Source organism: Myxococcus sp. CA023, assembly GCF_010998615.1.
GTDB lineage: Bacteria > Myxococcota > Myxococcia > Myxococcales > Myxococcaceae > Myxococcus.
On sequence record NZ_JAAEAH010000057.1, the window covers coordinates 1 to 57,671 of the forward strand.

Consider the following 57,671-nt stretch of genomic DNA (forward strand, 5'->3'; position numbering starts at 1 on the left):
CCCCCGCTCTGCCCCAGCATGCCCAGCATCGCCTCCAGGTCCTCCATGCCCTGCATGCTGCCACCCAGCATCTCGGAGGCCCCCGCCGCGCCGCGGTACAGCTGCGTCGCGATGGTGACCAGCCCCGGGAACTCCATGCCGCCCGCGCCCCCCGACAGCGGCGCCTGCACCACGCGGAAGTGCGTGTATGGCAGCGGCCCCAGACGGCGCTCGAACTCCGCCAGCATCGACGTGGCGTACTTCAACACGCGCTCGCCCGCGGACTGGTCCGCCGCGGCGTAGTGGCTCTCCACCGTGACGCCATTCACCGTGGCGGTGGAGCTGGCGTAGCCCCGCGACACGAAGAGGGGAAAGTCGCGCACCGCCGCGGCGGCGAAGGCGTAGCGCACCCGCCCATCCCGCTCCGGCACCTCGCCCATGGGCACGCCGGTGGCGTGCACCGCCCAGCCCGTGGGCACGGTGACGGTGGCCAGCACGTGCGCCGGCTCATAGAGGCCTAAATCGCCAATCCCCTGCGGGCCGTCCCAGGGCTTGCCGTCCTCGCCCACCGGCGGAACCTGGGGCACCACGCCCACCAGACTGATGAAGTCCGCCGTGGCGGAGAAAGCCCCGTGGTCGCCGCCCGAAGGACGCCCGCCCCCACCGCCCATCAAACCGCCGAGGAGGCCTCCCGCACCGCCGCCCGAGGGCGCGGCGGCGCGCGGCACCAGGCCCTCCACCGCGACGTCCAGCACCGCGGCGGCGCCCGGCGGCACGGGCTCGGACTCCAAGGACAGGCGGTACAGCGTGGGCTCCGGCCGCTCCAGTTTGACGGGCCGGCCGCCCAGCTTCGCGTCCGACAGCGTCACCCGGCGGCCCTGCGCGTTGGGCGTCAGCCGCAGGTACAGCTCGGTGAGCGGATGCTTCCGGGCCAGCACCTCCACCTGCACCCGGCCCTTCACCCCACGGGTCTCCGGGTCCACCTCCAGTTGCACGCGGTAGAGCGGCAGCTCCTCCAGGGGACCCAGCGCCTTCGCGGCCCGCGCACGCTCGACGGGCTTCAGGTGCTGGAGGCACAGCTGCACCTCGGGAGAAACCGGGGGTTCCGCGGGCGCACTGCCCCACGCCGGCGCCCCAGAGAGCACACACCACAGCAGGCACCCATGGAGGAAGGTCCGCATGCGGCCATGCTAATTGACCCGGGTCACCCCTGCTCATCTACCCTGGACCTCCCATGCATTCTCGAACGCTCGTCATGGCCGCCACCCTGGGGCTGATGGCCTGTGCGCGGCAGGTGCCCGCCTCGGCCACGCCCACGTCCACCTCGACCGAGCCCCGTGCCGTTCGGCTCCTGCTGGACACGCCCGCCCGCGAGACACACACGCTGACCAAGCTGCGCGAAGACATCGAGGTGGACGCCACCGAAGGCGAGCGCACGCCGCGCGTCGTCGCCACCGGCCAGACGCCCACGCTGAGCCTCGATGGACACCGGGCCCGCCTCTACGGCGACGCGAAGGGCACGCTCGGCATCGCCGTGGACAACTTCCTGCTGCTGGAGGTGTTGGACGCCAGTGGACAGGTGACCCGGCGCGCCACCGTGGGCTTCACCGAGGCGGTCCACATGGGCCGGGAGCAGGTGGACAGCGTGGGCCGCCGCGCCTTCAACTTCGAGGCGGGCGAAGTGGACATCACCCACCTGCTTCCCGATTCCGCTCCCTTCCAGGTCCGCGCGACCGCGCTGGACACCTGGGGCGTGGGACGGGTGAGCGACGTGTACCTGCTGCTCGCCCCGGGCAGCCGCGCCGACAACGACGACCTGCGCGACCAGTAGAACCCGTGGCACCGTCCCGCCCACGTCGAGGGCGGGACGATTCACGACCGCATCAGAAGCGGATCGCGCCGGCGGGAGGGGGAGCCTGAAGCCTCGCACCTCCACCGCGCACCGAGCGGATGCCACCCAGCACGGCGTCACACCCGGCGGGACCGCACACCGCCTCGGGGCTCAGCGGGCTGGCGCCACCACCCTGCGTCGCCATCACCGCGCCCACCGTGCCGGCGGCGACCACCGCGCCAATGCCGGCCCACACGTACCAGCGGCCGTACCACGGCTTGGAGCCCTCCACCTCGGGCGTCTCCGGGTCCCCTGCGAACGACAGGCCCGGGGCCGTCTCGTCGTCGGGGTCCAGCTTCGAGGACGGCTCCAGCACCGGGCTCTTCGGCACGTCGGCGGTGGCCACGGACGTGTCCAGCAGGGGCCGCAGGTTGCCCGTCACCTCGTACGTCCGGCCCGCGAACACGGTGATGTTGTGCACGTCCGGCTTGAAGCCCGGGGCCCGGAACTCAATCTCACGCGAACCCGGACGCAGCAACACGTTGGCCTGCGGCACGGCGCCCACCTGCTGCCCGTCCACCATCACCACCGCGTCCGCCACATCCGCCGTCAGCGTGGCGAAGCCCATGGTGGCGTCCATGGACACCAGCACCTCCGCCTGCGTGCCCGACTTCACGTCGATGCGCCGCGTGAAGTCGGCGTAACCCTGCCGGCGTACCACCAGATGGTGCTCGCCCGGACGGACCTCCACCGGCACGGGGGCCGAGGAGAGGACGCCGAACTCCTTCCCATCCACGAACAGCTTCGCGCCGCGCACGTTGCCCGTCATCCGGACGAGCACCTCCGTCTTCACGGGCGTCAGCGGCGCCAGCAGCAGGTCGTCCTCGGCCGCGGGCTTCTTGCTTCCCTTCGCGGGCGCCTTCGCGCGCGCGGGCTTCTTGACGGGCGCCTTCGCGGGCTTCTTCTTCACCACCTTGGGCTTGCCCGTCTTGGGCGTCGACGGCGCGGTGAGCGGCGCCAGGAAGTCATCCTGCGCGAGCGCGGCCGAAGGGGCGGCCAGGACAGTCACCAGGGCGAAGACGACGATGCGGTGGAGGCTCATGACGAACCGAAGGTTAGAGAGTCATCCCAAGGGAATCAAACAGAGTCCCAGGGCATTGCGGATTGGGAGAATATCCGCGCCCCATGCACCGCGTCCTGCCCACACTGGCCCTCCACCTCAGCGTCCTCTCCCTCACCGCGTGCTCCGCGAAGGCGCCGCCCCGGACGGAGCCCGTGCCCCCCCCTCCACCCGCGGTGAAGATTCCCGCCGGCTGCGAGCAGAACCTGGGCGGCGAGTACCACCACGCGGGGAATCCGGCCTTCCGGTACTACGGCGACGATGACGGCAGCACACTCTCACTCGCCGTCGTCCGCGCACATGACTCGGCAGCGGTGGACGCCCCGGACGCGGGCTCGCCGTCCATCGTCCTGCGGCGCACCCCCGCGGGCTTCGTGGGCGAAACGCGTGCCACCGGCTTCTCCGGCGCGGGGACGCCCTGCCCCGTCACCTTTCCGACAGAGGTGGTGCGGTGCACGGACGCGGGCCTGACGCTGCGCTCGGCGGCCAGCACCTCCATCGACGAGGACTGCCGCACGGCTCCGTCGGGCGCCCCCAGCGTGCGGCTGGAGCAGGTGCTACTGCGGGGCCCGCCGGATGCGGGCACTTCGCCGGACGCGGGCACCTAGAAACGCGAAAGGGGTGAGGCGGCGCGGTGCCAGCCTCACCCCCGGCCTTCCCGAAGGAAGGATGCCGCTCAGGCCGCGCGGCGGGGCTGCTCGTCGGCGGCGTCCACCGCGGGGGTGGACTCCACCAGCTTCATCCGGCCGGACAGTCCCTGCAGGAGGCTGGAGCTGCCCACGTACAGGAAGCCCGCCAGGAACAGGACGATGAAGGGCACCGACGTGTAGATGCGCGCGTCGATGGCGAACCACAGCGCGCCGGTGAAGTACGCGGCGAACAGCAGCTCCACCAGCGGCAGCAGCGACTTGCTGCCCCGGTACGCCTTCTTGACGGTGACGGCCTTCTTGCCCTCGGCACCCGTCTTCGGCGTGCGCGCGAAGCCCGACTGCTGGTTGAGCAGCGCCTCGGCCACCGCCTTGGCGTTGCTGATGGCCATGCCGATGCCCAGGCTCATGAGGAACGGCAGGTACTTCACCCGCTCCCACCCCTTCGCGCCGCGCTCACGCTGCGCCGCCACGTAGAAGAAGCAGACGCTGGCGGTGGCCGTGAGGAAGAAGGGCAGGTCCAGGAACAGCGTGCCGTAGAGGCCGTGCTGGAAGCGCACCACCATGCTGATGGGCATCAGCACCGACAGCAGCACCATCAACAGGTACGCCATGTTGTTGGTGAGGTGGAAGAACGCCTCGCGCTTCACCACCAGCGGCAGGTCGCTCTTGAGAATGGTGGGCAGCAGCTTCTTCGCCGTCTGGATGGAGCCCTTGGCCCAGCGGTGCTGCTGGCTCTTGAAGGCGTTCATGTCCACCGGCACTTCGGCCGGGGAGATGACCTCGGGCAGGAACACGAACTGCCAGCCCTTCAGCTGGGCGCGGTAGCTCAGGTCCAGGTCCTCGGTGAGCGTGTCGTGCTGCCAGCCGCCCGCGTCGGAAATCGTGTCACGGCGCCAGATGCCGGCGGTGCCGTTGAAGTTGAAGAAGCAGCCCGCGCGGTTGCGCGCGGTGTGCTCGATGATGAAGTGCCCATCCAGGAAGATGCTCTGGGCCTGCGTCAGCAGCGAGAACTCACGGTTCAGGTGGCCCCAGCGCACCTGCACCATGCCCACCTTGTCGTCCGAGAAGAACGGCACGGTGCGCATCAGGAAGTCGGGGCTGGGCACGAAGTCCGCATCGAACACGGCCACGAACTGGCCCTTCGCCAGCTTCAGGCCGTTCTCCAGCGCCCCCGCCTTGAAGCCCTGGCGGTTGACGCGGTGGATATAGACGATGTCATGCCCCTTCTGGCGCTGACGCTCCACGCACGCCCGGGCGATGCCACACGTCTCATCCGTCGAGTCGTCGAGGACCTGGATTTCGAGCAGGTCGCGCGGATAGTCGATGCGGCACACCGACTCCACCAGGCGCTCCACCACGTACATCTCATTGAAGATGGGGAGCTGGATGGTGACCTTGGGCAGCGACTCCAGCGCGCCCTTCGGCGTCGGCAGCTTGAACTTGTGCCGGTAGTACAGGAACGCCATCCGGTACCTGTGCGAGCCGTAGACTCCCAGCACGCACAAGAGACTGAAATAGACGCCCAGGAAGATGATCTCGACGGTGGTCATCGGTGACGCTCAACCCCTGCCACAGCCCAGAGGGCCTGCGGTCCTTCCGTGCGGGGCGGCCCGGCTGATTCCGTCTCGCGCGGACCGGCGCGAGATGGGTCGTCCAAGCCCCCACATCGTATGTACCCGAAAAGACAAGGTTTTGACCTTCGGGGAGTGATCGGCGCCGGACAATAGGAATGCGTTCAAGGCCGTGTCAAACTATTCCCCGGATTTGAACGTTCCGTTCACGGGGCGCTGACACCCTGCGTCACTCCTATGACACCCAGCTTGTGTCCCTGGCGCCGGGGTTGAAACAACGCCAGGGGTCGACCGACCTGAGGGGTCAGCTCACCGCGCGACAAGGCGCGCCCAAACCCGGCGGGGTCTCCACAGCGGGGGCCTCCAGGACACCGGCTTCGTCATGGGTGGCCAGCGCCAGGATGCGCTCCGTCAGCGCGGCGAAGTCCAGCCCGGCCCTTGCGGCGATTTTCGGCAGCAGGCTGGTGGGGGTGAAGCCCGGCAGCGTGTTCACCTCCAGCACCACGTCGTTCTCCGTGTCCGAGCACATCAGGTCCACCCGTGCCTGCCCGCGGCAGCCCAGCGCGCGGTAGGCCGCCAGTGCCAGGGCCTCCACGTTGGCCACGCGCGTGGGAGACAGCCGGGGTGGGCAGAAGTACGCGGCCCCACCCTTGTACTTGGCGTCGAAGTCGAAGCCCTCGCGCGGCGTGGCCACCTCGCAGCTGCCCAGCACCTGGCCTCCGAGGATACCCACCGTGACTTCCCGGCCCGCCACGTAGCGCTCCACCAGGGCCTCGCCGCCGAACCGGCTGGCCTGCGCCACCGCGAACGCCAGCGCCTCCGGCTCACGCACCACGGCCAGCCCCACCGACGAGCCGCCGCACGCGGGCTTCACCACGCACGGGAAGCCCAGGTCGCCGTGCAGAGCCAGGGCGCGCCCCGCGTCCTCGCGCGCCACCGTGTAGCCATGGGGCGTGGCCAGGTTGTGCAGGCGGAAGAGTCGCTTGGCGAAGGGCTTGTTCATGGCCAGCGCCGACGCCAGCACGCCCGAGCCCGTGTACGGCAGCTCCAGCAACTCCAGCAGGCCCTGCACCCGGCCGTCCTCGCCCATGCGCCCGTGGAGCGCGACGAAGGCCACGTCCAGTTCGGCCGCGCGCAGTGCCCGGTCCAGGCCCGGCCCCGCGAAGATGCGGGTCACCTGATGGCCCCGGGACTCGAGCGCCGCCACCACGGCCTCTCCCGTCTTGAGCGAAATCTCCCGCTCCTCGCCCCACCCGCCCATCAGCACTCCCACGCGCTTGCCCATGTCGATGTTGCCTCCTGGGCGGAGCACAGAGCATGGATGATGCCAGCCACGCGGCGGTGGGCGGAGCGGGACGGTCTCCCTCGGAAACCGCATCGGGTGAGGGACTTCAGCCACGCCGTGCGCGAAGAGCAGGCGTGTCCTCCGGGCCGCGGCGTGGCCGGGACGCCACGGAGCGGGCGGCCCGCATCAGGCGCCGCTCCGTCTCCACGCCGCGAGCCGCGGACCTCGGGTGAGGCAGGTCAGCTGGCCGGGAACTCCGGCTCCAGGATGGGGCCCGGTCCGGTGGTGCCCGCGTCGTCCGGGAGCCCGGCGTCCGGCTCTTCCGAGCCCGCGTCCGAGTCAGTGGTTCCCGAATCCGTGTTCAGGCCACCGTCGGTGTTCAGGCCACCATCGGTGCCCGCATCAGAGCCGCCATCGGACGGCGCGCCGTCGACGGGGACGCACGCGTTGTCGACGCAGGTGTAGCCATCCAGGCACTGGTTGAGCTCATCGCAGGGCTGCCCTTCCTCGTCGAAGTCGACGAGGAGGCTGCACGCGGACAGCCCGGTGCTCAGGGCCATGAAAGCAACGAGGTTTCGCAAGGGACGGCGCATGGCTAGTAGTTCCGGAGATCGTCATCGTCGAGTGCGGGCCGCTTCTTCTTCTTCTCTTCCTCTCGCCGCCGCTCCTCCTGCCGCCGCCGCTCTTCCTGCTCGCGCTGCGCCGCTGCCTCCTCCTGCTTGCGCCGCTCCTCCAGTTCCTTGCGCTGGCGCTCCACTTCTTCACGGCGCTTGCGGAGCTCTTCCTCGCGCTGGCGCGCCTCGTCCTCCTGCGCGCGCTTGTTGGACGTGCTGGGTTCCTTCTGCTTCGAGGCCGGCACCGTCTGCGCGGGAGGCGGAGGCATGGGCAACGGCTCCTTCTCCGCGGCGGGGGCCTCCTTCGGCGCGGGAGGCGTGTCCTGCGGCGCGGGAGGCGTGTCCTGCGGCGCGGCCGCGGCCGCGGAGACGGGCGACGGCGCGGGGCGGCTCGCGCGGGAGGGCGACTTCGAACCACCGCCGCCGTTGGCGAAGGCCAGGTAGCCGCCCGCGCCCGCCGACGCGAGGCCCAGGAGGATGCCGACGTCGGCCACCAGCGCGTACGACTTGCCCGTGCTCTTGAGGTCCTGGGCGCGGCTGCTGTTCTGCGCCGCGCGCTTGAAGTCATCCGACTTCGCGGAGGCCTCCATGCCGAAGTAGACGCCGCCGGCCAGCAGCGCCACGCCGGTGGCCATCAGCACGTAGCCCACGGTGCGGCGCGTGTTGCTGACGCCACCCGCGAAGTGCGTCACCGGCTTTCCGCCCTGGCGCGGCGCATCCGCCGACACCAACTGCGCCAGCAGCGCCTGCGAACCATCCACCAGCCCATCCCCGCGCGGCACCGTCCCCATCGCGTAGGCCTGGTTGTGGCCATCCGACACGTCCAGGCGCAGGCCCGTCACCTCCAGCGGCGCGGTCCCGGCGCCACCGCGCACCAAGAGCGCCAGCACCTGGGACACGCCCGCGAGCGTTCCCAGCTCACGCAGGGCCGCGTCGCGCTCCGGGCTCTCCGGCTTGCGCGCCGCCTGCTCGGTGAACGTCTGCAGGCCCTTCTGCGCCGCCACGGGGGCCAGCGTCAGGCTGACCTCGCCGTCGCGCTCCCGGCGCTGCGTCAGCGCGTAGCCCGGCGCCACCACCGTCACGTAGTGGTCCGCGGCCGAAAGGTCGGCGACGTCCACCGGCGAGATGCCCCGGAACTGGCCGTCCACGAACACCTGGGCCGGTACCGGCTCGGTGCTCACGCGCAGGCTGGCCTTGGAGCCGGTGAGCACCGCCTTGCGCTCCTTCTCCACGAAGGTCATCTCCTCCGGTGGGAAGAAGTTGGGCGAGAAGCGCGCCTCCGGGTTCAGCGCCAGCGCGGTGCGAATCTCCAACTGCGCGGCGGTGTTCTCACCGTTGGCCACCTGCGACGCGGCCTTCATCACCCGCGCGCGGCTCAGCTCGGTGAAGCGCTGGGAGAGGTCGGCGCCCTCGTAGCCGCGCACCGCCTTGTCGAAGTGCTCGAGCGCCTTCTCGGTGTCGAGCTCGTCGTAGGCGCGTTGGCCCGCCTTCATCGCCTCGGCGGCCTCGGCCTCACGGGCCTGGCGCTCGCGCTGCCCGTCCGCGTCCAGCGCGTCCGATAGGCGCACCAGCTTCAGCCGCCCCGAGCGCGTCACCGCCAGCTCCGCCTCGCGCGCCAGCCGGGCCGCGTCGCCACGGGCCGCCGCGTCCAACGCAATGGCCACAACGGTGACCGATGCCGCATCGGCCGGCGCATCCGCCGTCGCCGCGCTCAAGGCCCGGGGTACCAGCCGCGAGGACACCGGCGTCTGCGCCGCCGCGGGTCCCACGGCCAGCAGTCCCACCAGCCATCCACTCAACGCGGCATGAACCGCTCGCACATTCGAAGGTCGCATCTCTCGTTCACCTTTTGCCCGTTGCGCATCAAACGGACTGCACGGCGAAATGCAAGTGAGAAGGAGTCCTCAACGACCCGCTGCCCGGGATGGAGTGCGCGCGGGAGCGGATGCCATTCCGTGGAGATAGTCCAGGGCGACCCTCAAGGGATGGTCCTCCAGCTTCGCGGTGACGTCCCAGGGCTTGAGATTCTCTGGCAGCCCTCGAGGCTCCGGCGCGGCGGGCTCGGTCGCCGCCGTCGGCTCGGCGCGAAAGTGGCGCTGCAGGTCCTTCTCCCGCACCACGTCGCGCGGCACCTTGCCTCCAGGCTCGTCGGGGACGAGGAAGTCCGGGGTGATGCCGCGCTCCTGGATGCTGCGGCCCTTGGGCGTGTAGTAGCGCGCGATGGTCAGCTTCAGCCCGGAGCCGTCCTCCAACTCGATGACCGTCTGGACGCTGCCCTTGCCGAAGGTAGGCGCGCCCAGGATGGTTGCGCGGCCATGGTCCTGGAGCGCGCCCGCCACGATTTCGGACGCGGAGGCGCTGCCCGCGTTGACCAGCACCACGACGGGGTAGTCCTTCTCCGTGTCGCGGTCCTTGCTGCGCTCCACGGTGGCGTTTCGGCCATCCCGCCCTCGCGTGGAAACGATGGGCAGGTTGCCCGGCAGGAACCGGTCGCTCACCGCCACCGCCTGGTCCAGCAGCCCGCCCGGGTTGTTGCGCAGGTCCAGCACCAGCCCGCGCAGCTCCTTGCCGCCATTGAGCGCGCGCAGCCGGTCCAGCTCCTTGCGGAGGTACAGGTCGGTGCGGTCCTGGAAGTTCTTCACCTTCACATGGCCGATGCCACCATGCAGCGCGCCCTCCACGGACACGATGCGGATGTGGTCCCGGATGATGGCGATTTCGCGCGGCGCGCTGAAGCCGTCGCGCATGATGGTCAGCAGCACGCGTCCGCCGGCCGGGCCGCGCATCTTCTGCAGCGCGCGCCCCACGTCCATGCCCTCGGTCCGCTCACCGTCGATGCCGACCAGCTCATCGCCGGCCTTGATGCCCGCGCGCGCCGCGGGGGTGTCGTCGATGGGCGCCACCACCACGATGCGCTCGCCATTGCGCGCGATTTCGATGCCCAGGCCGCCCCACTCGCCCGAGGTGTCGATTTTCATCTCCCGGTACACGTCGGGCGGGAGGAACACCGTGTGCGGATCCAACGTCTCCAGCATGCCCTGGATGGCGCCGTAGATGAGCCGCTGGCGGTCCGGCGACTCCACGTAGTTGTTCTCCACGTAGGAGAGCACCCGCGCGAACACCTCCAGCTGCCGGTACGTGGCGTCGTCGCGCTCGGCCTGCTCCGCGCGGCCCGCCGTCCCCGCGTCCTTCCTGGGCGGCTCCGCGGCATGCGCCCACGGAGCACTCAGGAGGAAGAAGGCGGTCAGCGCCGCGCGCCATGGCTGGGAGGAACCCGTCACGTCGGTACGTCCTTTCCCGGGGCGGCCCCGGAAGGCTCGTACCAGTCTACCTGGCCCTCACAGCTCCGCCGAGTCGGCGAAACGCACCAGGTGCGACACCAGCTCGTCCGGACGCTCCAACTGCGGCACGTGCCCGAAGCCATCCACCACGCGCACCTGCGCATGGGCAGGCAGGTGGGCGCGGTACCAGTTCAGCGTCTCCGACGGCAGCAGCCGCTCACTGCCGCCCCACAGGAACAGCAGCGGCATGGCCAGGTTGCGCACCTGCTCCGGCTCCAGGCAGGCGCGCGTGGCCAGCGCCTCCGCGGTCAGCGCCCGTACGGTGGGTGTGTCGTAGAAGTGCCGCAGCTCGTAGGCGAACAGCAGCGCGGGCAGGGGCGGACGGTGGAACAACCGCCGCGTGAAGGCACGCGCCTCCGCGGGGGACTTCACGACGAACGAGTTGAGCAGCGCGGTGTTCTCCGCCTCCGGCAGCTGCGCGCCCGCGGGAGCCACCAGCGCCAGCGCGCGGACCCATTCGGGGTGATCCGCCGCCAGGTTCACCGCCATGGCGCCCCCCAGCGAGTTGCCCACCACGAAGGCCGGCGCCTTCACCACCTCTTCCACGTAGGCGCGCAGCACCTCTAACTGGTTGCGCACACACACCTCTCCGCCGCAGTACTCCACGGAGAAGCCGTGTCCCGGCAGGTCCGGGGCGTACACACGGGAGAAGCGCTTCGCCATGCCGAAGAGCGTGCGCCCAAAGCCGTTCGCCGAGCCGCCCAGCCCGTGCACCAGCACCACTGGCGGCCCCTTGCCCTGCCCCGTCAACGCGTAGTGGTGCACCGTCTGGTCACCGACCTGCATTGTCGTGGACTCGACACCACGCGCCACCAGCATGTGCCGCAGCGCCTTTTGCATTCCGCCCATCAGGTCCATGCGCTCGCCTGCTCCTCGCAGAAGGGTCCCACGACAATAACAACGCGTCCGCGAACTTGCCGCAACGCGTCAGGGCCCGGGCGCCAGCCACAGGGCGGGGTCGACCGCCTGCCCGCCCTTGCGCACTTCGAAGTACAGGTAGGCGCCCTTGAGAGAACCAGTGTCCCCCACCTCGCCCACCACGTCTCCGGGAAGCACCATGCCGCCCAGCTCGGGGGTGATAGAGGACAGGTGGGCCATGAGGGTGTGGTAGCCGTCGCCGTGGTCCAGGATGAGCAGGTTGCCGTAGCCGCGCAGGGCGCCGGCATAGGCGACGGTGCCCTCGGCCACGGCCCGTACCGGCGTGCCCGCGGCGGCGCGGATGTCCAGGCCCTTCTGGACGGTGACGGTGTTGAAGCGCGGGTTGACGACCTTGCCGAAGCCCACCTCGACGATGCCTGACACGGGCCGGGGGAGCCTGCCTCGCAGCGCGCCGAAGCCGCTCGTCGCGGGCAGCTCCTTCAGGTCCTGCACCATGCGCGTCAGCTCCGCGTCGGCCTGCTCCAGCTCGCGCACCGCGCGCCGGGCCAGCTCCGCCTCGCCCGCGAGCGTGCCTACCACCTCCTCCAGCCCTTCCTGCTGCATGCGGGCCAGCCGCTCCTGCTCCTGGAGGAAGGCCATGCGCGCGGCGAGCGACGCATGGAGCCGCTCCAGCTCGCGCGTCGCCTGACGCTGCAGCCGCGCCACACGCTGCACGGTGCGCAGCAGCTCCAGGTCGCCGGACATGCTGGCCTCCAGCGCCCGGGCGCGCCACACCAGCGCGGCGAAGTCCTCGGCCGACAGCAGCACCTCCAGCGGGCGGCGGCGCATCAGGCGGTACAGCGTGCGCAGGCGCGGAGACAGCCGGCGCAGTTGCAGCTTCAGCGCCTCGGCCAGCACGGCCTGCTCGCGCTCCGCCAGCAGCACGCGCCGGCGGAACACCGCCAGGTCCCCTTCCAGCGAGCGCACGCGTCGGCGGGAGAACGCGGCCATCTCCTGCATCAGCTCCACGCCCTCCAGCACGGAGAGCTTCTTCGCCTCCACCAGCGCCAGCGTCGCGCGCTGCGCGCTCAGCCGATCACGCACCGCGGCCTGTTCGGCCTCCTCGGCCGCCGTCGCCGGAGCCGCCGCCGTCGAGGCCCACAGCCCCAGTGCCAGGAGGAGGCGCCGGCTCATACGCGGAGGAAGCGCCCCACGGCGACGAAGCTGCCGCCCAGTCCCAGGCCGCAGCCAGCGCACAGCAGCTCCAGCGCCAGCCGGGGCTCCACCCACGGCGCCGCGACGCCGGGCCCCAACAGGAAGGCGAAGAGCGCGCCCAACGTGGGCCCGAGCACCCGGCCGAAGGCCCATAGCCCGAAGAGCGCCACCGCCGCGCCCAGCACGCCCTGGAGCAGGCCCTCCAGCAGGAAGGGCGCCTTGACGAAGCGGTCCGTGGCGCCCACCAGCTTCTGGATTTCAATCTCGCCGCGCCGCGAATAGATGGCCAACTGCAGCGTCGCCGCCACGATGACCACGGTGGCGCCCAGCACCACCGCGAAGGCCACCAGTGAGCCGAAGCGCAGCGCCCGGGCGATGGCGGACAGCCGTTGCACCGCCGCCTCACCATAGTCCACGCCGGCCACGCCAGGCGCCGCTCGCAACGCCTTCGCCAACGCCAGGAGCGCGTCCGGGTTGCGCCGCTCCGGCGGCACGCGCAGCTCCAGCGACACCGGCAGCGGGTTCTCCGGCAGCTCCGCCAGCGCCTCGCCCAGGTCGCCCAGCTCCGCACGCAGCCGTGAGAGCGCGGCGTCCGGCGACACCAGCGTCACCTCACCCCCGCTGAGCGCCAGCACGCGGGCACGCACCCCGTGGACCTCGTCCGCGTCCAGTTCCGGCGACAGGTACACCGTCACCTCCACCTCGCCGCCGAGCGACGCCAGGAGGTTGTCCAGCACCCGCGCCGCGCCCCGGGCCATGCCCGCGGAGAACAAGGCGATGGCGATGGTCGTCACCGCGATGAAGTGCACGAAGGGCGAGTGCTTCAGCCCCACCGCCGCCGAGCGGCAGAAGTACGTCACCTTCGACAGCGCGCTCATACCACCATCCGGCGCGCCGCCTTGACGCCGTCCTCGTCGGACACAATCTGCCCGCGCTCCAGGCGCACGGTGCGCTTCTGGTAGCGCGACAGCAGCGTCGCGTCGTGCGTGGCCACCATCACCGTGGTGCCGCGCACGTTGACCTGCGTGAGCAGGTCCATGATTTCGACGGTGAGCGCCGGGTCCAGGTTGCCGGTGGGCTCGTCCGCCAGGAGGATGGTGGGGTCATTGACGAGCGCCCGCGCGATGACGACGCGCTGCTGCTCTCCACCCGACAGGCGCAGGGGGTACGAGCCCGCCTTGTGCTCCAGCCCCACCAGCTTGAGCATGCGCCGCACCTTCTCGCGCGCCTCCGCGCGGGGCACACCCAGCACGTCCAGCGTGAAGGACACGTTGTCCTCCACCGTCCTGTGCGGCAGCAGCTTGAAGTCCTGGAACACCACCCCGATGTTGCGCCGCAGGTACGGCACCGCGGACTCACGGATGCGGGCGATGTTGCGGCCGCCCACGAGAATCTGCCCCTTGGTGGCCTTCTCCGCGCAGAAGATGAGCTTCAGCAGCGTCGTCTTCCCCGCGCCCGAAGGGCCCGTGAGGAACACGAACTCGCCCTTCTCCACGTTGAGGTTGATGTCCGACAACACCGGTGGGTCGCCGGGATACGCCTTGTATACGTGGAAGAACTGAATCATGGCGGCGGGCGGAAGGCCGCCAACCTACCACGCCCGGGCGGCATCACCCACGCACGCCCCGCGAGAGGGACTCCTGCCCGCTCGCCCAGGCCGTACGAACCCCTGGAGACATGTCCGGACGGGCACGCCAGGCGCCCACATCCGGAAGACCCCGTGGGCGGCTACTGCTCGCCCTCACCCGCCAGGTAGCTGAGGATGACCTCGTCGAGGCTCTTCTCCGAGATGAGGTCCTCGCCGAAGAGCGTCTCCACGCCAATCTCGTTGATCTTCGGCTTCTCCTTGAGGGCGCGCGCCGCGGCGACCTCCGGAGGAACCACCACGGGTGCGGGGACCACCACGGGAGGAGGAGGCGGAGGCGGCCGCTGCGCCATGGACTGGCCGGGCTGCAACTTCACCTGCGCCGGGTCCGTATCCGCCGCGAGCTGACCGGGCTGGTAGCTGCGCGCGGTGGACTCGTAGCTGTCGTACACCCCGTTGATGAGGTTGCGCAGCATCTCCTTGTGCTGCTCCTCCATCAACTCACGCACGACCTCCGCGAGGTTCTCCGCGTTGAGGATGTCCGCGTAGGACGTCTTCTTCGACGCGAGGATGTTCCCGCCCACGAACAGGTGGGTGATGATGTGGGGGTTGTTGACGCCCGAGTCCTCGGTCTGGACGTGGTAGACCTTCCCCTTGTGCTTGATGTTGTGATTGAAGCCGGTGACGGCTTTTTCGAAGGTTTTCGTCATCGCCGAGGTCGCGGACCGTAGCAGCCGCATCCGCACGACACAAGGTAAGCGTGACCTGCTCGCGTCCTTCGTGCTGCCACACGCACACGAGTGACTCCCTGGCCCACCAACCGTGCAGGCCATGGCGATTGCCCGGCAGTTCCGTTGAAAAGCTGAAAGCGGCTGGGATACGTACAGGCTGACGGACGGGGTTCTCGACCCCCCCACCAACGGCGAGGACGCCCGGATGAAGACCCAAGAGATTGAAAAGAAGGTGCGCCAGCAAGACGCCCAGGTGCTGGCCCAGGGGTACTCACCCGCCATCCGCGCGATGGAGATTGCCGCCATCGTCTCCTTCGTCTCACTGGAGGTGGCGCTGGTGTACCGGCTGTGGGGCAACCCCTATGCGGGCACGTGGCTGCTGCTCAGCGCGGTGCTGCTGGGCTACCTCGCCGCGGACTTCGTCTCCGGCTTCGTCCACTGGATGGGCGACACGTGGGGCTCCACGGAGATGCCGCTGCTGGGCAAGGCGCTCATCCGCCCCTTCCGCGAGCACCACGTGGACGAGAAGGCCATCACCCGCCACGACTTCGTGGAGACCAACGGCAACAACTGCCTCATCTCCCTACCGGTGGCCATCATGGCCCTGTGCCTGCCCATGAGCGGCCCGGGCTGGGTGTTCTGCGCGTCCTTCCTCGGCGCGATGATTTTCTGGGTGATGGCGACCAACCAGTTCCACAAGTGGTCGCACATGGACTCGCCGCCCGCGCTCGTCGGCTTCCTCCAGCGCGTGCACCTCATCCTGCCCCCCGACCACCACCGCATCCACCACACCAAGCCGTACAACAAGTACTACTGCATCACCGTGGGCTGGATGAACAAGCCGCTGACGATGGTCCACTTCTTCCCCACCGCCGAGCGCCTCATCACCTGGGCCACGGGCCTGCTGCCGCGCCAGGACGACATCGGCGCGGAAGCGGCGCGCGCGCTGGTGGTCGCCGCGGGTGGCAGCGAGGCCCCGGTGGTGCAAGCGGCCAAGGAGCTGCTCACCCAGGCCACCGTGCAGGAGAAGCCCGCCTCCACGCGCCCGTAGTCCTCCGCCGTACCAGAACGCCCGCCCGGCCTGCCGCGGCGGGCGTTCGTGCGTCCGCGGCGCGCACCCGTCGTCAGCGCGCCGCGTCACCCGTCAGAAGGTCAGGTCCACCTGCTCCGCCGCGGTGATGGGCCGGCCCAGGAAACGGGCCCCCACCTCCATGAAGCGCTCCGGCACGTCGGTGACGTAGTACGCGTGCTCCGGCGTGCCTCGCGACGCCGGCGCCAGTCCGTCCCGCTCCGACAGCAGCGCGGCCACGGCGTCCGCGGTGGCCTCCGCCGAGTCCACCAGCGCCACCTGGGGCCCCACCACCTCCGCGATGACGCCCTTGAGCAGCGGGTAGTGCGTACAGCCCAGCACCAGGGTGTCCACGCCGTCGCGGGTGAACTCGGCCAGGTAGTCGCGCGCCACCAGCAGGGGCACGTCGCCCGTGGTCCACCCCTCTTCCGCCAGCGGCACGAAGAGCGGACAGGCGCGGGCCTTCGCCCGCACCCGTGGGTCCGCGGACTCAAGGGCACGCTGGTAGGCGCCCGAGCGGATGGTGCCGGGTGTACCGATGATACCCACCCCGCCCCCCTGCGTGCGCGCCAGCGCCGCCCGCGCGCCGGGGAGGATGACGCCCACCACCGGCACCGGCAGCGCCGCCTCCAGCGCGGGCAGCGCCACGGCCGAAGCGGTGTTGCACGCCACCACCAGCAGCTTGATGCCGCGCTCCAGGAGGAACTCCGCGTTCTTCAGCGAGTAGCGCGTCACCACCTCGCCGGACTTGGTGCCGTAGGGCACTCGCGCGGTGTCCCCCAGGTACACCGTGCTCTCGTGAGGGAGCCGGGACATGAGGGCCTTGAGGACGGTGAGCCCGCCGACGCCTGAATCGAAGACACCAATGGGACTGTGGCTGCCTTGCCGCATGGAGCGTGTCCCTATCACGTTTGATGCCAGCGCCAGCGGCAGCCCCGCTGAACGCACGAAGGGCCGGGATGCATCATCCCGGCCCTCCGCTCACTGCCCAGCCCACCTGCCGCGCTCAGTCCTCGATGAGGTACACCGGCAGCGAGGAGTTCGGGCCCGGGAACTGGTGGGCGACCACGTCGATGACGGGCGAGTTGTTCGGCGAGAAGTACTCGCGACCGTCGCGAGCGCTGGCGTACATCTCCACCACGTAACGGCCGGGCCGCAGGAACTGGTACACGACCACCGAGCTTTCATTCGGGCCATCGACGCAGTCGTGCCAGTCACCGACGTCGCCGTACACCAGTTCGCCGGTGTGGAGGTCGCGGAAGTTGATGCCCACGCGCTGCAGGCCGGCCTCGTAGCAGGTCTGGCGGTTCCCGTAACGCGAGCGCAGCTCCCACCGGACAGAGGCCCCGCCAATGGCCCACATCGACCCGGTGTGGGAGGTCGGCTGCCCCAACTGGGTGAGGATGTCGCCCCCGAAGTAGTACCAGGGCAGGCCATTCCTATCGACGGCGACGAGCTCCAACCCGTGGTAGCCCGGATCCAGGTACGGCGTGCGGATCTGGTTGGCGGCGTGCCCTTCCCAGCACTCGAAGCGCGCCCAGTCACCGCCATCCACGCTCGCCTCGACGTGGGTGATCCCCGCCTGGTTGCAGTTGGGGCTGGGGCTGTAGCTGTTCGGCGGGAAGAGCCAGCTCAGGTAGGCGAAGGACGGCGGAGCGCCCACCGGGGTCAGGTCCACGTTCACCGTCACGTTGCCGTCCACGGTGAAGGTTCCATGGGTCTCGTACAGCAACTCATTGCCGTAGCCGACGCCTTCCAGGCGGAACGAGTAGGTCCCCGGCGCGAATCGGTGGAGGACGATGCCGTCGAAGCCGTTCGCCTGGCAGTTGTAGCGGCCGTCGTTGGCCAGCACCTCGCCGGGGATGATGACGTTGACGCCATGGACCGCGCGGTCATCGTCGCAGCGCTGACCGCCGAAGCTCCAGCGGAAGGTCACGTCCCCCTCGTAGCGGGGCACATCGCAGCACGGCTCTTCATGGACGACACAGCCAGGGAGGATCGCAAACAAGCAGAGGAATGCGACCAGCAACCGGGAGTTCATGGGGCACCTGTCGGTGGGGCAGTGAGGTGTTCGGCCCGCTTCTGCTCCATCCGACGGGCGGCGGCGGGAATTATTCACCGCCCTGGGCAATCCAGCTCAAGCAAGCAACCGTTTCCCCATTGTTTGACCCTGTCTTATCGGAGTGTTACGCGCTGCTCCCCATGACGCCCCACCTGCCCCTGGCGCTTGGCGCCATGAACTACGTGGAGATCATCCGCGACGCCTCCCTCATCGAGCTGGCAGTCCTGCTGCTCCTGATGGGCGTATCCGTGGCCTCCTGGGCCCTCATCGCCATGAAGGCGTCCCAGCTCGCCAAGGCTCGCGCACAGTCTCTCACCTTCCTCGACACCTTCTGGAAGGCCTCGCGCCTGGAGGCCATCTACCAGACGGCCCAGAAGCTCGACGGCTCGCCGCTGTCGAAGGTCTTCTGCGCCGGCTATGAAGAGCTGACCAAGCTGGCGCAAGCCAAGGAGGGCGGCACCGAAGGCGCGCTGGCCGAGCGGCTGGGCGGCATCGAGAACGTGGAGCGCGCGCTCCACCGGGCCTCCACGGCGCAAATCACCGAGTTGGAGAACCGGGTGTCCTTCCTGGGCACCGTGGGCGCGGCGTCGCCCTTCGTGGGCCTGTTCGGCACCGTCATCGGCATCCTGAGCGCGTTCAACCAGATTGCCGAGCAGGGCAACGCGACGCTGGCCACGGTGGCCGCGCCGGTGGGCAACGCGCTCTTCGCCACCGCCGCGGGCCTGTTCGCGGCGATTCCGGCGGTGGTCGCCTACAACTCGTTCGTCAGCCGCATCAAGGTGTTCGACACGGAGATGTCGAACTTCTCCGCGGACTTCCTCAACATCATCAAGCGTCACTTCTTCCGGTAGCCGGGGGCCACCATGGGAATGGGCGGAGGCAACCGCGGCGGTGGCCGCACCACCATGAGCGAAATCAACGTCACGCCCATGGTGGACGTGATGTTGGTGCTGCTCATCATCTTCATGGTGACGGCGCCCCTCATCCAGCAGGGCGTGAAGGTGAACCTGCCGGAGACCAAGGCCGCGCCGGTGGAGGCCACGGAGAAGAAACTGGTCCTCTCCATCGACGCGGGGCGCAAGGTCTACATCGGTGACGCGGAAGTGGCGCTGGAAGAGCTGGAGCAGAAGCTCGCCGCCAACGCCAAGGCGCAGGCCGACAAGGAAGTCTATCTCCACGCGGACCGGGACGTGCCGTACGGTGTGGTGGTGGAGGTCATGGCCGCGGCCCAGCGCGCGGGCATTGGCAACGTGGGCATGATCACGGACCCGTCGACCGCGGGTCGAACGTCCAACACTGGCAAAGGCAAGTCGAAGGAAGCGAAGCGCTAGCCCATGACGCCCTCCGCGGTAAGCCACAGCCTGCTCGTCACGCGCTCCACGCGGCTGTCGCGCTTCGTGGTGGTGTCCGTCGTGGGGCACATCCTGGTGCTGGTGGCGGCGATTGCCTACGCGCGCTTCTCCGCCACGCCCAAGGTGGACCTGGACACCAAGCCCATTCGCGCCACGCTGGTGCGCCTGGGCAAGCCGCGCGACTCCAAGCTGCTGCCGCGCAAGGAGCAGCTGCCACCGCCGCCCAAGAAGGTGGACGCGCCCAAGCCCGCTCCAGAGGCCCCACCCCCGGAGCCCTCGCCCGCCAAGGTGGCGGTGCCCATTCCTGGTGTGCAGCCGGAACCCTCCACGTCCAAGCCCACGCCGCAGAAGGGCGAGACGACGGGCGAGGACCGTCGCAAGCGGCTCTTCGGTGCCTTCGACAAGACGGCCAAGGCGGCCGAGCCCGAGGAGGCGGAAGGCGCCGAGGACGGCGACCCGGACGGCGACTCGGCCACCGCGGAAGGCGAGCGCTACTTCGGCCTGCTCCAGTCGCAGGTCCGCCGCCACTACAGCGTGGCGGACACCATCCCCGAATCCGAGCGGCTGCACCTCAAGGCCATGGTGGCGGTGCGCCTGGGCCGCACGGGTGAAGTGCTGGACGTGAATCTCACCAAGGCCAGTGGGAACGACCTCTTCGACTCGGCCGTCGTCACGGCCGTGCGCAAGGCCGCGCCCTTTTCTCCTCCACCGGACCATCTCCGGAACGCCCTGCAGAAGAGCGGCGTCAACCTGGTGTTCAACGCCCTATGAAAGCCCTGCTCCTCTCCCTGCTGCTCCTCCCCGTCGTCGCGCTCGCGCAGGCGCCCACCATCGAAATCTCCGGCGCCAACTTCCGCCCGCTGCCCGTAGCGGTGCCCGCGCCCCTGACGCAGAACGATGGCGCGAAGGCGTTGGTTGCGCCCTTCGACTCGGCCTTCAGCTTCGACCTGGCTGCCTCCGGCATCCTCCAGGTGCTGGACCGCAAGGGCTTCACGGCGGACGCGAAGGAAGGCATGGCCGCGGCCAGCATCAACTTCAGCCGCTGGGCGGACGTGGGCGCCGAAGCGCTCGTGAAGGTGTCGCTGGCACAGGACGGTGGCGTGCTGCGCGGTGAGCTGCGCCTGTTCAACGTGGGCACCGGCCGCGAGGACCTGAAGGTGTCCAAGGACGCGCCCGCCGACAACGCCTCGCTGCTGGCGCACCGCCTGGCGGACGCGCTCTACCGGCACTTCACTCGCGAGCCCAGCCCCTTCCTGTCTCGCATCACCTACGTGCGCAAGGCGGGCACCAACCGCGACGTGTACGTGGCGGACTGGGACGGCGGCAACGCCCGGGCGCTCACCAAGGGCGGCATCAACATCCTGCCCGCGCTGAGCCAGGATGGCTCGCAGGTCGCCTTCACCACGTACCGCAAGAATCGCCCGGACATCTACGTGCAGTCCCCCGGCGGTGAGGCGAAGGCCGTCATCTCCGGCGAGCAGATGGCCACCGGCGCGGCCTTCTCTCCGGACGGCAAGCGCATCGCGTACTCGCTGGCGGAGGGCGAGAGCGCCCAGGTGTATGTGGCCAACGCGGACGGCAGCGGCGCGCGCGCGCTCACCGACACGCCCTACGGGCTCAACACCAGCCCCTCCTGGTCGCCGGACGGCAAGCGCATCGCCTTCGTGTCCAACCGGGGCGGCAGCCCGCAGGTCTACATCATGAACGCGGATGGCACGGGCGTGCGCCGGCTCACCTTCCAGGGCAACTACAACCAGACGCCGGACTGGTCGCCGCGCGGAGACCTCATCGTCTTCACCGCTCGCGACGAGCGCAACGCCTTTGACCTCTTCACCGTCAGCGTGGAGACGGGCAAGGTGACGCGCCTCACGCAGGACCAGGGCAGCAACGAGGAGCCCGCCTTCTCTCCCAACGGGCGGCTCATCGTCTTCACGTCCACGCGCAACGGCGGCTCGCAGCTCTACGTCATGACGGCGGACGGCAACAACCAGCTGCCGCTGCGCGCCGAGAAGGGCACCTACCAGACGCCGGACTGGTCGCCGCTGCCGCAGGCGCAGTAGCCGTCCCCTGGGCCTGTGGGGCGCCAGCGAGCGCCCCGCGCCCGGCACCGGGACGTCCGTTGACAGCCGGGGCGCGCTCGGGTCGAGTCCTCCCCCATGAGCGTGCCCTTCCGCAGCCACTGGAGCCTGGACCCCGAGGTCGTCTTCCTGAACCACGGCTCGTTCGGCGCCTGTCCGACAGCCGTCCTCCAGCGACAGTCCGAGCTGCGCGCGCGCCTGGAAGCCGAGCCGGTGCGCCTCCTCCACCGCGAAATCGAGCCGCTGCTGGATGACGCCCGCGCCGCGCTCGCCACCTTCCTCGACGCGGACGCGGACGACCTGGGCTTCGTCCCCAATGCGACGGCGGGGGTGAGTACGGTGCTGCGCTCGCTGCGCTTCGCCCCTGGCGACGAGCTGCTCACCACCGACCACGAGTACAACGCCAGCCGCAACGCGCTGGACTTCGTGGCGTCGCAGTGGGGCGCCAAGGTGGTGGTGGCGAAGCTGCCCTGGCCGGTGCCGTCCGCGCAGTCGGTGGTGGACGCCGTGATGCCCCACGTCACCCCGCGCACACGCCTGTTCCTGGTGGACCACGTGTCCAGTCAGACGGCCCTGGTGATGCCGCTGGAGCAGCTCGTCGCCGCCCTGCGCGAGCGCGGCGTGGAGACGCTGGTGGATGGCGCGCACGGGCCAGGCATGCTGCCGCTGTCACTGCGCACGCTGGGCGCCGGCTACTACACGGGCAACTGCCACAAGTGGATGTGCGCCCCCAAGGGCGCCGCGCTCCTCCACGTCCGGCGCGACCTCCAGCCCGCCATCAAGCCCCTGTCCGTGAGCCATGGGCACAACTCCCGGCGGACGGACCGTTCCCGCTTCCGGTTGGACTTCGACTGGACGGGGACGCACGACCCTTCGGCCGTGCTCTGCGTGCCCGAGGTGATTCGCTTCATGGGCGGGCTGCTTCCCGGCGGCTGGCCGGAGGTCATGGCCTCGAACCGGGCCAAGGTGCTGGCGGCGCAGAACCTGCTGTGCGCGCGGCTGGGCACCCAACCCACCTGCCCCGAGGACATGGTCGGCAGCATGGCCACGGTGACGCTGCCGGACGGCTTCCCCGAAGTCCCCCAGCCCCCGCTCTACGTGGACCCGCTCCACCTGCGCCTGTTCGACGAATACCGCATCGAGGCGCAAATCACCCCCTGGCCCCGTCCGCCGCACCGGCATGTGCGTCTCTCCGCCCAGCTCTACAACACCCCCGCCGACTACCAGGCCCTGGGCGACGCTTTGGAAGCGCTGCTGCGTTGAGTAGGCTGCCGCGCATGTCGCGTTTCGCCACCATCGACATTGGCAGCAACTCCGTCCTCCTGCTCGTCGCGGAGCGCACCCCGGAGGGCCGTTTCGAGGCCGTGCGGGAGCGCGCGGAAATCACCCGCCTGGGCAGGGGCGTGGATGCGACGCGCAAGCTCTCCGCTGAAGGCATGGAGGCGACGCTCCAGGTGCTGGAGTCCTTCGCTCGCGAGGCGCGCGAGCTGGGCGCGGAAGGCATCGCCGTATCCGCCACCAGCGCCGCGCGTGACGCGGAGAACGGCGCGGAGTTCCTCGCCGCCGCGAAGGCGCGCGCGAACGTGACAGTGGAAATCATCTCCGGCGCCATGGAGGCGGAGCTGTCCTTCGCCGCGGTGCACTCGGACTTCGCGTCGGACGCGGCGGGCCCCCTGCTGGTGCTCGACATTGGCGGCGGCTCCACGGAGTTCATCTACGGCAACCGTGGCGGCCACGTGGACTTCCGCCACAGCTTCGACGTGGGCGCGGTGCGCCTGACGGAGCGCTTCGTCGGCGCGGACCCGATGACGTCCGAGGACCGCGCGCGTGTCGAAGCCCACCTGCGCGACACCTTCCGCGCCCTCCCCGCCCCGCCGCCCGGCGCAGCCCTGGTGGGCGTCGCGGGCACGGTGACGACGCTGTACGCCGTGCAGCACGCCATCCACCCTTACGTCGCGGAGCAGGTCCACGGCGGCACGCTGTCCGTGGGCCAACTGTCCGCCCTGGCGGACCGGCTGTGCGCCATGCCGTTGGAAGAGCGGCGCGCCCTGCCCGGCATGCAGCCCAAGCGCGCGGACGTCATCCCCGCGGGCGCCCTCATCTTGCTGGAATCGGTGAAGGCGCTGGGACTGGATGCCTGCCGCGTCAGTGATAGGGGCCTGCGCTGGGGCCTGCTCGCGCACCGCTTTGGAGCCGGAGCCACCTCTTCATGAACGCCCAACCCGCGGCCTCACCGGCCGCGTCCGCGGTGCCCGCCAGCAACGCGGGTTATGCGCTGCTCATCCTCACCCTCATCAACCTGGTCAACTACCTCGACCGCTACATCGTCGCGGTGGCGCTGCCAGACATCCAGAAGGAATTCGGCATCAACGACACGCAGTCCGGCCTGCTGGGCACCATGTTCATCGTGGTGTTCATGCTGGCCTCGCCGTTGGGCGGGTTCCTCGGGGACCGCTACCCACGGAGGCTGCTGGTGGTGGGCGGCGTGATTCTCTGGAGCCTGGCCACCGGGGCCAGCGGGCTGGCCACCTCGTTCGGCGCGTTGCTCCTGGCCCGCGCGGTGATTGGCATCGGAGAGGCCGGCTACGGCGCCGTGGCGCCCAGCATCATCTCCGACTTGTACCCACGCACGCAGCGCACGCGGATGCTGGCGTTCTTCTACATCGCCATCCCCGTGGGCGCCGCGGCGGGCTACGGCCTGGGCGGGTGGCTGACGCAGGCCTACTCGTGGCACGTCGCCTTCTTCGCGGGGGGCGTGCCCGGGCTGATTCTGGGCGCCATGGCCTTCTTCATGCCGGAGCCCCAGCGCGGCGCCATGGATGGGCCGGACGCGCAGGCGAAGCTGCCCTTCATGGTGGGCCTGAAGGGACTGGCGCGAAACTCGGCCTTCTGGGCGGTGACGGCCGGGTACACGCTGATGACGTTCTCCATTGGCGGACTGGGATTCTGGATGCCCACGTACCTGGTGCGCGAGCGCGGCCTGGCGCAGGACAGCTCGGGCTTCATCTTCGGCGCGATTACGGCGGTGGCCGGCCTGCTGGGGACGGTGGCGGGCGGCTGGCTCGGCGACAAGCTGGACCGCAAGCGCGAGGGCGGCGGACTGTGGATGTCCGGCATCGGCCTGATGCTGGCGGCCCCGTGCATGTACCTGGCGGTGAGCCTGAAGGCAGTGGGCCCCACCTTCGCGGCAATCGCCCTGGCGCAGTTCCTTATCTTCCTCAACAGCGGCCCCATCAACGCTGCCATCGTCAACTGCGTGCCGCCCGCGTTCCGCGCCTTCGCCATGGGACTGAACGTGCTGTGCATCCACCTGCTGGGTGACGCGATTTCGCCCACGCTCATCGGCACCATCGCGGACGCATCCAGCCTGCACACCGCCATCGCGGTGAATGCCCTGCCCGTGCTCCTCGGCGGCTTCGCGCTGCTGCTGGGCGCCCGGCTGTTCCGTGAAGCAGTGCCCCTCGCGCGTCAGGGCTGAGCGGCGGCATCCAGCCTTGGCCGGTACTCGTCGGCCAGGCGCTCCATCTCCAAGGCCAGCCGCTCGCCATCCGCGAGCAACAAGCCCTTGAGGCGCACGCGGTTGCCCAGCGTGAAGAATACGCGGATGTCGCGCTGGAGCGACTCCCAGCGCTCGGCGAAGTAGAGGGTGAACAGCGCCAGCGGTGGCACGGCGAGGAAGACGGCCACGGCCAGGTGCGCGCTTCCCCACACCGCCGCGGCGGCTGTCAGCCCGCCCCACCACACCAACGCCACCACGAAGGCGGTGAGGAACTTCACCGTGGCCTGCACGTCCAGCTCGGCGTTTCGGCTGGCGAGCCGAGGCAACTGGTAGGGCAGCCAGAACAGGCCCAGCCCCAGGGCGAACAGCGGCAGGCCCAGCACCAGCGCCAGCACGTTCTTCACCACGAAGGGCACCACGTTCCCCGGCCGGTACACGAGCGCCAGGTCCTCCAGCCCCGTCGCCTGCACCAGCGCCATGCGGTGCCGGAAGCCGGCGAGCTGCGCGCGCAGGGACTCGAAGCGCTCCGGCTCCTGGGCGCGGAACATCTGGACGCCGCGCGCCCACAGTCGCAGGCGCTCCGCGTCGAGCGCCCCACCCTGCTTGAAGGCGAAGAGCTGCTCGGCCAGCTGCGCCAGCGGCAGGTCCGCCCACTGCTCCAGGTTGAGCGTCACCGCGCGAAGCCCGCTGGCGATGCGCTCGGTGAGGGCTCGGACGGCATCGGCTTCCGCGGCGTCCGCGGGCAGGAAGGCCTGCACGTCGATGGCGGGCCCCACGTCGATGAGCACCTCGCTGCGGAACACGTGCTTCTCCGCGTAGGTGAGCCCCACGGGGACGATGCGCACCGGAGCCCCGGCCTTCGCCGCGCTCAAGGCGATGCGCGCCGCGCCCGTCTTCAGCTCGGCGAGCCCGGGCTCGGAGTGGCTCTTTCCCTCGGGGAAGATGGTGATGGCGCGCCCCTGCACCAGCGCGCCCTTCGCGGCATCCAGCGTGCCCTCGTTGCCGCCCATCTTCGCCGGGTCATCCTGCTTCCGGTACACCGGCAGCGCGTCCAACCCCTTCAGCAGCCAGCCGATGATGGGCATCCGGAACAGCGGCGCCTTCGCCAGGAAGGTCACCTTGCGCCGCGTGAGGATGAACACCAGCGCCGGGTCGATGAGGCCGTTGGGGTGGTTGCCCACGAAGAGCACCGGGCCGTCCGGCTCCAGCGCCGGGGCATTCACCTTCACCCGATAGAAGAGTCGGAGACACAGCGCCACCACCGCACGCACGCACGCGTAGAACACGGAGGAGACTGTACTCCACGTCTCAGGGATACCGGTCCACCACCTGGATGACGCCGGTGTTGTCCTGCACCACGGAGAAGCCCTTCATCGGGCTCGGGTAGGCAATCAGGCCCTCGCCGTCCCTGCCCCAGCGCGAGTCCAGGAGGATGCCGCAAAAGGGCACCGACATCGCCCCGGACTCCGGCAGGAAGATGCGGTCATACCGGCCGAAGACGCGGTGCTTCGTCACGTACAGGCGGCCACCGATGCGCGCGCCGGGAAGCTGCTGCTCTCCCTGCTCGCGTGGCAGCGCAATCACGAAGCTGTAGTTGTAACGCGCCGGACCCGGGTGGTCCTGGATGGCATCCACGATGACGGGGACCTTGTCCCCGGGCTTCAGGCCCAGGCGCTCCATCTGCAGCAAGGCGCCCCGGGGGCACGTTCCCTCTGGAGGCATCCACTTGGGCCGCGCCGGCCCCTGCGAGGACGCGGAGGTGGTCCGGCATCCCGCCGCCACCAGGAGCCCCAGGCCCACCACTGTCCACCGCGGCCAGCGCATGCGCACCATCGCCTCCCTCAGAACGTCCCGATGCTGAAGTGGAACTGCGTGGTGGCCTCGTTCACCGACTCGTCCGGGTCCAGGTTGAAGCCCACGTCGAAGGCCAGCGGACCCACGGGCGTCACGTAGCGCAGGCCCGCGCCCGCCGTATAGCGCAGCCGGCCCGGGTCGAACTGCGTCCGGTCCAGCCACAGGTTGCCCGCCTCGAAGAAGAGCCCCAGGTCCACGGAAGACAGGGCCGGCAGGCGCAGCTCCGCCTTGCCCAGGGTGAAGAGCTCGCCACCCTGGCTCGCGGGGACCTGCCCGGCGAGCACGGCCTTCAGCTCAGCGGAGCACCCCGACGGCGAAATCAGCGCACGGCAGTCACGCAGCCGCTGCTGCAACGCGCCGCGGACGTCCTCCGGCAGCACACCGTCCTCACGGAAGCCGCGCAGGCTGGACGAGCCGCCCAGGTAGAACAGCTTCGAGCCAATGGCCTGCGCCTGCTCCTCCAACGGGATGATGGTGCCCGCGCGCGCGGACAGCGCCACGCTCGCCCGCCGTCCCAGCGGGATGTAGCCGCTGAGGCTGCCCGACAGCTTCACGCCGTCGATGGGGTACGCATCCACGCGGTTGCCCGCCACGTCCGTGGGACGCACGCTCAAACCGCGGGTGAACTCCGCGCTGGAGACGAACACCACGCCCCGGCGCGGGTTGGCCGGGTCATCCCGGAAGTCGAGCGTGGCGGAGGGGCGCAACGAATGCAGCGCGAAGTCTCCGAATGGGTAGCGCAGCCGCTCCCGGTCGGCGCGGTTGAGCAGCTCCAGCACGCCCGCGCGCGAGCGCAGCCGGTTGTTCTCCACTTCGTAGGACAGCGACAGGTTGAGCCACGGTGCCGCGGCCCAGTCCATGGCGGCCGCCGCCGCGAACCGCGAGGACACGTAGGAAGGCCGGTGCACGCGCTCGCCAATGAGGTCCAGACGGGCCCCCACCTGCAGCGGCAGCAGGAAGAACAGCCGAGGCTGCGCCAGCGCGAGGTTGCCCCGGCCCCCAAAGCCATTGAGCCCCTGGAGCTCCACGTCACAGCCCGGAGCCGGACCGCCTCCAGACACGCTCTGCTGACAAGCGATGCGCCTGTCGCGGGACAGCGCCTCCGCGCTCCAGCCCGCGTAGTTGATCTTCCCGCGCGCCAGCAGGCTGAGACCCAGCCCGTCCAGGTTGCGGTAGGCCGTGTCGAGCGTGATGCGGGGACCGTCCACCAGGAAGTAGCCGCCGGACACCTGGCCATCCAACCGGGGCCGCTCCTGGACCGTCACCAGCACGTCCTTGGTATCCTCGCGCCGGGTGGGGTCCGCCAGCGCGATGTCCACCTGACGGAACACGCCCAGGCGCGCCAACCGGCGCTGGCCCTCCGTCAGCTCATCCAGCGCGACGGGCTTGCCCTCCTCCACCGCGAGGTTGGCCAGCACCAGGTCCGGGTCCGTGCGCGTCAGGCCCTGCACCAGGATCTTCCCGACCTTCACCTGCGGGCCCGCGTCCGCGCGGAAGATGACGGTCGCCTGCGTCCCGTCCTCGCCCACGCCCGTCTCCGTAGTGACGCGCGCGAAGAGGTAGCCCTGCCGCCCCAACTCCTGCTCCAGCGCCTGACGCGAGGACTCCACCGTGTCGAAGCTCAGCGGCGCGCCCTCGCGCATGCGCCGGCCCATCACCCACGCCGTCAGGCCCGGCGGCACGCCCTCGAAGTCCACCTTCACCAAGCGGGCCTGGGGGCCCTCCTCCACGTCGAAGTCCGCGACCGCCGTGCGCCCCACGACATCCACCGTCAGGCCCCGGAACGCCACCACCGCGGAGAGGAAGCCCTGCTCGCGGTAGGCCTCGTTCATGGCCTCCACGGCCTCCAGCCACGCATCCTCCACGTATACAGTGGACGGTGGCGGTGGCGGCGCGACGCCCGGGAGCTCCGGGCCGTGACGCCCCTCGGTGTTCAGCGGGTCGTCGAGCATGCGCTGGTCCAGCTCCGGCCGCGTCATGCCCGCCAGCACCCGCTCCGCGACCAGCGCGCGCAGCATCTCCACCGGCAGCCCGCGGTTGCCGTGGAAGCGCACGTCGGCCACGCGCAGCGGGTGCCCCTCCTCCACGTCGAACACCAGCGCAGCCACCTCACCATCCGGACGCAGCACCTCGCGGGGCCGCACGCGCACGTCGTGGAAGCCGCGGTAGCGGTAGAAGACCTCCATGCGTCGCGCGAGCCGGCCAGCGACGACCTCGTCCATAGGCTCCGAGATGTCGTGTGCCAGCACGCGCTCCAGCACGCCGGCCGGGAAATGGCGATTGCCGTGGAAGCGCACCACGTAGCGAGGCCCCGCCATCAGGGGCACCGCCACCGACGCGAAGCTGCCCTCCACCAGCACCGCCGGCGCGCCCACCTGCGCGCGCCAGTAGCCCTCGCCGCGAAGCAAGGTGCGCAGCTCCTCCAGCGAGCTGGACAGGCGCGCCCGGTCGAACACCTGCCCCGGATGCAGCGCCAGCACCTCCAGCAACCGGGACAGCGGCAGGCCAGGGCTGCCGGAGAAGGTCACCTGCCGCACCCGCGTGGGCAGCCCCTCGTCCACCGCGAGCACCACCGCGATGCCATCCGTCACCGACTCCTGTGTCACGGAGACTCTCGCCGAGTCGTAGCCCTTGCGCTGATACGCCTGGAGCACGGACGACACCGCGCCCTGCAACTCCTCCGCATCCAGCGGCCCGCCCTCCAGCAAGCTGCTGGCCTCCAGCAGCTCCCCGTCCGACAGCACGGAGTTGCCTTCGAAGCGCAGCCGCGCCAGCCGCGACACGGGCGTGAGCTGGAACATCAGCCGCACCCCGCCTCGCACCTGCTCCGTGCGCGCCACCACGTCCGTGAAGCGGCCCGTGGCCCACAGCCGCTCCACCGAGCGCCGCACCGCGCCCGGCGTCAGCGTCTGCCCCTTGCGCACCACCACCAGGTCGCTCAGGCCCTGTGCGTCCGCGCCTCCAGGCAGGTGCAGCTCCACGGCGATGACTTCGGCGCCGAAGCCACCACCGTCGTCCGCCTGCGCGCGCGCCGCGCCCGGCATGAGGACGCAGAGCACCAGCGCCAGCACCGCGAGGGCCCGGACTACTCGACCTCCCAGCTCAGCTTCAGCTCGAGCCCGAGGTTTCCAAACGAGGCTTCGTTGTTCTCGTTGTCCCACTGGGCCTGTGCGGAGAGTCGGTCATCGAAACGGTACTCGGCCCGCGCCCGCGTGCCGCGCCCGCTCACGGGTTGCGTCATACCGATTTTAAGCTGCTCGCTCAGGAACTTCGACTCCAGTTGCGCGGTGGGCTCCGCTTGCCGGGTGGCGTCGTTGTAGGTGGTCGAAATCTGCAGGGACAAATCCCTCAACACCGGATTGCTGGGCAGGAAGCGCTGGAGCTGCCGGTCCAGGCCCGACACGTTGAAGAGGGCCTCGGCCGCCAGGCCGGCGCTCGCCGAGGCCGCGGTATCCTGGTCTGACGAGGTGAAACCCAGAGTGAGGAGCGAGACGATGTCACCCTCCACCAGCGCCGGCTCCGAGGAGAGGAGAATCTGCGGGTCCGACGGCTTGCCGAAGGCGTGCAGCTTCACGACGTACTCGCGCACCTGCGTCTGGGCCTGGACCTCGAAGACAGGGTCGATTTGCGTGGGGTCCTGGAATTCGAGCTGCCCCTGACTGATGGTGAAGGGGTTGTTCCGGAAGAAGGCCTGGCTGCCCTCGGCCAGTTCCACCCGGCCCAGCAGTCCCGGCCGCAGGTCCGTCCCCGTCAACCGCACGTCCCCCAGCAGGCGGGCCTTCGCCAGGTTGTTGTCCACGCGGACGTCGCCGAAGTGGACGTTCACGTCCCAGATGACCCAGGGCTTCGGAGGCTCACCGGACGACGAGGACAAGCCCGCCGCCAGGTGGGTGGTGCGCTTCTGCATCGTCTTCAGCAGCGCATCCACGTCCAGCGCCTTCTGGTAGCGCATCTTCACGATGTCCATGCCACCGGTGACGGTGAAGCCCTTGGGCGGACCAATCACCTGGAGCAGGCCGGAGAAGGTCGCGGGCAGGTCCTCCGTAAGCCGGTAGGGAACCTCGTCCAGTTGGATGGTGAGACCCAGCCGCTGCGGCAGGAAGCGCTCCAGCCGCACGTCGCCGCGCGCGGACACGCGGCCTTCGTTGAGCTGGCCCTGCAGGTGCTCCACCAGCACGCGCTGGCCCGTCATCTCCACGCGCCCGGCCATGTTGCGCACCTGGACGGGCCAGTCCCGCAGCGCCAGCCGCATGTCGAACAGCTCCGCGGAGCCCACCACGGAGGGCTTCTCCAGCGTCCCGGAGGCCTCGGCGTCCACGGTGACGCGCCCGGAGGAGCGCTCCACCATGGCCGGCATCAACGACTCCAGCAGGCGCAGGTCCAACCCGCCCCGTAGCGTCACGTTCAGGCCGCGCGGGCTCATCCACCCGCCCATCGACAGGTCCACGTGCTGCCCCGTGAAGCGGAAGAGCTGCACATCCGTCCGCCCGGCCGCGTACGCCAACACGATGGGGCCCGCGTTCTCCCCGCGCAGGTCGTCGCGGGAGAGGACCAGCCGCTCCACGGTGGCGTTCACCTGCGAGCCCGCGGGCTCCAAAAGCAGGCCCTTGGCGCTCACCGTGCCTGACAGGGCCCCGCTGACGCCCGCCCACAGCGGCGCGTCCGGCAGCAGCGGGCGAATCTCCGGCAACGAGAACGAGCCCTGGGCTTCATAGGGCCAGTTCTCCTGCACCTTCATGCGGATGCGGCCGGTGGCGTCCCGGAAGGGGTGGCCCCACACCTCGAAGTTCTTCCCCACCATGCGCCCGGTGAGGTCCATGGCGCCCAGGTTCCGCTCGGCGAAGGTGACGCGCGGCGCGCGCAGCGTGACGTCCACCACCGGCACGTCGGCGGTGCCCGACACGACGCCGTCCATCACCATGGTGCCCTGGATGCCCATGCGCTCGGCGAGCTCCGGGTCCACCGCCTCGGCCAGCGACAGGCCGTCTCCGCCAAAGCGGTAGTCCAGCCCCCCCGCGAAAGTGAAGGTCCCCTCCGCCCAGGTGCGACCCAGCGGCCCCGTGAGGGTGGTGCGCTCCAACACCATCGCCTTGCCATCCACGAAACGCAGCCGCGCCGCGCCGTCGCCCATGCGCCGCCCCAGGTAGGTGGTGTCCTTGACGTCGAACGCCACCAGACCCTCCAGCTTCTCCACGGGGCTGTCCACCTCCACGCGGCCGGTGGCCGTTCCACCCAGCGTGCCCTGCATCACCGCGAGCGACGGACTCAGGCCCGCCACCACGTCCACCAGGTCCTCGTTGCGCCCCTGCGGGACGTTCACCTCCAGGCGCAGGTTGAGCAGCCGCCCGAAGGACACGCCCGCCTTGCCGTAGTACTGCGTGCGCCCCTTCTGGCCGGAGAAGGCGGGGAACGAGAGCAGGTGGTCCTTGTAGGCCAGCTTCCCCTGCATCACCCCCAGCGACAGGTTCCAGAACTCGAAGTCGCGGAAGGACAGGCCGGCCTCCACCTTCACGTCCGACGCGGGTCCGGTAATCGCGTAGGTAGCGTGGCCCCGTCCGGCCCAGGGCAGGCCCGCGATGTGGCCAAAGTCCGCCAGGTCCACGTCGCCCTGCCCGTGGATGTCCAGGCCCAACCCGCCCGCCAGCAGGAGCACGACGTCGCCCGTCACGCGTGAGTGGCCCACCTCCGCGTTGACGTGGTTGAAGGCAACGCGGTCCCCCTGGAGCTTCACCTGCGCCTGCGCGCGGGCCTTGTCGAACTCCAGAATCGTGAGTCCGCCCTTCGGCTGCGTGTCGAACGCATGCGTGGCCAGCACGAACTTCCCGGTCCGCAGGTCCAACGGCCCCGACAGGGAGAAGCGCGGCAGCAGGTTGCCGGACAGCCGCGCGTCCAGCGTGGCCGGGAAGTCCACCCAGGAGCCCTTCACCCCCGCCCGGTCCAGGATGCGGCCCAACGACGCGTCCTCCGTCGTCAGCGACACCTCCAGCGGGAAGTTCGGAGTGAGCCCCAGCCGCCCCGTCGCGCGCACCTTGCCCGCGCCCACGGGCAGGGTGAGTTCCTCCAGCCGGACGTCTTCACCCGAGTACGACAGGCGCGCGTGCAGGTTCGTCGGGCCGAAGTCCCCGTAGCCCAGGCTGTTGCCCGACAGCTCCAGCGACACCGCGGGAGACGCAACCTTCCCGGCGATGGACACACGCGACCAGAGGTGCCCCGTCGCGGGGCTGGGAATCAGCCGCGCCTGGTAGAGCGCGCGCAGCGGGAGGAACACCTGCGCGTCCAAGGCCAGGCGCGGGGCGCACAGCGAATCCACGCGGCCGGACACCGTGGTGGTGATGTCGTCCAGCGACACCTCGGCGCGCTCCAGCTCCAGAAGGGCCTCGTCCGGGTCCAACGCGCCCGCGATGACCAGCTGCCCCAGCGCCAGCTCACGTCCGTCCGGGCCCAAGCGCACCCGGCCGCGCCGGGCCTCCACGTCCAGCTCGATGACGCCCCACTGTTCGTCCCAGCGGACGTCCAGTTCGTCCACCTCCACGCGCCGGCCCTCAGGCAGCGCAAGGCGCAACTCCGCGCCGGAGATGTCGAGCTTCGCCACGCGCAGGTGCTCGAGCGGCTCCAGGAAGCAGAAGTTGGACTTGGGCTCCGACGGCGACGAGGGCTGCGACAAATCCAGCGCCACGCGCGGCCGGGATGCCTTCACCTGGGCCAGCGTCAGCCGGCCCTGAAGCGGCTGGAGGAAGCCGAGCTGCACCTCCGCCCTGTCCACGGCCACCAGCGGCGAATCCGTGCCGGGGAGGAACAGCGAGAAGCCGTGCACCACCACGCGGGAGCCCAGCGGGTCCAACTCGCAGCGGCCGAGCCCCACGTCCAGGCCCAGCACGTCTGGCAGGTGCCGGCGGCCCAGCGTGCACGCCACCTCCCAGGTCTCCGGCATGCGCAACAGGAGCACGCTCCCCGACAAGACGAGGAGCACCAACAGCAGCGCCCTGCGCGCACCGTGGCGGCTCTGAGAGGACAAAGCCGCTACAGCTTACCCAGCCCTTCGAGGTAGCGGTCGATCTCCGCGAGGTCCACCTTGCTGCTCGCCGTCCTGGGGAGCGTCGACGCCGAAGCGCTCGGCCGCTCGGCCGCTTGCCCGGCGGGCGTGTTCACCCCGAGCAGGCCCAGGTTCTTCCCGATGCGATGCACCAGCTCCGCGGACACCGTCTGCTCGCGCGCGAGGAAGGCCTCGAAGAGCGCGTTGTCGCACAGCGTGTTGATGACGCGGGGCGAGCCAGACGAGTGCTGGTGTACGGCCAGCAGCGCCTCCGGGCTGAAGGGCATGCGCGGGCAGCCCGCGAGCCGGAGGCGGTGCTTGACGTAGGCCTCGGTCGACTCGGCGGTGAAGGGCTCCAGCCGGTAGCGCATGGCCACGCGCTGCGCGAGCGGCGGGTCCAGCTTCAGGTTCTTTTCGATTTCCGGCAGGCCGAAGAAGACGAAGGAGATGAGCTTGCGCTCCGGCACTTCCAGGTTGAGCAACCCCCGGAACTCCTCCATCAGCTCGCGAGTCTCCAGCATCTGCGCCTCGTCGATGAGGACGACGGCCTTCTTGCCGGACTCGTAGATTTGGAGCAGCCGCTGGTACAGCTGCGACAGCAGCGCCAGCTTCTCCTGCGCCGGATTCTCCACGCCCAGTTGCAGCGCGATGCGGCGCAGCAGCCAGTTGGCGGTGATGCCGGAATGGATGATGACGAGCAGCGCGGCCTCGTACTCGGACTCCGGAAGCGAGTCGAGCATGCGGCGGGCCAGCGTCGTCTTCCCCGCGCCGATGTCACCGACGAGGATGGACAGGCCCTTCATGTAGCTCACGGCGTGCATCAGCCGGGTGAGCGCCTGCGAGTGCTGCGCCGAGTTGTAATAGAAGCGGCTGACGGGAGCGTTGGAGAAGGGCTCCTGGGTCAGCTCGAAGAAGTCCAGGTACGTAGTCATGGGCTCGCCGGACCTCGCGGGGTGCAACTACAGGTAGCCGACCTTGCGCGCCTTGGACGCGCCAGCCGCTGATATCGGAGTGGTGGGCGCCGCGGCCCCCGCCGGTGCGGGCGGACTGCTGGTGGCCTTGGCCCCATTGCCAGAAGGAGTCGGAAGCGGATCCTCCACCGGCTCCACGGAAGCCGCAAGCCGGGACACGTGCCCCGCGACATCGCGGTACTTCCCGTCCATCGCGGCCACGCGCTGGTAGTGGAAGAGCGCCTTGCCCGCCTCCCCCTGGGCCTCGTAGGCCACCGCCAGCTCGAAGCCGAGCGCCTTGGCCGCCTCACCAGTGGCGTGGGGGTTGCCCAGACCCTCGCGGAAGGCCTCCACGGCAGCGGACGCGTCGCCGCGGAGCAGTTGGAGCATGCCCATCATGGTGATGCAGTCCAGCTCGCGCTTGCCGCCCGCGCTGCCCTGGCGGGCCACGTCGAACTCGTGGAGCGCGTCGTCGAGCAGGCCCATTTCCTTGTACGCGATGCCCAGGTCGTAGTGCGTGTCCACGTCCTCGGGCTTCACCACCTTGGCCAGGCTCTTCTTGAACTCGGAGAAGACCTCCTCCACCGAGTACTGGAAGTCCTCTTCCGCCGGCAGCGCCGAGGCCCCGGCGTCATCGCCGAAGTTGTCGATCTCCCCGGCCAGCTCTGCCGCGAGGTCGAACGCGTCGCGCTCGCCCGTGGTCTCCTCGGCGTCCTCGTAGCCGTCCGTGACGGGCTGCACGCTCGGAATCTGCGCCGGCTCCGCGGCCGCGTCCTCCTGCTCCGCGCCGCCTCCCGCCTCCGCCGCCTCCAGCCGCTCCATCAGCTCGGCTGCGCGCGCGTGGCCCGGGAAGGCAATCATCACCGTCTCGAGAATCTCGCGCGCCTCTTCCAGCAGCCCCTGGTCGAGGAAGAACGACGCTTCGTCGCACTCCTCCGCCGCGGGCTCCTCTTCATCGGCGGCGGCCTCGACTTCCGGCTCGGGCTCTACTTCCGGCTCGGCCTCGGGCTCGACCGCGGGCTCCTCGTAGGCGACCGGCTCGGACAGCTCGTCCGCGGACAGGTCCTGCGCGTCCTCCACGAAGGACTCGTCGTCCACCGCCACGATGGCGTGCGAGGCCGTGGGCTCCTCGAACTCCATCGGGTCGCCCAGCGCGGGGGCCCCGAACGGGTCCTCGTCCAGGTCGGCGGCCGTCAACGGCGCGGCGCCCACGCGCGTGGGCACATCCTCCAAGTCCAGCGGTGGAGGCGCCTCGTCGTCCAGCGTGGGCACGTCCAGCGAGTCCAGCGTGGGAACCTGGAGCGTGTCCGGCGAGGCCTCGTCGAGCAGCGCCTGCGTGGGCGCGTGCATCTGCGTGGGCTGCGGCTCGTCGTCGTCCCCGAGCGACAGCGCCTCCATGGACGTGGCGGCGCCGTCGTCCACCAGCGACTCGTCGTCGAGCGAGTACGCCGCCGCGGCAGCCAGGTCATCATCGCTGGAGGCGACGAGCGGCTCGTCATCGGTGACGCTGAGGCCCGGCTCGTCGGACAGCACCAGCTGGTCGTCGTCCGTCACCAGCGTCTCGTCCACCGACGCCGCCGCCAGGTCCTCCGGATCGGGCGTGCCGTACACCTCGAACTCACCCGAAGTGATGGCCTCGCCCACCAGCGCCTCTTCGCTGATGACGGCGGAGTCGCTGTCCTCCTCGATGACCTCGTCCGAATCGCTCGAGGGCAGCGTGGTCAGCGCCAGCTCGTCACCGGGCGGGTGCAGGAGCGCGTCTTCCGGCGGCGGCGCGACGAGAATCTCGTCGTCGCTGGAGTCCACCAGGATGGCGTCCTCGCCCACCGACTCCACCACGGACACCGTCGGCGCGGCGACCACGGGCCCCGTCGTGCGCAGCACGGACAGGAACGCGGGCACCTCGGGATGGGCGGGATTCTCCTGGAGGATGGTGGCCAGGTACGGCTGCGCGCGCTGCACGTCGGCCGTGCGCGTACACAGGCGGAGCACATTCAGCAGCTGCTCCGACGCCTGGGCCATGTTCCCGGACGCGACGTAGATTTGATACGCCTTCTCGTGGGCGTCGAGGTTCTCCGGCTCGACGGAGAAGATCTTGCGCAGGTGCTCCAGCGCTTTGTCGTGGAGCCCGTACTTGACGTAGACGTCCGTCTCCGTGAGCAGCTTGGAGAGCTGCTCGCGCCCCATCCCCGCCGGAGCGGGAGGTGCCACGGGCGCCGCCGCCGCGGGCTGGGGCGCGGGGCGCGGGGCGGGCTGAGGTGCCGCCGCGGGCTGGGGCGCCGCCGGAGCGGGCTCAGGCGCGCGGCGCGCGACCAGGTCCGGGTCCTCGGGGTCCAGCACTTCAATCTGCGTCCAGACAGCCTCGGCCTCGGTGACGCGGCCGCGCTCCTGATGAATCTTGGCCAGCTCCTTGTAGACGGAGATGGTCTTCGACGTCTGGCCCAGGCCCTGGAACGCCTGCGCCAGCAGCGTGAGCGTCTCCACGTCGCGGCCATCGGCCTTGAAGCACACCTGCAGCTTCGCCAGCGCGCGCTTCTGGTCGCCGCGCTGCAGGTACGACGTGGCCAGCTCCTTCGACAGAGGAAGGTTGTCCGGCTCCAGCGCGGACAGCCGCTCGGCCACGCGGAGCCAGTCATCCGCGCGGCTGTTGCGCTTGAGGTACTCGGCGGCGCGCTTGAACTCCTGGGCCGCCTCGCGCGTCATGTTCTCGCGCGCGTACAGCTCCGCCAGCTTGATCTTCGACGCCACGTTCTCCGGGTCGAGATCCACCATCTTCTTCAAGGTATCGAGCGACGACTTCGTGTCGCCCGCCTTGTCGTAGTGGTTGGCGACAATCTGGAAGTACGCCATCGCCTCGGACATCAGCCCGAGCTGCTGGTGAAGCTCCGCCAGCTTGAGGTTCACCTCCAGCAGGTTCGGATTGAGCTTGAGGACCTGCTTGTAGAGCGCGACGGCCTTGAGGAAGAAGCCATCCGACGAGTAGCTCTCCGCGACCTTGGTGAAGAAATGGGCGGCCTGCGGGTTGTCGTTCTTCTTCTGGTACAGCTCCCCCATCTTCTGGAGGACCCGGATGTCCTTCGGGTCGACCTCCAGGACCTTCTGGTACTCCTTGATGGCTTTGTCGTAGGCGCCCTTCGCGACGAGCTTCGCGGCGGCTTCGATGATCTTGTTCTTGTCCATCGAGCGGTGGGCTTCCAGCAGGCCGAAACCCCTTGAACTTCGCGGGTTTCCATCCTCAGCAAGGGGGAGTGTCGGAGGCTAACGGAAAGCTCCGATGCGGGTCAAGAAACGGCCCGGCTCCCCCCGGGCCGGATCACCTGCTCGCGTGGCGGCCCGACAAGCGGGAATCCACACCACGTGGATGGGTGCTACGGCGTCTCCTCGACGGCCTTCTTCAGCCGCCGGGAGCCCGTCTCGCTCGCGAGCAATCGCTCCACGAACCGGGTGTCGTAATTGCCCTCCTGGAAGGACTCTTCCGCGAGTGCGGCCCGGTGGAACGGGATGTTGGTGCGGATGCCTTCCACGACGTATTCGCCCAGGGCGCGCTGCATGCGGCGGATGGCCGTGGCCCGGTCCTCCGCGTGGACGATGAGCTTCGACAGGAGGCTGTCGTAGTACGGCAGCACCGTGTAGTTCTCGTAGGCGCCCGAGTCCACGCGCACCCCGTAGCCGCCCGGCACGCTGTAGCCGGTAATCTTCCCGGGCCAGGGGGCGAAGGTAATCGGGTCCTCGGCGTTCACCCGGCACTCGATGGCGTGGCCACGAATCTGGACGTCCTCCTGCTTGAAGCGCAGGGGCTCCCCATAGGCCAGGCGGATCTGCTCGCTCACCAGGTCCACGCCCGTGACGAGCTCCGTCACCGGGTGCTCCACCTGGATGCGCGTGTTCATCTCCATGAAGTAGAACTCGCCGCGCTCGTCGAGCAGGTACTCGATGGTGCCCACGTTGTTGTACGCGAGCCTGCGCATGGCGTTCACGGACACCTCGCCCATGCGCTTGCGCAGCTCCGGCGTCAGCGCCGGCGACGGGCTCTCTTCAATGAGCTTCTGGTGCCGGCGCTGCACCGAGCACTCACGCTCGTTGAGGTGGACGATGTTGCCGTGCTCGTCCGCGACGATCTGGATTTCGATGTGGCGCGGCTTCTCCACGTAGCGCTCGATGTAGAGGTCGCCATTGGAGAACGACGCCACGGCCTCCGCCTGGGCGGTGGAGAAGGCCTGCGCCAGCGCGCCCGGCTCGCGGACGATCTTCATCCCCTTGCCGCCGCCACCGGCGGCCGCCTTGAGGATGACGGGGAAGCCAATCTCGCGGGCGAAGGCCTCCGCCTCACGCGGGTCCTTCACGGTGCCGGGGCTGCCCGGAAGCAGCGGCAGTCCCGCCTCGCGCGCGGCCTGGCGGGCGCGAACCTTGTTGCCCATCAGCCGGAGCATCTCCGGCCGGGGGCCAATGAAGCGAATCTTGCAGTTCTCGCAGACCTCCGCGAACTCGGCGTTCTCCGACAGGAAGCCGTAGCCCGGGTGGATGGCGTCCGCGCGGGTGATTTCGGCGGCGGACAGCAGCTGCGGGACGTTGAGGTAGCTCTCCTTGGACGCTGGCGGGCCGATGCACACCGCCTCGTCTGCAAAGCGGACATGGAGCGCGTTGGCGTCCGCCGTGGAGTGCACCGCGACCGTGGCGATGCCCAACTCCCGGCAGGCGCGGATGACCCGCAGGGCAATTTCCCCGCGGTTGGCGATCAGCACCTTCTTGAACACGTGGGTGTCTCCGTCAGGGCCGTCATGAGGAGCGGCTCGCCCGTGGGATACGGGCGGCGCGCCAGCCTCATCTTCAGGCCACTTCGATGCGGAACAGCGCCTGACCGAACTCCACCGGCCGGCCGTTCTCCACGAGGATTTCCGCCACCCGGCCGGAGACCTCGGACTCAATCTCGTTCATCAGCTTCATCGCTTCGATGATGCAGAGCACCTGGCCCTTCTTCACGATGGAGCCCACATCCACGAAGGGAGGCTGGTCCGGCGCGGGGGTCCGGTAGAACGTTCCCACGAAGGGGCTCGTCACCTGGTGGCCAGGCTTCTCCACCGGCTTCTCGGCGGCCGGAGCCGGCGCGGCGGGAGCAGCGGCCGGCGGCGGAGCCGCAACGCGAGGAACGGCCGGGGCGGTGTACTCCACCCCGACACTCGCGGCGACGGGAGCCGGCGCGGCGTGGTGGACGATGGTCGTCTCGGGGCCCTGGCCGCGGCGGATGAAGAGCTTCTCCTCGCCGCGCTTCCACACCAGCCTCGTGACGTCCGAGGACTCGAGAATCTCCACGATCTGCCGCAGGGCATCCACGTCCAGGGACGTGCCACCCGTGTCAGCGGGACCGCTCGAGGCGGCCTCCGTCCGAGCGGGCGCCTGGGCCCGGGTCGACTTGCGCTTCGTTGCCATAACTCGCGTCCCCTTCCCTCCGGCGTCGCTGCCGAGCTGCGTACTAGCCCCTGGTGGCCACGCGCGTCAGGTACTTGCCGTCGCGCGTATCGATCTTCAGCACGTCACCCTCTTCGATGAAGAGCGGGACGTAAACGGAGTAGCCGGTCTCCAGGACGGCGGGCTTCAGTGCGCCGGAGACGGTGTCACCGCGGATGCCCGGGTCACACTGGGTAACCTTGAGGTCCACGGAGTTCGGCAGCGTCACACCAATGGCCTTGCCATTGTAGAAGAGGACGCTGACGTTGATGTTCTCCTTCAGGAAGTTCTTCGCCTCTCCGAGCACCTTCTCACCGAGGAAGGTCTGCTCGTAGTTGCGGGTGTCCATGAAGTAGAACTCCTCGCCCTGGACATAGAGGTACTGCATGTCCTTCTCCTCGATGTCGGGCTTGCCCACCTTCTCGCCGGACTTCAGCGTGGGCTGGAGCACGCGACCCGTCAGGAGGCTGCGAATCGTGGTGCGCACGAACGCGGAGCCCTTGCCGGGCTTGACGTGCTGGAAGTCGACGATTTCGAACGGCTCACCGTCGATTTCAATCTTCAGACCCTTGCGGAACTCGGACGTATCGATGACACCGGCCATGGGGACCGACTCCTTACAGACTCGCAGCAGCGAAAGCTTGAAAAGTCCGGGGTGTCTAGCCCATGCGCCCCTTCCATGGAAGGGGAAAGCAGCGGCGGAAGCGTCGCCTGGATGACTGCTGGCCGGGCGTCCGACTAGAGCTCGGCGCGCACCTTGGGTGCGGTGACGCGCAGCACGTAGCGGCCCTTGCCGAAGTTGCCATCCGCGTGAAGGGCGAGCACCAGAAAGTAGTCCGGTGACACCAGCCGCATCACGGTCAGCACCTTCTCACTGTTGACGCTGACCTCGCTCACGGTGCCCGTCTTGAGGGTCTCCGCAGCGTTGCGCAACTGGGTGAGGAGGTTGGCGTACTCCACCCAAGCGCCGTTGAGGTCCAGCTCGGCGCTCTCATCCTTCTGGAAGGTGTCGACGGAGATGCCGTCAAAGCCCATCACGCTGCACGCGAGGGCTCCATCGACCTGGTTGACCACCGACTCGAGGTGCGTGCGGAAGGACATGGGTAGAGGCTCTTAGAAAGACGGCCGGGGCCCGGTCAAGGGCCCCGGCGGACATTGGGACTACGTTTCCTCGGGCTCGGTGCACTCGGGAGGGAAGCCATCCTGCCCACCCGGAAGCCCGCAGGGCCCGGTGGCCTTGAGCTGCGTTCCTGCCGGGCAGGTGAAGCCCGAGGAGAAGACATTAACAGGATAAGCAATCTCATTGGACTCCGCCTTCGAGCCGGTGACAGTCTTCCCAGTCAGCTTGACGCGCACGTTGAGCGACACACCCGAGCCGACCGCAAGCTGGTTGAGCAGTGCCTGGCGCGCGTTGGCCCCCAGCAGGTCGATGACAAGAACGCTGTTCGTCGAGGAAGTCGACGGAATCGCGAAATGGCTTGGGTAGATGTCGGGATCCAACGTCGGTCCAGTCCCTAGCGTTTCATACGTCAACTCGACGTGTGTCACGTAGACAGCAGCTGCATCCCCCCCCCCCGTGATGGGTCCCTCTTCGACGATTACCTCCGTCGATGACACTCCGCTTCTCACGGTAAGAGCCGTCAGGTAGCGCGGCGATGTCGAGATGTCCAACGAGCCTCCACCACTGGAAGGCCCTGTGACGTTCGCAGCGCACGAGACGTCTGGAATGAAGGCGTTGAAGATCTGGATATCCGGAGGATTGTCGACGCAGCCGCTCATGGCCAGAGCCAGCGGCACCGCGAGATAGAAGTTCTTCATGGGCGAACGTTCTCCTTCACGAGGAGGCGAATGAACCCTTACAGGGTCTGCGCGATGGTCTGCCGGTTGAGAATGCGGGGCGTGATGAAAATGAGCAGTTCCTGCCGGGTGTCGATCTCCGAGTTGTTCTTGAAGAGAAGTCCCAGCACCGGAATCCGAGACAGGAACGGCACCGAATTGACCTGCGTTGCGCCTCGACGAACGTAGATGCCACCGATGACCGTCGTGTCTCCGTCCTTCACGAGCACCTGGGTGTTGGCTTCCTTGCGCTGAATGGAAGGCTGACCGTTGGCTCCCGTGCTGGACGGGTCAGGCTGATTGTTGGACGCGTTAATGGACATCAGGACACTTCCGTCCTGGGTGATGTGAGGCGTCACCTCCAACGACAGACGCGCTTCCACGAAGGTGGTGTTCACACCCTGCGCCGACGTCTGACTGAAGGGAATGGACACCCCCTGGCTGATGCGCGCGGTGTTGTTGTCAAGTGTCGTCACCTTCGGTGCGGAAATGGTCTTCACCGTGCCTTCGTTCTCCGCAGCAGACAGGCGCAGGTTCAACTGAAGCGCACCACCCGCGGAACCGAACGTGAAGCCCATGGCTCCACCAATGCCCTGACCGGTGCCCACCGGCAGGTTCACTGCGAAATTCGGGTTATCAGGAAGACCCGGCGCTGCACCCGCCACACCACCGGTGACCGCCACATTATTGGGAAAGATCAGGCCCGTGGCATTTCCCGTGGCCTGTCCCGCACGTGCCTGACCACCCCACTGAACGCCCAGGGACCGGCTGAAGGTGGTGTTCGCCTCCACAATGCGGCTCTCGATGAGAACCTGTGGCGTCTGCGTATCCAGGCTCCGAACCAGTGAGCGAGCCCGCTCGGTGTTCGAGCGCACGTCCTTGACGATGAGAACGTTGGTCCGCTGATCCACTGTCACCGACCCACGCTCGCTCAGCACATCCTTCACCCGAGCGGCCATCTCACTGGCCACCGCATAGTTGACGGGAATGAGGTTGACCATCAGGTCTTCCTGCTGCTGGAGCGACTTCTTGCGCTCCTGGCGCAACCGGGCCTCCTCCTCCAAGGTCTTGAGCGGAGCAATCCGGATGATGTTTCCGAACTCTTCCTTACCAAGCGCCTTGGTGCGCAGCACGAGGTCCAGGGCCTGGTCCCAGGGAACGTTGCGCAGCCGGATGGTCACCTTGCCACTCACGTCGTCGGCGACCACGATGTTCTTCTTCGAAATCTCGGCGATGACACGCAGGAGGTTCTGGATGTCGATGTCCTTGAACTCAAAGGACACGCGCTTCCCACGGTAGCGGGCTTGCTGCGGTGCGCCTTCAGCGGCGTATGCCGGTGCCTCCGTGGTGAAGCCCGCAGTCCGCTGAGCGACCGCGACCTCTTCCGTCTTCACACCCTTCACGTCGAGGCGCCACGTCAGAGTGCTCCCACTCTGGGAGACCTTCTCTTCGATGGCACCGTCGGCAGCGACCACCAGCCGCACCTTGCTGCCCTCACCCGGCACGCTGAATGCGCTGATCATCTTCACCGGCGTCTCCAGCGCGCTGGTGTCGAGGCTCCTCTCGAGCTTCTTGGGCAGACGGGCACTGTCCAGCGTCAACACCGCGCTGCGAGGGTCCGGCCGATCGACCTTCCACGCCGCGGTACCCGACAGCTTCATCACAACACGGCCGCCGGCGCTGCTCTCTTCGAACCGGAGGTCCTTCACCTCTACCAGGGAAGAGGACTCGGCTTTCACCGGAGCAGGGCGAAGCGGCTCGACCTCCGCGACGGACGCAATAGCCTCCTCCGCAGCAGGCACCGGAGCGGCCTTGCGCGCCACCGCGCTACCAAGCACCACCTCGAGGCCGCGGCTGGCGCGGTCAACGCGATAGGCAGGCATCGTCCCGCGCACGTCGAGGACCAGGCGCACCTTGTCGGAGTGCGCGCCCACGCGGACCTCGCGCAGAGCGCCGGAGTTCACCCGCGGCGCACGAGTCGCCAGCCCCACGCCAAACAGGTCCACGGCGAGCCGAGGCGGATCTGCGAGTTCGAGGACCTCGTACCGGGCAATCTCGCCGTCCGCCCGGATTCGAAGCGTATCGTTGGCAAACGACATGGCGGTGATGCGTTGAGCCGGGTTCGCAACCTCGCGTTCATCTGCTTCCGCGGCCACGACGTTCTCGGGCAGCGCCGCCTTCGCGACCACGGCATTGGCCCGCTTCGTCTCCAACGGAGCGGACGCCATGGAAGCGCTCGGCTTCACGTCCACGGAGTTCACGCTCGGCTTTGCCGGGGCCTCCGCGCGCTGTTCCGCCGCAGCGGCGGAAACAACCTGGGATGCTCCGTCCACCGAGATGACCACCCGGTTGCCGTCCGCACGAACGTCGTACTGGGAGGCTTTGTCGAGCGCCAGCAGCACCCGGCCCACGCTCGCGCGCTCATCCGAGAACTGGGAAGCAACGACCCCGGAAACCGGTCCCGAACCATCGTGGTGGCCCTTGATCCCCGTCGCATCCGCCGACGAGAGGTCCACCACCAGGCGCTCCGGCCCACTCAGCCGGAATACGGTGAAGGTGGGTGGCCGGGTGCCGGTCACCACCACTTGGGTGCCCGAACCCGTGCGGGACACGTCCAGTCCCCGCAGCGTATTCAGCTCGGCGCCATGCACCCTGGCGCCCACAAGAACGACCGCCCACGCGGTCGCCAAAATCCACTTGCCCCTCGTCACAGCGCTCTCCTCGAGCATGCGTCCCCTCAACAAGTTGGAAGCGGGCCACCGCCCGCGGGAGCGCCTTGGAGGGCGCTACTCTCCGAAGTTCCTGCCCGTCATCATGTTGTAGGCGGGGTCCTGCTTCGCATCAGGCTTCAGCTGCAACATCACCGGATTCTTGATGATCTCGCCGTTGCCCGAGAACACCTCTGTCACCGTTACCGAGTCACGGAGGATCTGCGTCACCTTGCCGCCCTGACGCCCCATCCGGGTGTTACGACGCACGATGTGCCCACGCCCTGCCGGGTCCTCGACCATCGCCATCGGACTGGCATCCCCAGTGACGACAGCCACGAGCTTCAGCTGGTCCAGATCGAAAGCGCAAAGTGGCTCGTTGCAAGCAGAGACCGGGTTCGGGTTCACCGGGCCAATGTCTTCGATGGGGCTCCGGAACGGGTCACGCTTTCCCACCGGATTGTACGTGTAGGTAGCCGCCGGAAGCTGCTGAGCCATGACCTCCGGCGTGACGGCCTTCACCGGCGCGGGTGCTGCGACCTTGGGCTTCGCGGCCGCGGGCGCCGGAGGGGGCGCCTCATCGCAGGCAGCAAGCGCCAAGGCGAGCATTGCGGTGGTCATGGTGGCCTTGAACGTCTTCATCCTCAATCCCCTTGTCGCCCTACTTCTTGGGCGGATCAAGTTTCTATTTCTTCGCCTTGACGTTCTTGGTCTTCGCGTCAGCTGCGGGAACGCTCTTCTGGTCCACGAACCGGAACGTCGTGGCCAGGAAGCTGCTCTGGAGGACGACCTTCTCGTTCTTGAGCGCAGCCGAATCGAGCTTGATGTTGTTGACGTTGACGATGCGGCGCATGTTCGCCATCTCCTGAAGGAAGAGGGCAATCTCGTGGTAGTTGCCGCTCACCGTCATCTTGATGGGGATGCGCGCGAAGAACTCCCCGCCCCCGACGGACTCCTTGTCAGGCGTCACGCTGGCGATTTCCAGGCCGCTCTTCTTCCCGATGTCGTTGATCTGCGCGAGCAACTCTTCGATGTCACGCTGCTCGGGCAACTCGGTCAGGGCCTCCGAGAGCTTCTGCTCGAGGACGTCCATCTCTCGCCGACGCTCATTGAGGTTCTGAGCGATCTCACTCTTGTCTGCCAGTTCCATGTCCAGCTTCCGGCGCTGGGCGATGGTGGCCTCGATGGCCTGTTCCGTCGGCTGGATGACCATGAAGAAGTTGGCGGCAGTGAGCATGACGACGGCGGCAGCCAACCCACCGAACTTGATGGCCGGTGGCGCCTTGACGAATTGATCCAGGTACTTGTCCATGGCGAGCGGCCTTCTTCAGATGGCGTAGTTGGACTTCAGTGTGATCTTGAAATCGACCAGCACAGGCATACCGGCCTGCGTCGCCTTGGTCTGCGTGGCGTTCTTCAAATCGATGTTCGTGAAGAATGGCGTGACCTGCGCATCCGGGAACTCTTCGATGGTCGCTTCCGCGGTCAGCAATTCCACTCGCGAGGTCTTGGTCTCTCGCCGCCGGTCCACCAGGCGGCCCATGCCCTTGGGCGTCCAAACAACGCTGTTGAGCCCCCGCATGAACTCCGCGACCTCATCGTGGCTCACCGCAGAACCGTCGATGGCCACTGCGTTGTTGCTTTCAGCGAAGGTCCTCACCCACACCTTCTTCGGCGTGGCGGACGCGAGCGCGTCCATCATGCGAACGGGGCCGTTGCGCCCCTTGCGCAGCGAATCCAGCACGGCCAACTTCTTCTCCACCTCGGCCTTGCGGGTGTTGATGTTCTTCACCTCGCCGATGATCTTCTCGAGCTCGGCGATCTTGGCCTTGGCCGCCGCGACGCTCTGCTGATGCGCCACGAGCTCACTCTCCCGGTTGTCGTACCAGAGATAGTTGGCAACCCCAGCACCAATCAGGACCACCGCGAAGAGGACCAGCACCTGCCGGCCCATCTCGCGCTTCTTCACCGCCCGGACGGGCAGCAGGTTGATGCGAATCATCATGTGCGTCGTCTCCAGTGGGTGGTCCGGTCAGGCCAGCTTGTCGCCCGGGCGCCGGAGCGCCAATCCCACGGCCACCGCGGCCATGGGCGCCACGTCCATGATGAACGCGGGGTCGAACTTCCGGTTGTCCACTTCAATCTTGCGGAAGGGGTTGAGGATCTCCACCGGCACGCCCGTACGAGCTTCGATGGTCTTGAACAGCGCGGGAATCTTCGCCGTGCCGCCCGACAGGTAGACCTTGCTGAAGTTCGAGTCGGCGGCAGTGCCCGCGTAGAAGTCGAGCGAGCGCTGGATTTCACCCGCGACCTGTTCCGCCACGCTGGAGAGCACCCGCTCCACGTCCTGGGGCACGACGGCGTCCGCGTCCGCGCCGTTGCCACCAATCTTCAGCGCCTCGGCTTCCTCGTAGGAGACGTTCAGCTGCTTCTGGATCTCCTCGGTGAACTGATTGCCACCGATGGTGACGTCGCGCGTGAACACCGTCGCGCCGTTGGAGATGATGTTGATGTTCACCACCGAGGCGCCCGCGTTGATGAGCACCACCGTCTCGCGGTCCGGCACGTCGTAGTTGACGGAGAACATGTTCTGGACGGCGAAGGCGTCCACGTCCACCACCACCGGAGCCAGGCCCGCCTCGGAGACCACCGTGGTGTAGTCGTTGATCATGTCCTTCTTGGCGGCCACCAGCAGCACGTCCATCTGGCCCGTGGCGTCGTTGCCGCCGCCATCCAGGATCTGCGTATCGATGTTCACGTCCTTCACATCGAACGGGATGTACTGCTCCGCCTCCCACTGGATGCTCTCCTCGAGCTCGTCCTGGGACATGCGGGGCATCTGAATCTTCTTGATGATGACCGAGTGGCCGGACACGCCGATGGCCACGTCCTTGCCCTTCACCTTCAGCTCGGACATCAGGTCCTGTACGGCCTGGACGATGGCCGTGGAGTTCATCAGCGCGCCGTCGACGATGGCCTCTGGCGGCAGTGGCTTCATCCCGAAGCTCTGCAGCGCGTAGATGACCTCGCCACGCTTGCGCTGCTCCTTGAGGAGAATCATCTTGATGGACGTCGATCCGATATCCAGGCCGAGTACCAGTTTGCCCTTCGCCATGCGTGACTCCGTCGAGAGGCAGCCAGCGTAGCACTGGCCGTCAACCCCTCCTAAAAAGTGCCTGGAACCCGCCTGCCCTCCGGACGAACGGGAGCCTCGCACCACCTACAGCGCCGGGCCCCTCAACACCGTCGCGGAGGCCCGATTTTCCGGCCTCCGGCGCGTTCCGTCAAATGTCGGCAGGTGGGCCCAGGTCCCAGACCGACCCCGCAGCTCACCCACGCTCCGCTTCCGCGTCTGGATCGATGCCGTACTCCTTGATTTTGTAGAGGAGTGCCCGGTGACTGATGTCCAGCAACTCAGCGGCCCGCGTGCGGTTGCCCTTTGTCTTCCGCAGGGCGGCCCGGATGTAGGTCTCCTCCAGCTCCCGGATGGCGCGTTTGAGCGACAGGTCGCCATCACCCTGTAGCACCTGCTCCCCTTGAGGCATCGCCCCCTGGGACCCAGGTGGGGGCGTGGCCCACAGCCTTTCGGGCAGGTTCGCCGGGAGGATGAGCGGCTCGTCCGCCAGCAATACGGCACGCTCCATGGCGTTTTCCAGTTCGCGAACGTTTCCCGGCCACGCGTACGACTGCAGAAGCGCTTCGGCCTCTGCGGTGAGCCCCGCAACGGGAGGCTCGCGGTTCAACTCGCGGTTGAAGCGGGAGATGAAGGCCCGGGCCAGCAGTGGAACGTCCTCACGGCGCTCCCTCAGAGGTGGGACGCGAAGGTTCACCACGTTGAGGCGGTAGTACAGGTCCTCGCGGAACTCCCCCTTCCCCACCAGGCGGGACAGGTCGCGCAGTGTTGCAGCCACCACTCTCACGTTCACCTTCTCGACGCGGTTCTCCCCTACCGGACGGATTTCCCCCTCTTGGAGAACGCGCAGCAGCTTCACCTGGGCAGCCAAAGGGAGCTCTCCTACTTCATCCAGGAAGAGGGTGCCCCCATCCGCCTCCGCGAAGAGGCCTCGCTTGGCGGTGCGCGCGTCCGTGAAGGCGCCCTTCGCGTGACCGAACAGCTCGCTCTCGATGAGCCCGGAAGGAATGGCGCCACAGTTGACCGCCACGAACGACATGGGTGCGCGGGGACTGCGCACGTGGAGCTCCCTCGCGATGAGTTCCTTGCCCGTGCCGCTCTCACCACTGATGAGGACGGTGGTGTCCACCGGTGCGAGCCGCGCCACCTGACGCAACAGTGCGTGCAGCGCGGGGCTCTCTCCGAGAATGTGCCCGTCGGGTGTTGAAGGCAGGTTGGCCCGCTTCAGCCGCCGGTTCTCGCGGACCAGCCGCTCCCGCTCCTCTGCCTTTCGGAGAACGAAGACGATTTCGTCCGGCTTGAAGGGTTTCTGGACGTAGTCGAATGCGCCGGCGGCGACGGCCTGGAGTGCCTGTTCCTGGGAGCCATAGGCGCTCATCACCACCGCGGTGATCGCCGGGTGTTCCACCAACGCTTCACGCAGGACCGAGAGTCCGTCCTTCTTCGGCATGCGCACGTCACACAGGAGCACGTCGTAGTCACGAGCGGCGAGCTCCTTCAGCGCGTCCTCCCCATCGGCCACCGCGCGCACCTCATAGCCGTGGCCGGTAAGCACCAACGTAAGGATGTGCCGGATGGAAGGCTCATCATCGGCGACGAGAATGGTGCGGAACAGGGGCATGGCCGTCTACGCGTATCATCCCCCACCCGAGAAGGGGCCGATAGCTCCTGACCGGCACGGCCACTCCTTTTCCTCAGGGTACGGGCAAGCACACGGTGAAGCGGGCTCCACCGCCCGGGACGTTCTCCGCTTCGAGCCGCCCGCCCATAACTTGCGCCAGCCTCTGCGACACCGCCAGTCCCAGTCCCGTTCCTTCGCGCCCCTTGGTCGTGAAGAAGGGCTCGAACAGGCGTGGCATCACGTCCTCGGGGATGCCTGTGCCAGAATCCTCCACGAGCAACCGGACCTCGCCAGCCGCGCTCCGCGTGGAAACCCGTACGCGCCCCTGCCCCCCCATGGCCTGGGCAGCGTTGAGCAGCAGGTTGATGACGATCTGCGAGAGCGGCCCGGGATCCGCCCTGGCGAGCAACCCGGGCTCCAACGCCAGTTCCACGGTCACCCCCGTCAACTCCGGTGCGGCGCGTACCAGGCGCACGCAGGTCTCCACCACTGCGGCAGTATCCACCGGGCCCAGCGCGGCCGTGCCGGGGCGCCCCAGGTCCAACAAGCCCCGGATGATGCGGTCGATGCGCTGCACCTCGTGGTCGATGCGCTCGAGGAAGTCCTTCAGCTCGGGCGTATCCGCCTTGGCCCGGGCCAAGGACACGTAACCGAGGATTCCTGCCAGGGGGTTGCCCACCTCGTGCGCGACGCCGGCCGCCAAGCGTCCGACTGTCGCCAACCGCTCCGAGGCCACCAACTCCGTCTGAGTACGAGCCAACTGAGCGTTGGACTCACGAAGTGACGCCATCTGTGCGCGCGTGAGCGCCTGCTCCTCACGGAGTGCCTCCGCCATCCGATTCAGCGCGCGTTGGATGCGGGATACCAGCGTACCGCCCTGAGTCGGAACCAGGTGCGGCTCCCACTCCAAGCGTCCGAATTGCTCGACCGCTGCCTCCGTGCGGCGCAGGGGGCGTCCCACCATCAGGTCCAACACCACGTAGGTGAGGACCGTCAACGCAGCCAGGTCCAGCCCCAACACCCAGGGAAGGATGCTTCGCACCCGCGACAGGGCCTCGTCCTCCGTGCTCCCTTCGGGCACCCAGCGACGGAGCGCGTCCAGCAGACGGAGGAGCACTGGCTGCACGGACAACCAGGTGAGCCCCGACGACAGGGAGCCCAACAGGAACGCGACGCTGGCAATCCGCCACTTCATCGCATCCCCACTCCCGTCATGGCAGGCCGCCCAGCATCATGGCGATGTCCGCGGGCAGGACACGTGACAGCCAGGGCCCCAGCAGCAGGAGCTCCAGCCCCGCGAGGGCCAGCCATGGCCCGAAGGGAATGCTGGTGCGCTCGGGAACCCATTCTTCCTCTTCTCCCGCCTCGTCCAAAGGGGCGTCGGGGATGGGCTGAACCAGGATGCACAAGGGGACCAGCAAAAATCGCTTCCAGAGCGGGAGACCTGGCTGCATGAACTCCCAGGTCATCGTGAGCGGGGGAAGCTCCCCCTCGGGCTCCTCCTGGGCGCCCTCAGCACGAGGCCCCGCCCGCCCCGTCAGCAGCAGCATCAGGATGCCCACCACGGCCCCTTGCATGGAGGCGAACAAGAGGACCCCCAGCAGCGCGCGCCACGTCAGGAACGCCCCCAGCATGGCAACGAGGTACTTGTCCCCCGCGCCCAGGGCTTCCCGCTGGAACACCCTCCACCCCACGTACTCCATCAGCCGGAACGAAAGAAAACCCACTGCTGCGCCAATCAGCGCGTCACGGAAGGCCTCCATCCCCAGTGGGAGCGAGAGGACGAGCCCCGCCAGCATGCCCGACACCGTCATGGACAGCGGCAGTATCCAGTGGTCCAGGTCGATGAAGGCGAGCGGCACCAGCAGCGACACGAGTACCAACGCCGGAACCAACTCGTACGTCCAGCCAAAGCGGCGCAGGCAAGCGAAGTAGAGAAGCCCTGTCAGCAGCTCCACCATCGGGTAGCGCACGGAGATGGGCGCGGCACAGCCGCGACAACGCGCCCGCAGTGCCAGCCAGGACAGCAGCGGGATGTTCTCGTACCAGGCCAGGACGTGCCCGCACCTGGGGCAGCGCGAACGCGGGCGAACGATGCTCTGGTCCAGCGGAACCCGGGCGATGACGACGTTGAGGAAGCTGCCCACGCACAAGCCGAGCACGAACAGGAACACGGCGAACAGGGGCCCCAAGTATCCCGGCAGGGAGGAATGCGTCACAGGGGACGCATCCTACCCGAGCTTCAGCGGAAGTCGCGCCGCTCGAACACAATCGCCGCGAGCACGCAGAACAGCGCTCCCCATCCCAAAGCGTAGAGGGTGGCCGTCCCCAACTCAGCCGCCGTCACCTCGATGGCATAGGTGGCGCGCGGCCGGAAGTTCAGCCGCTCCAGGTTGGGCAGCGCGTAGTAGGTGCCTTTGCTGATCCACTGCACGAACTCGGCCTTCGACTTCACCCCGAGGTTGTAGATGTCCGAGCAGAGATGGCCGGCGAAGTACAACCCCGTTGTCACCAGGGCGGAGACGAGCTGGCTGGCGAAGGTCGACATCAGGAAACCAGCGCTGGTGAGGACGAAGAGCTCCAGATAGAGCCCCCAGAGAGCAGCCATCTGAGGCTGGGTGATGGGTGAGCGGTGCAGGACGAGTTCGACCCAGAACAGCAGTGTCATGGCCAGCAGCAGCACACCCAAGGTGAGCATGTTGCCCGCAAGCCGGGCTAGCAGGAACCGGGTCCGAGACAGCGGCTTGGACACCATCAAGAAGATGGTCCGCCGCTCGATTTCACGGCTGATGAGCCCTGACGACAGATAGATGGCGAGGAAGACCAGGAGCAGGCTCATCACCCCGAGGCCAAAATCAGTCACCACTCTGTCAAAGGTACTGACGGTGACCTCGGTGATGAGCGTGGTCGCGAAGAGCAGCAGGAGCGCAAAGGCCGCAACCAGCACCGTTACCCGGTTGCGACGTGCCTCGCGAAATCCGTTCCACGCCATGGCGGCGAAAGCACCCATCACTGAATCTCCCCGCCCACCGTCTGCCCACCGGCTTGCTTCATCGCGTCCAGGAAGAGGTCCTCCAAGGAGAACCGCGCGGGCTGCACCCGGCTGACGCGACCGCCCTTGCTGATGACGGATTGAAGCAGGCCGTGCGAATCGGAATCCGGGACTCTCAGCAGGACACGGCTGTCCAGTTGCTGCGCCTGCTCATACGCGAAGCCCAGCGACTGAAGCTGCTCCAGCGGAAGCCCGTGCACCACCATCTCCACGGAGGGTGCTTTCGCGGACACCAACTCCTGCACACTCCCTTCCTGGACACGCCGTCCGCCCACCAGCACCACCACGCGGTCACAGAGCGACTCCACGTCGGAGATGATGTGCGTACAGAATAGAATGGTCGTTCCCTTCTGGCGCTCGGCCAGGATGAGGTCACGCATCTGCCTGCGCCCCAGCGGATCCAAACCAGACGTAGGCTCGTCCAACACCAGCAGGCGAGGCCCGCTGATGAGCGCCTGAGCCAGCGCCGTACGCTGGACCATGCCCTTGGAGTAGCGGCGAATCTGCAGGTTGGACGCCCGGCCCATGCCTACTTCACCGAGCACTCGCTCCACGCGCTGGTCCAGGTCATGGCCGCTCAGTCCAAAGATGCGTCCGGCCAATGTTACGAACTCCCGCCCGGTCAGGTACTCGTAGAGCGAGGGGTTTTCGGGTAGGAATCCCACCTGACGCCGCACATGCGGTCGGTCCGGTGGCTCACCAAACAGTAGTGCCTGCCCCTGGGACGCCCGCACCAAGCCCATGAGGATCTTGATAGTCGTGGACTTACCGGCGCCGTTGGGGCCCAGCAGTCCATAGACTTGGCCCGGCGCAATCTCCAGGTCCAATCCCTGAAGAGCCTTGACCTGATTGTTGAGGAAGAAGCCCACACGGTAGGTCTTGGACAATCCACGGATGGAAACAGGAAGACTCGAATCATGCGCAGCTGGGGCTGTCATGGCGCCTCCCCCATCTCATCAAGCTGAATCCCACCCGCCGCGAGGTCTTCCTTCAACTCATCCTTCTTCGCCTGGTCGTACATCTCCAACCTGTAGAGCCCCGACGTAGAGCGTGCGCGGCCTCGCCTGTCGATGAAGAACTGTCCCTCCAAAGGGTCCACGGGCATCTGCATCAAATAGCCCATCCTCACCAGGACAGAAACTGACTTGGGCCGCTCCCCGCGATTCTGCTGATACGCCTTGATGGCGTCATCAATTTGCGTGAGTACACGCTCACGCAGGAGTTCCTCGATGCGGTGTTCATAGAAGGCTCGCGACTCGGCGTCCTCAGCGCTGTCGCGTAGCATCTCCGCCATGTGCAGGCCCGCGTCAAAACTCCCGGCCTGCGCATACAGGCGAGTCGCGAGCTGCGGCAGATATCGCGGTGTATCCGGGAACTTCGATAACTTCATGAGGAGGTCAGCGGCCGCCTTGTAGTCCCCATCGTAGGTCATCTTGTTATAGGCCAGTTGGAACAGGAAACGGCGGTCGTCCGGGAACTGGGTCAGTCCCTTGCTCAGCAGCCGGGACGACAGGTCCGTGTTCACCCACTGCTCGCGTCCCAGGTTGAAGGGCGTGGTAACGGCCCCCCATTCATAGACATACCTGAACTTGGGATCGAGGTCTGTCGCCAGGTCAGCGTAGAAGTACACGTCCCTGTACTCGGTATCCGTATTCGCACGGCCGACCTGCTGGATGGCTTGGAGCCAGTAGAAGTCCGCCAGGAGCGGCTTCTGACCTGCCCCAACAACCTCCAGCAACTCCCTGCGGGGAAGAATGGGGCCGTCCTTGGTGCGCAGAGGTTTCGCTGGCTTGTCAGCCAGCAGCGCGATGAGGCAAGCAGCGAGACACAGCACGACGATCCGCATTTTCATCCTGGGTTGCAAAATTGCGAAGGGCCACCCTCCTCGACAGGAAGGCGGCCCCCCAAGAACAGTGGCATGGCCACCGCTCATCCCTGCTCAGCTTCGATCAAGTACCGTCGGTGCCGTCGCAAGCGACGTCGTTGCGGGTGTTGTACGGGCTCCCCGATGCGACGTTGCCGGACTCAGAGCAAGGCCCCACGTTGCCAGTGCCCTCGAAGCCGGCGATCACCCAGTCATCGTAGGACTCCTCGTTGTCCGCATTGCCGCGAGCGCCCGCGAAGAAGTTGCAGTTGGGGCAATCATCCACGGCAGGAAGGACGCCGAAGGTCGCCGCCATGTCAGGCACGTCCGTAGTGAAGGTGGCAGTGACCGGGGTCGGATCATTAATAACGGAGCCCGTGCCGAACCGGAACGAGTCGTTCTCAATGCAGGAAATCGCACCACCGGCGGCGCCCAGCGTCGAGTTAGCACGAGTCTCGCACGCGCCACCGACCGACACGCGATAGCCGTAACGGTTGCCACGCTCCGGCGCGAAGCCAATCTCGTTCGCGAACTCAGAATAACGGTCCTTCTCAGAGAAGAAGGACTTCTGAGCCGTATACAGCGCCTTGAGGTTCGTCTTCGCCTCGGACTGCTTCGAGCGGGCCTGGAACTTGATGAAGTTCGGGATGGCGATGGCGGCCAGGATGCCGATGATGGCGACCACGATCATGAGCTCGATGAGCGTGAAGCCACGGTTGCGGGGGTTGAATCGCGAGACGCGCATGGGGGTCCTCAGTGAAGGTTGCAACGGGGGGCACTGCGCCCGCAGATGGGCTTAGCACTACGCATGCCAACCCAGGTGCGCGCGCCAAGCCCCCCAATTCTCAAGGCTTGGAGCAATCGCCTCCGCGAGGGTCGGTCCAGGGCTGACAAAATTCGGCAGTGACGCTGACGATAACTGTCGATCAGCCTACGCATCCGAAGCGCTCCCGGGCTCCAAGTCATCCGTCAGCCCATGCTTGGCCAACCGGTAGCGGAATGAACGGAACGAAAGGCCCAGCAACTCCGCAGCACGGGTCTTCACGCCCCCGGCCTGCTTCATCGCCGCGACGAGATAGCGCCGCTCGCTGTCGTCGAGATGCCGCTCCAGGTTGAAGCCCGCCCCCAGCCCTGGCTCACTGCCCTCCACGGGACGCACGGCGGGGTCTGTATCACCCCGCACTGCGGGTGGAAGCGTGGAGGGCCCCAGGAGGTCTGAATCCGACAGGGTCGCAGCCCGCTCCACCATGTTCTGCAGCTGCCGCACGTTGCCTGGGAAGGGATAGCGCTCCAATAGCCCCAGTGTCTCGGGGGAGAAACGCAGACCGGGTCGCCCCAACTCCTCCGACAGTCTGGACAGGAAGTAGTTCGCCAGCAACGACACGTCGCCGGAACGCTCGCGCAGCGGCGGCAGCTCCAACGTGATGACGTTGAGCCGGTAGAAGAGGTCCTCACGAAAGCGTCCGGCCTTTACTTCGGCTTCGAGCCGCCGGTTCGTTGCCGCGATGACACGCGCCTGAAAGGGAATCTCCGCGGCGCTGCCGACCGGCTTCACCTTCCGCTCCTGGAGCACACGAAGCAGCTTCACCTGCGTCGCGAGCGGCATCTCCCCGACCTCGTCCAACATGACGGTGCCGTCGCCTGCGGCCACCAGGAGGCCAGAGCGGTCGGTAGTTGCACCAGTAAATGCCCCCTTCACATGACCGAAGAGCTCGCTCTCCAGCGTCCCCTCGTTCAACGCCGCGCAGTTGAAGGGCAGGAAGGGACGCGCGGCTCGATTACCTCGCATATGGATGGCCCGCGCCACCAGTTCCTTCCCCGTCCCGCTCTCCCCCGTCACCAGCACCGTGCTGCGGCCAGAGGCGACCTTCTCCACCAAGGCCCAGACCGCCTGCATGCGCTCGCTCTGTCCCACCGCGCCATCCAGGCCGGGAAACAGCCGAGCCCTGAGCCCACTGTTCTCCTGACGAAGCGTCCGCTTCTCCAGCGCCTTCTGCACCAGGAGCCGCAACTCCTCGTTGTCGAAGGGCTTGCAGATGTAGTCGTACGCGCCTTCCCGCATCGCCTCGACCGCGGCCGCGGGCGTGCCATAGGCGGTGATGAGCACCACCTCGGGAGAAGCCGGCCGGGCCCGAGCCGCCCGCAGGACGTCGAGGCCACTGCCGGTGCCCAGCTTCAAGTCGGAGATGACCAGGTCCACCCCGTCCAGGGCCAGCACATCACATGCGGCCTTCACACCGGCCACGCTCGTCACCGAGTACCCCTCCCGCTGAAGCAATAGTTCGAGGTACTCACGCATGGACAGCTCGTCATCGACCACCAGGATGTGGCCGCGCGACCCCAGGTCCCCTCCCTGTGCGGATGTCACAGCGGCAACCCCACCACGAACTCGGTGCCCTCATCTCGGTTCGAGCGCACCCGGATGGAGCCGCCGTGAGCCCGGATGATGGAGTGCGCGGTGGACAACCCCAGCCCCGTGCCGCCATCGCGTGTGGTGAAGAACGGCTCGAACAAGTGCCCCATCATCTCCTCCGTGATGCTCCCCCCCGAGTCCCAGATGCGGATTCTCGCCTCATTCTCGCTCCGAGTCAGCGCGACCTTCACCTCACCGCGCGGGCCTGCGGCCAGGAACCCGTTGCGCACGAGGTTGATGAGCACCTGCCGCAGCTGATCCGGGTCAACCGAGACCGGGAGGGGCTCGGGCGCGGTGACTTCGACCCGCACGTCACGTGCCAGTGGGTCCACCCGGAGCATGTCCATGGTTTCCGTCACGAGCGAGGCAAGCGGAACCCTCCGCAAGCTGGGCACCGGGGGACGAGCAAAGCGCAGGAAATCCTCGACGAGCCGTGCCAGACGATCCGACTCGCGCATCAAGATGTTGGTGAGCTTCTGGGCCACGTCATCCCGTGCATCCTGGGCCAGCAACTGCGCCGAGCCGCGCATGGACGCCAGCGGGTTGCGCAGTTCGTGCGCCAGTTGCGCAGAGAGTGCGCCCAGGCTGGCGAGCCGATCGGCCCTCTTCAGGTCATCCTCCATCCGGCGGAGCTGGGTGAGGTCCTGGAAGACCATGAGCAAGGCCCCGGGCTCACCCTCCAGTGGCGTTACCGACAGCCCCAGGATGCGCCGTTTCGCGCCCTTTCCCACCACCAATTCACTGCGAGGAGATCGAGGCGCCAGGACCGAAACGCCAGGAAGAAGCGCTTCGACTTCGACGCCAGCGACCTGAGTGGGGTCGACCTGGAGGATTCCGCAACCGGCGGGATTGACATACGTCACGCGGCGCTGCGCATCACACGTCGCCAGCCCCGAGGGCATGGAGGAGAGAATCTGCTGTT

Annotated in this window: 48 protein-coding genes and 1 pseudogene (1 of these 49 running past the window's edge); 10 read left to right on the forward strand and 39 right to left on the reverse strand. The window is 68.2% G+C overall.

Going from position 1 to position 57,671, the window contains the following annotated elements; translation table 11 throughout:
- Positions 1-1,160 (reverse strand): annotated as a pseudogene (locus F8M74_RS24010) (M1 family metallopeptidase); the annotation flags it as partial.
- 53 nt (positions 1,161-1,213) lie between these two features.
- Here F8M74_RS24010 and F8M74_RS24015 point away from each other — a divergent pair.
- Positions 1,214-1,810: a hypothetical protein gene (locus F8M74_RS24015; RefSeq protein ID WP_090490296.1), complete on the forward strand. Its 597-nt coding sequence runs from the start codon at positions 1,214-1,216 to the stop codon at positions 1,808-1,810.
- 52 nt (positions 1,811-1,862) lie between these two features.
- Here the strand turns inward: F8M74_RS24015 and F8M74_RS24020 are convergent, their stop codons facing one another.
- Positions 1,863-2,912, reverse strand: a complete 1,050-nt coding sequence (locus tag F8M74_RS24020; protein ID WP_141254861.1) for a PEGA domain-containing protein — start codon at positions 2,910-2,912, stop codon at positions 1,863-1,865.
- Between the two features lie 83 nt (positions 2,913-2,995).
- Between F8M74_RS24020 and F8M74_RS24025 the strand changes: the two genes are divergently transcribed.
- Positions 2,996-3,538 carry a hypothetical protein gene (locus tag F8M74_RS24025; RefSeq protein ID WP_171410210.1) on the forward strand — a complete coding sequence of 181 codons (543 nt, stop codon included), beginning with the start codon at positions 2,996-2,998 and terminating at the stop codon, positions 3,536-3,538.
- A gap of 68 nt (positions 3,539-3,606) precedes the next feature.
- On the opposite strand, the gene F8M74_RS24030 is transcribed toward F8M74_RS24025, so the two are convergent.
- From F8M74_RS24030 to F8M74_RS24075, 10 genes are all read right to left on the reverse strand, one after another.
- Positions 3,607-5,130 (reverse strand): cellulose synthase family protein, encoded by a 1,524-nt coding sequence (locus F8M74_RS24030; RefSeq protein WP_011555691.1) that lies wholly within the window; start codon positions 5,128-5,130, stop codon positions 3,607-3,609.
- A gap of 325 nt (positions 5,131-5,455) precedes the next feature.
- Positions 5,456-6,436, reverse strand: coding sequence for a D-alanine--D-alanine ligase (locus F8M74_RS24035; protein ID WP_141254863.1), 981 nt, complete (start codon positions 6,434-6,436; stop codon positions 5,456-5,458).
- 239 nt (positions 6,437-6,675) lie between these two features.
- The gene (locus F8M74_RS24040) at positions 6,676-7,029 is read right to left on the reverse strand and encodes a hypothetical protein (RefSeq protein WP_141254859.1); all 354 of its coding nucleotides are present in this window, start codon (positions 7,027-7,029) and stop codon (positions 6,676-6,678) included.
- 2 nt (positions 7,030-7,031) lie between these two features.
- The gene (locus F8M74_RS24045; RefSeq protein ID WP_141254858.1) at positions 7,032-8,885 is read right to left on the reverse strand and encodes a PEGA domain-containing protein; all 1,854 of its coding nucleotides are present in this window, start codon (positions 8,883-8,885) and stop codon (positions 7,032-7,034) included.
- Between the two features lie 69 nt (positions 8,886-8,954).
- Positions 8,955-10,331 (reverse strand): S41 family peptidase, encoded by a 1,377-nt coding sequence (locus F8M74_RS24050; protein ID WP_141254857.1) that lies wholly within the window; start codon positions 10,329-10,331, stop codon positions 8,955-8,957.
- A 57-nt stretch (positions 10,332-10,388) separates the two neighbouring features.
- On the reverse strand, positions 10,389-11,249 hold the full coding sequence (locus F8M74_RS24055; RefSeq protein ID WP_141254856.1) for an alpha/beta fold hydrolase: 861 nt from the start codon (positions 11,247-11,249) through the stop codon (positions 10,389-10,391).
- 69 nt (positions 11,250-11,318) lie between these two features.
- Positions 11,319-12,443 (reverse strand): murein hydrolase activator EnvC, encoded by a 1,125-nt coding sequence (locus F8M74_RS24060; protein ID WP_171410209.1) that lies wholly within the window; start codon positions 12,441-12,443, stop codon positions 11,319-11,321.
- The gene (locus F8M74_RS24065; protein ID WP_141254854.1) at positions 12,440-13,342 is read right to left on the reverse strand and encodes an ABC transporter permease; all 903 of its coding nucleotides are present in this window, start codon (positions 13,340-13,342) and stop codon (positions 12,440-12,442) included. Before F8M74_RS24065 ends, F8M74_RS24060 begins: the two co-directional genes overlap by 4 nt.
- Positions 13,339-14,031, reverse strand: a complete 693-nt coding sequence (gene ftsE, locus F8M74_RS24070) for a cell division ATP-binding protein FtsE (RefSeq protein WP_141254853.1) — start codon at positions 14,029-14,031, stop codon at positions 13,339-13,341. The genes F8M74_RS24065 and ftsE overlap by 4 nt, the downstream gene beginning before the upstream one ends.
- Before the next feature lie 161 nt (positions 14,032-14,192).
- On the reverse strand, positions 14,193-14,759 hold the full coding sequence (locus F8M74_RS24075) for a nickel-dependent hydrogenase large subunit (protein WP_140871274.1): 567 nt from the start codon (positions 14,757-14,759) through the stop codon (positions 14,193-14,195).
- Between the two features lie 226 nt (positions 14,760-14,985).
- Here F8M74_RS24075 and carF point away from each other — a divergent pair, with 226 nt between their 5' ends.
- A complete protein-coding gene (gene carF / locus F8M74_RS24080; RefSeq protein WP_141254852.1) occupies positions 14,986-15,831 on the forward strand; it encodes a plasmanylethanolamine desaturase in 846 nt (281 codons plus the stop codon).
- A 93-nt stretch (positions 15,832-15,924) separates the two neighbouring features.
- On the opposite strand, the gene murI is transcribed toward carF, so the two are convergent.
- On the reverse strand, positions 15,925-16,740 hold the full coding sequence (gene murI / locus F8M74_RS24085; RefSeq protein ID WP_140865938.1) for a glutamate racemase: 816 nt from the start codon (positions 16,738-16,740) through the stop codon (positions 15,925-15,927).
- A gap of 115 nt (positions 16,741-16,855) precedes the next feature.
- Positions 16,856-17,806 (reverse strand): hypothetical protein, encoded by a 951-nt coding sequence (locus tag F8M74_RS24090; protein ID WP_228560262.1) that lies wholly within the window; start codon positions 17,804-17,806, stop codon positions 16,856-16,858.
- 245 nt (positions 17,807-18,051) lie between these two features.
- On the opposite strand from F8M74_RS24090, the gene F8M74_RS24095 reads away from it, so the two are divergent.
- From F8M74_RS24095 to F8M74_RS24125, 7 genes are all read left to right on the forward strand, one after another.
- Positions 18,052-18,762, forward strand: coding sequence for a MotA/TolQ/ExbB proton channel family protein (locus tag F8M74_RS24095; protein ID WP_011555704.1), 711 nt, complete (start codon positions 18,052-18,054; stop codon positions 18,760-18,762).
- Between the two features lie 12 nt (positions 18,763-18,774).
- Positions 18,775-19,242, forward strand: coding sequence for a protein TolR (gene tolR / locus F8M74_RS24100; RefSeq protein WP_020480666.1), 468 nt, complete (start codon positions 18,775-18,777; stop codon positions 19,240-19,242).
- A 3-nt stretch (positions 19,243-19,245) separates the two neighbouring features.
- Positions 19,246-20,034 carry an energy transducer TonB gene (locus F8M74_RS24105; RefSeq protein WP_140865944.1) on the forward strand — a complete coding sequence of 263 codons (789 nt, stop codon included), beginning with the start codon at positions 19,246-19,248 and terminating at the stop codon, positions 20,032-20,034.
- Entirely contained in the window at positions 20,031-21,323 is a 1,293-nt protein-coding gene (gene tolB / locus F8M74_RS24110) for a Tol-Pal system beta propeller repeat protein TolB (protein ID WP_141254850.1), read from the forward strand. Before F8M74_RS24105 ends, tolB begins: the two co-directional genes overlap by 4 nt.
- Before the next feature lie 96 nt (positions 21,324-21,419).
- Positions 21,420-22,604, forward strand: a complete 1,185-nt coding sequence (locus tag F8M74_RS24115) for an aminotransferase class V-fold PLP-dependent enzyme (RefSeq protein WP_141254849.1) — start codon at positions 21,420-21,422, stop codon at positions 22,602-22,604.
- A 14-nt stretch (positions 22,605-22,618) separates the two neighbouring features.
- Entirely contained in the window at positions 22,619-23,554 is a 936-nt protein-coding gene (locus F8M74_RS24120; protein ID WP_141254848.1) for a Ppx/GppA phosphatase family protein, read from the forward strand.
- Entirely contained in the window at positions 23,551-24,819 is a 1,269-nt protein-coding gene (locus F8M74_RS24125) for an MFS transporter (protein ID WP_140865955.1), read from the forward strand. The genes F8M74_RS24120 and F8M74_RS24125 overlap by 4 nt, the downstream gene beginning before the upstream one ends.
- Here the strand turns inward: F8M74_RS24125 and F8M74_RS24130 are convergent.
- The 25 genes from F8M74_RS24130 to F8M74_RS24250 form a co-directional block, all read right to left on the reverse strand.
- A complete protein-coding gene (locus F8M74_RS24130) occupies positions 24,810-26,126 on the reverse strand; it encodes a lysophospholipid acyltransferase family protein (protein WP_141254847.1) in 1,317 nt (438 codons plus the stop codon). The two genes, F8M74_RS24125 and F8M74_RS24130, sit on opposite strands and share 10 nt — an antisense overlap.
- Before the next feature lie 22 nt (positions 26,127-26,148).
- Positions 26,149-26,664: a hypothetical protein gene (locus F8M74_RS24135; RefSeq protein ID WP_228560260.1), complete on the reverse strand. Its 516-nt coding sequence runs from the start codon at positions 26,662-26,664 to the stop codon at positions 26,149-26,151.
- Between the two features lie 17 nt (positions 26,665-26,681).
- Complete coding sequence (locus F8M74_RS24140) at positions 26,682-29,738, reverse strand: POTRA domain-containing protein (protein WP_216619903.1); 3,057 nt, start codon at positions 29,736-29,738, stop codon at positions 26,682-26,684.
- 41 nt (positions 29,739-29,779) lie between these two features.
- Positions 29,780-33,709 carry a translocation/assembly module TamB domain-containing protein gene (locus F8M74_RS24145; protein ID WP_141254844.1) on the reverse strand — a complete coding sequence of 1,310 codons (3,930 nt, stop codon included), beginning with the start codon at positions 33,707-33,709 and terminating at the stop codon, positions 29,780-29,782.
- A 5-nt stretch (positions 33,710-33,714) separates the two neighbouring features.
- Positions 33,715-34,659, reverse strand: coding sequence for an ExeA family protein (locus tag F8M74_RS24150; protein ID WP_140799693.1), 945 nt, complete (start codon positions 34,657-34,659; stop codon positions 33,715-33,717).
- A 27-nt stretch (positions 34,660-34,686) separates the two neighbouring features.
- Positions 34,687-37,857, reverse strand: coding sequence for a tetratricopeptide repeat protein (locus tag F8M74_RS24155; RefSeq protein ID WP_141254843.1), 3,171 nt, complete (start codon positions 37,855-37,857; stop codon positions 34,687-34,689).
- A gap of 188 nt (positions 37,858-38,045) precedes the next feature.
- Positions 38,046-39,431 carry an acetyl-CoA carboxylase biotin carboxylase subunit gene (gene accC, locus F8M74_RS24160; protein ID WP_090490324.1) on the reverse strand — a complete coding sequence of 462 codons (1,386 nt, stop codon included), beginning with the start codon at positions 39,429-39,431 and terminating at the stop codon, positions 38,046-38,048.
- 73 nt (positions 39,432-39,504) lie between these two features.
- Positions 39,505-40,104: an acetyl-CoA carboxylase biotin carboxyl carrier protein gene (accB, locus tag F8M74_RS24165; RefSeq protein WP_141254842.1), complete on the reverse strand. Its 600-nt coding sequence runs from the start codon at positions 40,102-40,104 to the stop codon at positions 39,505-39,507.
- 43 nt (positions 40,105-40,147) lie between these two features.
- Positions 40,148-40,726, reverse strand: a complete 579-nt coding sequence (gene efp, locus F8M74_RS24170; RefSeq protein ID WP_141254841.1) for an elongation factor P — start codon at positions 40,724-40,726, stop codon at positions 40,148-40,150.
- Positions 40,727-40,860: 134 nt separating this feature from the next.
- Entirely contained in the window at positions 40,861-41,223 is a 363-nt protein-coding gene (locus F8M74_RS24175) for a hypothetical protein (protein WP_140794779.1), read from the reverse strand.
- A gap of 60 nt (positions 41,224-41,283) precedes the next feature.
- Positions 41,284-41,940 (reverse strand): hypothetical protein, encoded by a 657-nt coding sequence (locus F8M74_RS24180; RefSeq protein ID WP_141254840.1) that lies wholly within the window; start codon positions 41,938-41,940, stop codon positions 41,284-41,286.
- Positions 41,941-41,978: 38 nt separating this feature from the next.
- Positions 41,979-44,687, reverse strand: coding sequence for a type IV pilus secretin PilQ (pilQ, locus tag F8M74_RS24185; RefSeq protein WP_141254839.1), 2,709 nt, complete (start codon positions 44,685-44,687; stop codon positions 41,979-41,981).
- A 57-nt stretch (positions 44,688-44,744) separates the two neighbouring features.
- Positions 44,745-45,308, reverse strand: a complete 564-nt coding sequence (locus tag F8M74_RS24190) for a pilus assembly protein PilP (RefSeq protein WP_171410208.1) — start codon at positions 45,306-45,308, stop codon at positions 44,745-44,747.
- Positions 45,309-45,351: 43 nt separating this feature from the next.
- Positions 45,352-45,978, reverse strand: a complete 627-nt coding sequence (locus tag F8M74_RS24195; protein WP_141254837.1) for a type 4a pilus biogenesis protein PilO — start codon at positions 45,976-45,978, stop codon at positions 45,352-45,354.
- A 15-nt stretch (positions 45,979-45,993) separates the two neighbouring features.
- Entirely contained in the window at positions 45,994-46,671 is a 678-nt protein-coding gene (locus tag F8M74_RS24200) for a PilN domain-containing protein (protein ID WP_141254836.1), read from the reverse strand.
- Positions 46,672-46,698: 27 nt separating this feature from the next.
- Complete coding sequence (pilM, locus tag F8M74_RS24205; protein ID WP_090490332.1) at positions 46,699-47,781, reverse strand: type IV pilus assembly protein PilM; 1,083 nt, start codon at positions 47,779-47,781, stop codon at positions 46,699-46,701.
- Between the two features lie 214 nt (positions 47,782-47,995).
- Positions 47,996-49,420 carry a sigma-54 dependent transcriptional regulator gene (locus F8M74_RS24210; RefSeq protein WP_141254834.1) on the reverse strand — a complete coding sequence of 475 codons (1,425 nt, stop codon included), beginning with the start codon at positions 49,418-49,420 and terminating at the stop codon, positions 47,996-47,998.
- Between the two features lie 73 nt (positions 49,421-49,493).
- On the reverse strand, positions 49,494-50,615 hold the full coding sequence (locus tag F8M74_RS24215) for a sensor histidine kinase (RefSeq protein WP_141254833.1): 1,122 nt from the start codon (positions 50,613-50,615) through the stop codon (positions 49,494-49,496).
- 16 nt (positions 50,616-50,631) lie between these two features.
- The gene (locus F8M74_RS24220; protein WP_141254832.1) at positions 50,632-51,639 is read right to left on the reverse strand and encodes an A24 family peptidase; all 1,008 of its coding nucleotides are present in this window, start codon (positions 51,637-51,639) and stop codon (positions 50,632-50,634) included.
- 23 nt (positions 51,640-51,662) lie between these two features.
- A complete protein-coding gene (locus tag F8M74_RS24225) occupies positions 51,663-52,430 on the reverse strand; it encodes an ABC transporter permease (protein WP_141254831.1) in 768 nt (255 codons plus the stop codon).
- Entirely contained in the window at positions 52,430-53,410 is a 981-nt protein-coding gene (locus F8M74_RS24230) for an ABC transporter ATP-binding protein (protein ID WP_141254830.1), read from the reverse strand. Before F8M74_RS24230 ends, F8M74_RS24225 begins: the two co-directional genes overlap by 1 nt.
- Positions 53,407-54,318, reverse strand: coding sequence for an ABC transporter (locus F8M74_RS24235; RefSeq protein WP_228560258.1), 912 nt, complete (start codon positions 54,316-54,318; stop codon positions 53,407-53,409). The genes F8M74_RS24230 and F8M74_RS24235 overlap by 4 nt, the downstream gene beginning before the upstream one ends.
- A 103-nt stretch (positions 54,319-54,421) precedes the next feature.
- Positions 54,422-55,081 (reverse strand): prepilin-type N-terminal cleavage/methylation domain-containing protein, encoded by a 660-nt coding sequence (locus F8M74_RS24240; RefSeq protein ID WP_141254828.1) that lies wholly within the window; start codon positions 55,079-55,081, stop codon positions 54,422-54,424.
- Positions 55,082-55,267: 186 nt separating this feature from the next.
- Positions 55,268-56,704, reverse strand: coding sequence for a sigma-54 dependent transcriptional regulator (locus tag F8M74_RS24245; protein ID WP_141254827.1), 1,437 nt, complete (start codon positions 56,702-56,704; stop codon positions 55,268-55,270).
- Positions 56,701-57,671, reverse strand: partial view of a nitrogen regulation protein NR(II) gene (locus tag F8M74_RS24250; protein ID WP_141616932.1) — the 3' portion only. 562 nt of this gene lie beyond the right edge of the window; 971 of the gene's 1,533 nt are visible here — the last part of the coding sequence; the start codon falls outside the window, past its right edge — the gene reads right to left on this strand; its stop codon occupies positions 56,701-56,703. The genes F8M74_RS24245 and F8M74_RS24250 overlap by 4 nt, the downstream gene beginning before the upstream one ends.

Coding starts and splice junctions, on each gene's coding strand:
- F8M74_RS24020 (WP_141254861.1), bottom strand. CDS start 2,912: ATGAGCCTCCACCGCATCGTCGTCTTCGCCCTGGTGACTGTCCTGGCC.
- F8M74_RS24065 (WP_141254854.1), bottom strand. CDS start 13,342: ATGAGCGCGCTGTCGAAGGTGACGTACTTCTGCCGCTCGGCGGCGGTG.
- F8M74_RS24095 (WP_011555704.1), top strand. CDS start 18,052: ATGACGCCCCACCTGCCCCTGGCGCTTGGCGCCATGAACTACGTGGAG.
- F8M74_RS24195 (WP_141254837.1), bottom strand. CDS start 45,978: ATGGACAAGTACCTGGATCAATTCGTCAAGGCGCCACCGGCCATCAAG.
- F8M74_RS24120 (WP_141254848.1), top strand. CDS start 22,619: ATGTCGCGTTTCGCCACCATCGACATTGGCAGCAACTCCGTCCTCCTG.
- F8M74_RS24025 (WP_171410210.1), top strand. CDS start 2,996: ATGCACCGCGTCCTGCCCACACTGGCCCTCCACCTCAGCGTCCTCTCC.
- F8M74_RS24030 (WP_011555691.1), bottom strand. CDS start 5,130: ATGACCACCGTCGAGATCATCTTCCTGGGCGTCTATTTCAGTCTCTTG.
- F8M74_RS24200 (WP_141254836.1), bottom strand. CDS start 46,671: ATGATGATTCGCATCAACCTGCTGCCCGTCCGGGCGGTGAAGAAGCGC.
- carF (WP_141254852.1), top strand. CDS start 14,986: ATGAAGACCCAAGAGATTGAAAAGAAGGTGCGCCAGCAAGACGCCCAG.
- F8M74_RS24060 (WP_171410209.1), bottom strand. CDS start 12,443: ATGAGCCGGCGCCTCCTCCTGGCACTGGGGCTGTGGGCCTCGACGGCG.
- tolB (WP_141254850.1), top strand. CDS start 20,031: ATGAAAGCCCTGCTCCTCTCCCTGCTGCTCCTCCCCGTCGTCGCGCTC.
- F8M74_RS24040 (WP_141254859.1), bottom strand. CDS start 7,029: ATGCGCCGTCCCTTGCGAAACCTCGTTGCTTTCATGGCCCTGAGCACC.
- accB (WP_141254842.1), bottom strand. CDS start 40,104: ATGGCAACGAAGCGCAAGTCGACCCGGGCCCAGGCGCCCGCTCGGACG.
- F8M74_RS24230 (WP_141254830.1), bottom strand. CDS start 53,410: ATGACAGCCCCAGCTGCGCATGATTCGAGTCTTCCTGTTTCCATCCGT.
- murI (WP_140865938.1), bottom strand. CDS start 16,740: ATGCGGCAAGGCAGCCACAGTCCCATTGGTGTCTTCGATTCAGGCGTC.
- F8M74_RS24055 (WP_141254856.1), bottom strand. CDS start 11,249: ATGGACCTGATGGGCGGAATGCAAAAGGCGCTGCGGCACATGCTGGTG.
- F8M74_RS24180 (WP_141254840.1), bottom strand. CDS start 41,940: ATGAAGAACTTCTATCTCGCGGTGCCGCTGGCTCTGGCCATGAGCGGC.
- F8M74_RS24045 (WP_141254858.1), bottom strand. CDS start 8,885: ATGCGACCTTCGAATGTGCGAGCGGTTCATGCCGCGTTGAGTGGATGG.
- F8M74_RS24155 (WP_141254843.1), bottom strand. CDS start 37,857: ATGGACAAGAACAAGATCATCGAAGCCGCCGCGAAGCTCGTCGCGAAG.
- F8M74_RS24035 (WP_141254863.1), bottom strand. CDS start 6,436: ATGGGCAAGCGCGTGGGAGTGCTGATGGGCGGGTGGGGCGAGGAGCGG.
- efp (WP_141254841.1), bottom strand. CDS start 40,726: ATGGCCGGTGTCATCGATACGTCCGAGTTCCGCAAGGGTCTGAAGATT.
- F8M74_RS24075 (WP_140871274.1), bottom strand. CDS start 14,759: ATGACGAAAACCTTCGAAAAAGCCGTCACCGGCTTCAATCACAACATC.
- F8M74_RS24240 (WP_141254828.1), bottom strand. CDS start 55,081: ATGCGCGTCTCGCGATTCAACCCCCGCAACCGTGGCTTCACGCTCATC.
- F8M74_RS24125 (WP_140865955.1), top strand. CDS start 23,551: ATGAACGCCCAACCCGCGGCCTCACCGGCCGCGTCCGCGGTGCCCGCC.
- ftsE (WP_141254853.1), bottom strand. CDS start 14,031: ATGATTCAGTTCTTCCACGTATACAAGGCGTATCCCGGCGACCCACCG.
- F8M74_RS24235 (WP_228560258.1), bottom strand. CDS start 54,318: ATGCGGATCGTCGTGCTGTGTCTCGCTGCTTGCCTCATCGCGCTGCTG.
- F8M74_RS24015 (WP_090490296.1), top strand. CDS start 1,214: ATGCATTCTCGAACGCTCGTCATGGCCGCCACCCTGGGGCTGATGGCC.
- F8M74_RS24150 (WP_140799693.1), bottom strand. CDS start 34,659: ATGACTACGTACCTGGACTTCTTCGAGCTGACCCAGGAGCCCTTCTCC.
- pilQ (WP_141254839.1), bottom strand. CDS start 44,687: ATGCTCGAGGAGAGCGCTGTGACGAGGGGCAAGTGGATTTTGGCGACC.
- tolR (WP_020480666.1), top strand. CDS start 18,775: ATGGGAATGGGCGGAGGCAACCGCGGCGGTGGCCGCACCACCATGAGC.
- F8M74_RS24105 (WP_140865944.1), top strand. CDS start 19,246: ATGACGCCCTCCGCGGTAAGCCACAGCCTGCTCGTCACGCGCTCCACG.
- F8M74_RS24225 (WP_141254831.1), bottom strand. CDS start 52,430: ATGGGTGCTTTCGCCGCCATGGCGTGGAACGGATTTCGCGAGGCACGT.
- F8M74_RS24210 (WP_141254834.1), bottom strand. CDS start 49,420: ATGCCCCTGTTCCGCACCATTCTCGTCGCCGATGATGAGCCTTCCATC.
- F8M74_RS24215 (WP_141254833.1), bottom strand. CDS start 50,615: ATGAAGTGGCGGATTGCCAGCGTCGCGTTCCTGTTGGGCTCCCTGTCG.
- F8M74_RS24175 (WP_140794779.1), bottom strand. CDS start 41,223: ATGTCCTTCCGCACGCACCTCGAGTCGGTGGTCAACCAGGTCGATGGA.
- F8M74_RS24140 (WP_216619903.1), bottom strand. CDS start 29,738: ATGCCGGGCGCGGCGCGCGCGCAGGCGGACGACGGTGGTGGCTTCGGC.
- F8M74_RS24135 (WP_228560260.1), bottom strand. CDS start 26,664: ATGCGCTGGCCGCGGTGGACAGTGGTGGGCCTGGGGCTCCTGGTGGCG.
- F8M74_RS24190 (WP_171410208.1), bottom strand. CDS start 45,308: ATGAAGACGTTCAAGGCCACCATGACCACCGCAATGCTCGCCTTGGCG.
- pilM (WP_090490332.1), bottom strand. CDS start 47,781: ATGGCGAAGGGCAAACTGGTACTCGGCCTGGATATCGGATCGACGTCC.
- F8M74_RS24115 (WP_141254849.1), top strand. CDS start 21,420: ATGAGCGTGCCCTTCCGCAGCCACTGGAGCCTGGACCCCGAGGTCGTC.